Source organism: Microbacterium sp. GCS4 (assembly GCF_001262495.1).
GTDB lineage: Bacteria > Actinomycetota > Actinomycetes > Actinomycetales > Microbacteriaceae > Microbacterium.
Map to the genome: position 1 here is coordinate 1 of NZ_LGYE01000006.1, position 56772 is coordinate 56772.

General features: G+C 68.5%; 51 protein-coding genes and 1 tRNA gene (1 of these 52 only partly in view). 20 read left to right on the forward strand and 32 right to left on the reverse strand.

Annotated elements, in window-relative coordinates; translation table 11 throughout:
• Nucleotides 1-419: 419 nt before the first annotated feature.
• The 4 genes from AKH00_RS16510 to dnaK are packed head-to-tail and all read right to left on the reverse strand — an operon-like array spanning nt 420 to nt 4403.
• Nucleotides 420-851: a heat shock protein transcriptional repressor HspR gene (locus tag AKH00_RS16510; RefSeq protein WP_050723876.1), complete on the reverse strand. Its 432-nt coding sequence runs from the start codon at nt 849-851 to the stop codon at nt 420-422.
• Between the two features lie 33 nt (nt 852-884).
• Nucleotides 885-1871: a DnaJ C-terminal domain-containing protein gene (locus AKH00_RS16515; RefSeq protein WP_050723877.1), complete on the reverse strand. Its 987-nt coding sequence runs from the start codon at nt 1869-1871 to the stop codon at nt 885-887.
• Nucleotides 1872-1878: 7 nt separating this feature from the next.
• Nucleotides 1879-2535, reverse strand: coding sequence for a nucleotide exchange factor GrpE (locus AKH00_RS16520; RefSeq protein WP_050723878.1), 657 nt, complete (start codon nt 2533-2535; stop codon nt 1879-1881).
• Between the two features lie 2 nt (nt 2536-2537).
• The gene (dnaK, locus tag AKH00_RS16525) at nt 2538-4403 is read right to left on the reverse strand and encodes a molecular chaperone DnaK (protein WP_050723879.1); all 1866 of its coding nucleotides are present in this window, start codon (nt 4401-4403) and stop codon (nt 2538-2540) included.
• A 205-nt stretch (nt 4404-4608) separates the two neighbouring features.
• Between dnaK and AKH00_RS16530 the strand changes: the two genes are divergently transcribed.
• Nucleotides 4609-5538: an NAD(P)/FAD-dependent oxidoreductase gene (locus AKH00_RS16530; protein ID WP_050723880.1), complete on the forward strand. Its 930-nt coding sequence runs from the start codon at nt 4609-4611 to the stop codon at nt 5536-5538.
• 21 nt (nt 5539-5559) lie between these two features.
• On the opposite strand, the gene AKH00_RS16535 is transcribed toward AKH00_RS16530, so the two are convergent.
• Nucleotides 5560-6021 carry a DUF3817 domain-containing protein gene (locus AKH00_RS16535; RefSeq protein WP_050723881.1) on the reverse strand — a complete coding sequence of 154 codons (462 nt, stop codon included), beginning with the start codon at nt 6019-6021 and terminating at the stop codon, nt 5560-5562.
• Nucleotides 6022-6113: 92 nt separating this feature from the next.
• Between AKH00_RS16535 and AKH00_RS16540 the strand changes: the two genes are divergently transcribed.
• Nucleotides 6114-7025, forward strand: coding sequence for a helix-turn-helix transcriptional regulator (locus tag AKH00_RS16540; protein WP_050723882.1), 912 nt, complete (start codon nt 6114-6116; stop codon nt 7023-7025).
• 3 nt (nt 7026-7028) lie between these two features.
• Here the strand turns inward: AKH00_RS16540 and AKH00_RS16545 are convergent, their stop codons facing one another.
• A complete protein-coding gene (locus AKH00_RS16545) occupies nt 7029-8228 on the reverse strand; it encodes an MFS transporter (RefSeq protein ID WP_050723883.1) in 1200 nt (399 codons plus the stop codon).
• 140 nt (nt 8229-8368) lie between these two features.
• Nucleotides 8369-10186, reverse strand: coding sequence for a S8 family serine peptidase (locus tag AKH00_RS16550; RefSeq protein WP_050723884.1), 1818 nt, complete (start codon nt 10184-10186; stop codon nt 8369-8371).
• A gap of 357 nt (nt 10187-10543) precedes the next feature.
• Here AKH00_RS16550 and AKH00_RS16555 point away from each other — a divergent pair, with 357 nt between their 5' ends.
• A complete protein-coding gene (locus AKH00_RS16555) occupies nt 10544-11413 on the forward strand; it encodes a serine protein kinase RIO (RefSeq protein ID WP_050723885.1) in 870 nt (289 codons plus the stop codon).
• Nucleotides 11414-11468: 55 nt separating this feature from the next.
• Here AKH00_RS16555 and speB read toward each other — a convergent pair whose 3' ends face one another.
• From speB to AKH00_RS16575, 4 genes are read right to left on the reverse strand one after another with little or no spacing between them, the layout of a single operon-like run.
• Nucleotides 11469-12419: an agmatinase gene (gene speB, locus AKH00_RS16560; protein ID WP_050723886.1), complete on the reverse strand. Its 951-nt coding sequence runs from the start codon at nt 12417-12419 to the stop codon at nt 11469-11471.
• 36 nt (nt 12420-12455) lie between these two features.
• Complete coding sequence (locus AKH00_RS16565; RefSeq protein WP_050723887.1) at nt 12456-14075, reverse strand: thiamine pyrophosphate-binding protein; 1620 nt, start codon at nt 14073-14075, stop codon at nt 12456-12458.
• Between the two features lies 1 nt (nt 14076).
• Nucleotides 14077-15744 carry an amidohydrolase gene (locus tag AKH00_RS16570; protein WP_050723888.1) on the reverse strand — a complete coding sequence of 556 codons (1668 nt, stop codon included), beginning with the start codon at nt 15742-15744 and terminating at the stop codon, nt 14077-14079.
• 49 nt (nt 15745-15793) lie between these two features.
• Nucleotides 15794-17116, reverse strand: a complete 1323-nt coding sequence (locus tag AKH00_RS16575; protein WP_050723889.1) for an MFS transporter — start codon at nt 17114-17116, stop codon at nt 15794-15796.
• A gap of 220 nt (nt 17117-17336) precedes the next feature.
• On the opposite strand from AKH00_RS16575, the gene AKH00_RS16580 reads away from it, so the two are divergent.
• The 3 genes from AKH00_RS16580 to AKH00_RS16590 are packed head-to-tail and all read left to right on the forward strand — an operon-like array spanning nt 17337 to nt 20678.
• The gene (locus AKH00_RS16580; RefSeq protein ID WP_050723890.1) at nt 17337-18245 is read left to right on the forward strand and encodes an Lrp/AsnC family transcriptional regulator; all 909 of its coding nucleotides are present in this window, start codon (nt 17337-17339) and stop codon (nt 18243-18245) included.
• Between the two features lie 48 nt (nt 18246-18293).
• Nucleotides 18294-19703, forward strand: a complete 1410-nt coding sequence (locus AKH00_RS16585) for an MFS transporter (RefSeq protein WP_050723891.1) — start codon at nt 18294-18296, stop codon at nt 19701-19703.
• Nucleotides 19704-19742: 39 nt separating this feature from the next.
• The gene (locus tag AKH00_RS16590; RefSeq protein WP_050723892.1) at nt 19743-20678 is read left to right on the forward strand and encodes a cation diffusion facilitator family transporter; all 936 of its coding nucleotides are present in this window, start codon (nt 19743-19745) and stop codon (nt 20676-20678) included.
• 17 nt (nt 20679-20695) lie between these two features.
• Here the strand turns inward: AKH00_RS16590 and AKH00_RS16595 are convergent, their stop codons facing one another.
• Together AKH00_RS16595 and AKH00_RS18355 are read right to left on the reverse strand one after the other, a co-directional pair.
• Nucleotides 20696-22417, reverse strand: a complete 1722-nt coding sequence (locus AKH00_RS16595; protein ID WP_050723893.1) for an HNH endonuclease signature motif containing protein — start codon at nt 22415-22417, stop codon at nt 20696-20698.
• Between the two features lie 109 nt (nt 22418-22526).
• Entirely contained in the window at nt 22527-23081 is a 555-nt protein-coding gene (locus AKH00_RS18355; protein WP_235556817.1) for a MarR family winged helix-turn-helix transcriptional regulator, read from the reverse strand.
• Between the two features lie 106 nt (nt 23082-23187).
• On the opposite strand from AKH00_RS18355, the gene AKH00_RS18205 reads away from it, so the two are divergent.
• A complete protein-coding gene (locus AKH00_RS18205) occupies nt 23188-24042 on the forward strand; it encodes a MarR family winged helix-turn-helix transcriptional regulator (protein ID WP_050723896.1) in 855 nt (284 codons plus the stop codon).
• Between the two features lie 145 nt (nt 24043-24187).
• On the opposite strand, the gene AKH00_RS16615 is transcribed toward AKH00_RS18205, so the two are convergent.
• On the reverse strand, nt 24188-24772 hold the full coding sequence (locus AKH00_RS16615; protein ID WP_050723897.1) for a TetR/AcrR family transcriptional regulator: 585 nt from the start codon (nt 24770-24772) through the stop codon (nt 24188-24190).
• A gap of 91 nt (nt 24773-24863) precedes the next feature.
• On the opposite strand from AKH00_RS16615, the gene AKH00_RS16620 reads away from it, so the two are divergent.
• On the forward strand, nt 24864-25295 hold the full coding sequence (locus tag AKH00_RS16620; protein WP_050723898.1) for a DUF6069 family protein: 432 nt from the start codon (nt 24864-24866) through the stop codon (nt 25293-25295).
• A 317-nt stretch (nt 25296-25612) separates the two neighbouring features.
• On the opposite strand, the gene AKH00_RS16625 is transcribed toward AKH00_RS16620, so the two are convergent.
• Nucleotides 25613-26089 (reverse strand): hypothetical protein, encoded by a 477-nt coding sequence (locus AKH00_RS16625; RefSeq protein WP_050723899.1) that lies wholly within the window; start codon nt 26087-26089, stop codon nt 25613-25615.
• 1 nt (nt 26090) lies between these two features.
• The gene (gene dcd, locus AKH00_RS16630; RefSeq protein ID WP_050723900.1) at nt 26091-26696 is read right to left on the reverse strand and encodes a dCTP deaminase; all 606 of its coding nucleotides are present in this window, start codon (nt 26694-26696) and stop codon (nt 26091-26093) included.
• 93 nt (nt 26697-26789) lie between these two features.
• Here dcd and AKH00_RS16635 point away from each other — a divergent pair.
• Nucleotides 26790-26860: transfer RNA gene (locus AKH00_RS16635), tRNA-Gly, on the forward strand.
• Nucleotides 26861-27026: 166 nt separating this feature from the next.
• Here the strand turns inward: AKH00_RS16635 and AKH00_RS16640 are convergent.
• The 6 genes from AKH00_RS16640 to AKH00_RS16665 all read right to left on the reverse strand — a co-directional run bounded on the left by AKH00_RS16640 (nt 27027) and on the right by AKH00_RS16665 (nt 33976).
• Nucleotides 27027-27428, reverse strand: a complete 402-nt coding sequence (locus AKH00_RS16640) for an aconitase X swivel domain-containing protein (protein WP_082297697.1) — start codon at nt 27426-27428, stop codon at nt 27027-27029.
• Nucleotides 27425-28711, reverse strand: coding sequence for an aconitase X (locus AKH00_RS16645; protein WP_050723901.1), 1287 nt, complete (start codon nt 28709-28711; stop codon nt 27425-27427). The genes AKH00_RS16640 and AKH00_RS16645 overlap by 4 nt, the downstream gene beginning before the upstream one ends.
• Entirely contained in the window at nt 28708-30450 is a 1743-nt protein-coding gene (locus tag AKH00_RS16650; RefSeq protein WP_200903886.1) for an ABC transporter ATP-binding protein, read from the reverse strand. Before AKH00_RS16650 ends, AKH00_RS16645 begins: the two co-directional genes overlap by 4 nt.
• An 80-nt stretch (nt 30451-30530) precedes the next feature.
• The gene (locus tag AKH00_RS16655; RefSeq protein WP_152926235.1) at nt 30531-31394 is read right to left on the reverse strand and encodes an ABC transporter permease; all 864 of its coding nucleotides are present in this window, start codon (nt 31392-31394) and stop codon (nt 30531-30533) included.
• Nucleotides 31391-32407, reverse strand: coding sequence for an ABC transporter permease (locus AKH00_RS16660; protein WP_200903887.1), 1017 nt, complete (start codon nt 32405-32407; stop codon nt 31391-31393). Before AKH00_RS16660 ends, AKH00_RS16655 begins: the two co-directional genes overlap by 4 nt.
• Nucleotides 32408-32416: 9 nt before the next feature.
• Nucleotides 32417-33976: an ABC transporter substrate-binding protein gene (locus AKH00_RS16665; RefSeq protein WP_082297698.1), complete on the reverse strand. Its 1560-nt coding sequence runs from the start codon at nt 33974-33976 to the stop codon at nt 32417-32419.
• A gap of 165 nt (nt 33977-34141) precedes the next feature.
• Here AKH00_RS16665 and AKH00_RS16670 point away from each other — a divergent pair, with 165 nt between their 5' ends.
• The 5 genes from AKH00_RS16670 to AKH00_RS16690 are packed head-to-tail and all read left to right on the forward strand — an operon-like array spanning nt 34142 to nt 38901.
• Nucleotides 34142-34858, forward strand: coding sequence for a GntR family transcriptional regulator (locus AKH00_RS16670; protein ID WP_200903888.1), 717 nt, complete (start codon nt 34142-34144; stop codon nt 34856-34858).
• On the forward strand, nt 34848-35798 hold the full coding sequence (locus tag AKH00_RS16675; protein ID WP_161804408.1) for an ornithine cyclodeaminase family protein: 951 nt from the start codon (nt 34848-34850) through the stop codon (nt 35796-35798). Before AKH00_RS16670 ends, AKH00_RS16675 begins: the two co-directional genes overlap by 11 nt.
• Before the next feature lie 22 nt (nt 35799-35820).
• Entirely contained in the window at nt 35821-37164 is a 1344-nt protein-coding gene (locus AKH00_RS16680) for a M14 family zinc carboxypeptidase (protein WP_050723906.1), read from the forward strand.
• Nucleotides 37164-38174, forward strand: a complete 1011-nt coding sequence (locus tag AKH00_RS17715) for a DUF2891 family protein (RefSeq protein ID WP_082297700.1) — start codon at nt 37164-37166, stop codon at nt 38172-38174. The genes AKH00_RS16680 and AKH00_RS17715 overlap by 1 nt, the downstream gene beginning before the upstream one ends.
• Nucleotides 38146-38901 (forward strand): SDR family NAD(P)-dependent oxidoreductase, encoded by a 756-nt coding sequence (locus tag AKH00_RS16690; protein WP_152926245.1) that lies wholly within the window; start codon nt 38146-38148, stop codon nt 38899-38901. Before AKH00_RS17715 ends, AKH00_RS16690 begins: the two co-directional genes overlap by 29 nt.
• Before the next feature lie 2 nt (nt 38902-38903).
• Here the strand turns inward: AKH00_RS16690 and AKH00_RS16695 are convergent, their stop codons facing one another.
• The 3 genes from AKH00_RS16695 to AKH00_RS16705 are packed head-to-tail and all read right to left on the reverse strand — an operon-like array spanning nt 38904 to nt 42921.
• On the reverse strand, nt 38904-40445 hold the full coding sequence (locus AKH00_RS16695; RefSeq protein ID WP_050723908.1) for a leucyl aminopeptidase: 1542 nt from the start codon (nt 40443-40445) through the stop codon (nt 38904-38906).
• Nucleotides 40446-40459: 14 nt separating this feature from the next.
• Nucleotides 40460-41443, reverse strand: coding sequence for an EamA family transporter (locus tag AKH00_RS16700; RefSeq protein WP_050724045.1), 984 nt, complete (start codon nt 41441-41443; stop codon nt 40460-40462).
• Nucleotides 41440-42921, reverse strand: coding sequence for an aminopeptidase P family protein (locus tag AKH00_RS16705; protein ID WP_050723909.1), 1482 nt, complete (start codon nt 42919-42921; stop codon nt 41440-41442). Before AKH00_RS16705 ends, AKH00_RS16700 begins: the two co-directional genes overlap by 4 nt.
• Before the next feature lie 153 nt (nt 42922-43074).
• Here AKH00_RS16705 and AKH00_RS16710 point away from each other — a divergent pair, with 153 nt between their 5' ends.
• The 5 genes from AKH00_RS16710 to AKH00_RS16730 all read left to right on the forward strand — a co-directional run bounded on the left by AKH00_RS16710 (nt 43075) and on the right by AKH00_RS16730 (nt 47694).
• A complete protein-coding gene (locus AKH00_RS16710; RefSeq protein ID WP_050723910.1) occupies nt 43075-44436 on the forward strand; it encodes an L-serine ammonia-lyase in 1362 nt (453 codons plus the stop codon).
• 506 nt (nt 44437-44942) lie between these two features.
• The gene (locus tag AKH00_RS16715; RefSeq protein ID WP_050724046.1) at nt 44943-45776 is read left to right on the forward strand and encodes an SDR family NAD(P)-dependent oxidoreductase; all 834 of its coding nucleotides are present in this window, start codon (nt 44943-44945) and stop codon (nt 45774-45776) included.
• A gap of 64 nt (nt 45777-45840) precedes the next feature.
• Nucleotides 45841-46218: a GntR family transcriptional regulator gene (locus AKH00_RS16720; RefSeq protein WP_050723911.1), complete on the forward strand. Its 378-nt coding sequence runs from the start codon at nt 45841-45843 to the stop codon at nt 46216-46218.
• On the forward strand, nt 46211-47059 hold the full coding sequence (locus AKH00_RS16725) for an ABC transporter ATP-binding protein (protein WP_050723912.1): 849 nt from the start codon (nt 46211-46213) through the stop codon (nt 47057-47059). The genes AKH00_RS16720 and AKH00_RS16725 overlap by 8 nt, the downstream gene beginning before the upstream one ends.
• On the forward strand, nt 47056-47694 hold the full coding sequence (locus tag AKH00_RS16730) for an ABC-2 transporter permease (protein WP_050723913.1): 639 nt from the start codon (nt 47056-47058) through the stop codon (nt 47692-47694). Before AKH00_RS16725 ends, AKH00_RS16730 begins: the two co-directional genes overlap by 4 nt.
• Before the next feature lie 76 nt (nt 47695-47770).
• On the opposite strand, the gene AKH00_RS16735 is transcribed toward AKH00_RS16730, so the two are convergent.
• The 6 genes from AKH00_RS16735 to AKH00_RS16760 all read right to left on the reverse strand — a co-directional run bounded on the left by AKH00_RS16735 (nt 47771) and on the right by AKH00_RS16760 (nt 56086).
• Nucleotides 47771-49990 (reverse strand): DUF1349 domain-containing protein, encoded by a 2220-nt coding sequence (locus AKH00_RS16735; protein ID WP_050723914.1) that lies wholly within the window; start codon nt 49988-49990, stop codon nt 47771-47773.
• A gap of 112 nt (nt 49991-50102) precedes the next feature.
• On the reverse strand, nt 50103-51032 hold the full coding sequence (locus AKH00_RS16740) for a carbohydrate ABC transporter permease (protein WP_152926238.1): 930 nt from the start codon (nt 51030-51032) through the stop codon (nt 50103-50105).
• The gene (locus AKH00_RS16745) at nt 51022-51972 is read right to left on the reverse strand and encodes a carbohydrate ABC transporter permease (RefSeq protein WP_082297702.1); all 951 of its coding nucleotides are present in this window, start codon (nt 51970-51972) and stop codon (nt 51022-51024) included. Before AKH00_RS16745 ends, AKH00_RS16740 begins: the two co-directional genes overlap by 11 nt.
• A 4-nt stretch (nt 51973-51976) precedes the next feature.
• Nucleotides 51977-53284 carry an ABC transporter substrate-binding protein gene (locus tag AKH00_RS16750; protein ID WP_050723915.1) on the reverse strand — a complete coding sequence of 436 codons (1308 nt, stop codon included), beginning with the start codon at nt 53282-53284 and terminating at the stop codon, nt 51977-51979.
• A 73-nt stretch (nt 53285-53357) separates the two neighbouring features.
• Nucleotides 53358-54983, reverse strand: a complete 1626-nt coding sequence (locus AKH00_RS16755; RefSeq protein WP_082297703.1) for an FAD-dependent oxidoreductase — start codon at nt 54981-54983, stop codon at nt 53358-53360.
• The gene (locus AKH00_RS16760; RefSeq protein WP_050723916.1) at nt 54980-56086 is read right to left on the reverse strand and encodes a LacI family DNA-binding transcriptional regulator; all 1107 of its coding nucleotides are present in this window, start codon (nt 56084-56086) and stop codon (nt 54980-54982) included. The genes AKH00_RS16755 and AKH00_RS16760 overlap by 4 nt, the downstream gene beginning before the upstream one ends.
• A 174-nt stretch (nt 56087-56260) precedes the next feature.
• On the opposite strand from AKH00_RS16760, the gene AKH00_RS18040 reads away from it, so the two are divergent.
• Nucleotides 56261-56599 carry a sigma factor gene (locus tag AKH00_RS18040; RefSeq protein ID WP_161804410.1) on the forward strand — a complete coding sequence of 113 codons (339 nt, stop codon included), beginning with the start codon at nt 56261-56263 and terminating at the stop codon, nt 56597-56599.
• A gap of 54 nt (nt 56600-56653) precedes the next feature.
• Here the strand turns inward: AKH00_RS18040 and AKH00_RS16770 are convergent, their stop codons facing one another.
• On the reverse strand, nt 56654-56772 hold the final stretch of the coding sequence (locus AKH00_RS16770) for a hypothetical protein (protein ID WP_050723918.1). 148 nt of this gene lie beyond the right edge of the window; 119 of the gene's 267 nt are visible here — the last part of the coding sequence; its start codon lies off the right edge, out of view; it ends in the stop codon at nt 56654-56656.

Below are 56772 nucleotides of genomic sequence, written 5' to 3' on the forward strand. Positions count from 1 at the left end.
TTGAGTTCTCAAGGATCGGACGCTCCCCCGACCCAACCATCACAGTCAGGCCCGAAGGGCAACTTCTCAATCTTACCTGCGCCGTTCCGGCTGTCAAATCGACACGCCGTGAGGTTCAGGCCCAGATCCGTGGCCGGGCGCTTACCGCGCCGAGGCAACTTCACTAGCTTATCCGTTCCGGTCAGGCTGTCAAATCGACCGCCGTCCCGTTCGGGAAGCTCCCACGTCGGACAGAAGTGTGTCCGCGATCTGCTCCGAGGAGCTGATCTGAGGGAGTGGTTCTCCGCTTGAGGGGGGTAAGGCTCTCGGCCTCTCCGCTTCCCTGTGGGGCGAACAGGTAATAACTTACGTGGATCCGGGGACTCGGGCAAATCGCTGCGATCCGCCGGGCGTGTCGCCCGCGAACCGGGTGACACGTCTTACCCGCGGCCGCTCCCCGGGTGCCACAGCACCACCTCTGTCGACCGGCGCAGTCGGCGCCCGCTCGGCATCGGCACGACACCAGCCGAACCGGCCGCGAACACCCGGACGCCCGGTCGGTTCTCGCGCTCGGCACGGAGCGCGGCATCCAGATCGGCCACGCGTCGGCGCAGCATCCGGTTCTCGTCCTCGAGGTCGAGGAGACGGGCGATCGCGGGAAGGCTCATTCCTTCCGAGGAGAGCTGCGCGACCTCGCGGAGCTGCTCGATGTTGCGGGTCGAATAGCGGCGAGACCCTCCGCTGGTGCGGCCGGGGACCACGAGCCCGATCCGGTCGTACTGTCGCAGCGTCTGCGGGTGCATGCCCGCGAGCTCGGCCGCCATGGCGATCGCGAACACCGGAGTGTCGGCATCCATCTGCATGTCAGCCATGAAGGGGCACCTCTCTTCCGGCGTTCGCTGTCGTCATCGGCGCGCCTTCGCCATCAGGTCGGCGCGCGGGTTCTCGGCGGGCTCGAGCGCCTGGAACTTCTCCAGCGCCTCCTTCGCCGCCTCATCGAGGTGCGAGGGCACCGCGATCTGCAGCTCGGCGAGCAGGTCGCCCGTGCCCTTGCTGGTCGTGACCCCGCGTCCCTTGACGCGGAGCACCCGCCCCGACGGTGTCCCCGGTGCGACGCGGAGCTTGACCGTATCGCCCCCGAGGGTGGGAACCTCGATGGTCGCGCCGAGCGCGGCCTCCGTGAAGGTCACCGGCACCACGACACGGAGGTTGAGGCCGTCGCGCGTGAAGACCGGATGCGGTCGCACCGTGATCTGCACCACGATGTCGCCGCTCTCCCCGCCGTCCGGCGAGGGCCGGCCGCGACCGCGCAGGCGGATCTTCTGCCCGTCGGCGACCCCGGCGGGGATCTTCACCTTGAACGGCTTGCCGTCCTCGCCCTGCAGGCTGATCGTCTCGCCCTGCACGGCCGTCGCGAAGTCCAGCGTGGTGCGAGCTGTGACGTCGGCACCGCGCTGCGGGCCACCGAAACCGCGGAATCCGCCGGACGTCTGGCCGAATCGCCCGGAGCCGAACGAGCCGCCGCCCTGCCCCTGGTTGAACATCGCGAAGATGTCCTCGAAGTCGGCAGACTGCCCGCGGCCCTGCTGGCCGAACCGGCTGAAGACGTCTTCGAAGCCGCCGCCGCCCTGACCGCCCGCTGTGAAGCGCGCGCCCGAGCCCATCGCACGGATCTCGTCGTACTCTTTGCGCTGCTCGGCGTCGGAGAGCACCGAGTAGGCCTCGCTGATCTCCTTGAACTTCGCCTCCGCCTTCTCGTCCCCCTGGTTGGAGTCCGGGTGGTACTTCCGGGCGAGCTTGCGGTACGTCTTCTTGAGATCGGCGTCGCTGACGTCCTTCGAGACCCCGAGGGTCTTGTAGAAGTCCTTGTCGAACCAGTCCTGGCTAGCCATCGATCACCTACTCGGCAGGGACGGCGACCACGACCTTGGCGGGTCGCAGCTCGACGTCGCCGAGGCGGTAGCCCACCTCGACCACCTCGAGGATCGTCGTCGTGGTGGCGCCCGGCGTGGGCTGCTGGAAGATCGCCTCGTGGCGCTGCGGGTCGAACTCCTCGCCGGCCGCCCCGTACGAGACGACGCCGAGACGGTCGACCACGGTGCGCACCTTGTCGGCGATCACGGCGAAGGGCGTGCCCTCGACCAGATCGCCGTGCTGGGCGGCGCGGGCGAGGTCGTCGAGCACCGGGATGAGGCCCTTGGCGGCCTCGCCCTTCGCGCGCTCGATCTCGACCTGACGCTGCTCCTCGGTGCGGCGGCGGTAGTTCGCGTACTCGGCCTGCAGGCGCTTGAGGTCGTTCAGGAGCGTCGACTCCAGGTCGGCGAGCACGGCGTCCTCCGCCGCGGCTTCACCGGTCTGCGTGGCACCGAGGATGTCGTCGACCGTGAGGTCGTCGGGGGCGCCGTCGACCGGGGTCTCGTCCGAGCCCTCGGCGGCCATCGCCTCGGTGGAGTCCTGGTTCTGCGGCTCGGGGCCGGATGCCTGAGCATCCGACCCCTCGCTGCGACCTCCGGCGGACTCAGGATTCTGGTTCTCGTCGAAGTTCTTGTCCGTCATGATTACTTCTTCTCGTCCTCGTCGTCCACGACCTCGGCGTCGATGACGTCCTCGTCGGAGGAGGTGTCGTCACCGGCCGGGGCGTCGCCCTCGGCCGAGGCACCGGCAGCGGCATCCGCCTGCGAGGACGCGTACAGCGCCTCGCCGATCCGGCCCTGCGACTGGTTGAGCTTGTCGAACGCGGTCTTGACCGCGTCCTCGTCCTCGCCCGCGAGCGCCGTCTTGAGGGCGTCGACGTCGGCCTTGACCTCGGTCTTCACATCCTCCGGCAGCTTGTCGTCGTTCTCGGTCAGCAGCTTGTCGATCGAGTACGCGAGCGTCTCGGCCTGGTTGCGGACCTCGGCGGCCTCACGGCGCTGCTTGTCCTCGGCGGCGTGCTCCTCAGCCTCGCGCACCATGCGCTCGATGTCCTCCTTCGACAGCGACGAGCCGCCGGAGATGACGATCGACTTCTCGGTACCGGTGCCCTTGTCCTTGGCGGACACGTGCACGATGCCGTTCGCGTCGATGTCGAACGTGACCTCGATCTGCGGGATGCCGCGGGGCGCCGGCGCGATGCCGGTCAGCTCGAACGTGCCGAGCGGCTTGTTGTCGCGCGTGAAGTCGCGCTCGCCCTGGAACACCTGGATCGCGACGGACGGCTGGTTGTCGTCTGCCGTGGTGAAGGTCTCGCTGCGCTTGGTCGGGATGGCCGTGTTGCGCTCGATGAGCTTGGTCATCATGCCGCCCTTGGTCTCGATGCCGAGGCTCAGGGGGGTGACGTCGATCAGCAGGACGTCCTTGCGCTCGCCCTTGAGGACACCGGCCTGCAGGGCTGCGCCCACGGCCACGACCTCGTCGGGGTTGACGCCCTTGTTGGCCTCCTTGCCGGTCTCGCGCTTGACGAGCTCGGCGACGGCGGGCATACGGGTCGATCCGCCGACCAGCACGATGTGGTCGATGTCGGCGACCTTGATGTTCGCCTCGCGGATGACGTCCTCGAAGGGCTTCTTGGTGCGGTCGAGGAGGTCCTTGGTGAGGTCCTCGAACTTCGCACGCGTGATGGTCTCGCTCAGCGACACCGGGCCGGACTCCGTCAGCGACAGGTACGGCAGGTTGATGCTGGTCGAGGTCGAGGAGGAGAGCTCCTTCTTCGCCTGCTCCGCGGCCTCCTTGAGGCGCTGCAGCGCGATCTTGTCGCCCGAGACGTCGACGCCCGTGGTCTCCTTGAACTGCTTGATCAGGTAGTCGACGAGGCGCTGGTCCCAGTCGTCTCCGCCGAGGCGGTTGTCACCCGCGGTCGCGCGGACCTGGATCGTCGAGAAGTCGTCGTCCTTGCCCACCTCGAGCAGGGAGACATCGAACGTGCCGCCACCGAGGTCGAAGACGAGGATGAGCTCGTCCTCCTTGCCCTTGTCGAGGCCGTAGGCCAGGGCGGCCGCGGTCGGCTCGTTGATGATGCGCAGGACGTTGAGGCCCGAGATCTCGCCGGCCTCCTTGGTGGCCTGACGCTCGGCGTCGTTGAAGTACGCGGGGACGGTGATGACGGCATCCGTCACCGTGTCGCCCAGGTACGACTCGGCGTCGCGCTTGAGCTTCTGGAGGATGCGCGCGGAGATCTCCTGCGGCGTCCACTTCTTGCCGTCGACGTCGAAGGACCAGTCGGTGCCGACGTGGCGCTTGACGGAGGCGATGGTGCGGTCGACGTTCGTGACGGCCTGGCGCTTGGCGGTCTCGCCGACGAGCACCTCGCCGTCCTTCGTGAAGGCGACCACCGAGGGGGTGGTGCGGAAGCCCTCGGCGTTGGCGATGACCTTCGGCTCGCCGCCCTCGAGGACGCTGACGACGGAGTTCGTCGTTCCGAGGTCGATACCCACAGCACGTGCCATGTTGTTCTCCTTTGTGTCGCGTGAGTTGATGTGGTCGGAAAATCCGGGGCGATCAGGGAAACCTGAGTCGCGATGGCTCAACTGTACTCCGGCCTTCGGACGCTGTCAAACAAACTTGATATGAGTTCGCTCAAGTTTTGATCCGAAGCCGCCGAGTAAGGCCACCCTAAGCAGACGATGGCAGGATGGAGGGCGGAGGTGCACAGTGGACGACTCGACGCCCTACGACGCCCTGATCGTGGGGGGCGGGCCGGCAGGCCTCTCGGCCGCGCTCAATCTCGGCCGAGCGCTCATGCGCGTGCTGCTGGTCGACGCGGACCGCCCCCGCAACGCCGCGACCCTGAACTCGCACGGCTTCCTCACGCGTGACGGCGTGCCGCCCCACGAGCTGCGCCGCCTCGCCCGCGCCGAACTCGAGGCCTACCCCGGGGTCGAAGTGCGCTCCCGCGTGCGCGTGCACTCGCTGCGGATGTCGGATGCCGGATTCGATGCGGGAATCGGCCGACGCGCACCCGACGAGACCGTCGCGACCCGCGCCGTGCTGCTCGCGACGGGTCTGCGGGAGACGCTCCCCGACGTGCCCAACCTCCGCGGCTTCTACGGCATGAGCCTGTTCAGCTGCACGGCGTGCGACGCGTGGGAGCTGCAGGGCCGTCGCCTGGCGCTGATCGGCGAGACGTCGGATCTCGCCGCTCGCGCGCGTCTGATCGCCCGCTGGACCGCGGCCCTCACGGTCTTCACGAACGGATCGGATGCCGTGACCGCGGCCGAGGAGGCAGAGCTGACCGCCGCGGGCGTGACGGTGCGACGAGCCCGCATCGCCGAGCTCGTCGGAGACCGAGGGATCATCGAGGCCGTGCGGCTCGACGACGGGGAGGCCGTCTCGATCGAGGGCGGCTTCGTGCGGCCGGAGTGGTCGAGCGACCTGTCGTTCCTGCACGGGACGGCGCCGTCGGTCGACGGCCACGGGCTCATCCGCGTCGACCACGGCGGGCGGACCGACATCGCAGGGCTCTACGCCGCCGGCGACGCGACGGTGCCGGGACCGCAGCAGCTCATCGTGGCAGCCGGAGCAGGAGCCCAGGCCGCCAGGAGCATCGTGCGGGACTCGGTGGGCGTCGCCTTCGCGCACTGAGCGCGTGGCACGGCGTCCTGGTCACTTGCCGCCAGGAGGGCCCACGAGCAGCAGGATCACGTACAGCGCGACGATGCCGACCACCAGCAGGATGGCGAGCACCCACGGCCGACGCAGGAACCAGCGCATGAGCCGGTCGTACCAGCGCGCATCGCGCGGGTCCTCTCCCTGCTCAAGCCGCCAGTCGCCGGTCAGGCGTCCGGTGCGCTGCAGCCAGATCTCGGTCGGGATCGTGGCGTACGGGATCACAGCGCTCGCCACGGCGACGACCGCGACGCCGACGTGCCAGCGCTGGTTGAGGGCGACGAGCAGAGCCGTGGCCGCATAGGCGAGGAACACGAAGCCGTGGATGCCGCCGCCGATCGTCACGACGACGCCCGGCGCACCGAGGGCGCGCGCGACAATCGCCGAGATGAGGATCGTCCAGGTGATCGCCTCCGCGATCGCCAGGACACGGAAAAGACGGCCGGGTGCACGGAACACGGGACTCCTCGGATGGTTTCGTGTCAGCGTAACCGGCGTTCCTATGAGCTCCCGGCCGGAATATCGCCGCGGGTGCAGGCGTTGCCTGAGGCATGGTGATCGCCGACTCCTCCGCGCTCGCACGCGTGCTCGACTCCGTCGACCTGACGGTCGGCATCGCACGTCGCGCACCGCTCGCGCCCGGCGGGCTGCTGGCGCTTCCGACCGGACGCGCGACGCTCGTGTACGTCGCCTCCGGCGCCGTGCACGGCCATCCCCCGCTGAACGCCGGATGCCGGCTGGACGTCGACCGGGCCTCGAGCTCGATCGCCGTGGAGGAGCATCCGCGCAACGAGCCTCTGTCGGCGGGCGACGCCTTCCTCACCCTGGGCAACACCTCCTTCGCGCTCGAGGCCCACGGCCTCGCGGAACTGGTGGTGTTCGACCTCGAGTTCTCCGAGAGCGCCCGCCTGCTCGCCGGCGCGCTACCGGACCCGGTGACCGTCACCTCGTTCGACGCTCTCGAACCCGCAGCGGCCGCTCTCGCCGCGAGCATGGGTCCGACCGACCCTCCGGGCTCGCCCGCACGTCAGGGCGACCCCCTCATCTGCCGCATGATGGCGAAGACCGTGCTGCTGTCGGTCATCCGCGCCTGGGCGGCGAACGGATGCGCTCCGGCGGGCTGGCCCGCGGCATCCGACCCCTTCCTCGATCGCGTCGTCGAGGCGATCCACGAGCGTCCGGGCGAGGAATGGACGGTCGAGAGCCTCGCGAGCGTCGGCGCGATGTCGCGGTCGGTGTTCGCGGAGCGGTTCCGCATCGCGATCGGCCGCTCCCCCGCCGACTACGTCACCGAGGTGCGGATCGATGAGGCGAAGCGGATGCTGGAGGCGGGCCGTTCCGTCTCGGAGACCTCCCGCACCCTGGGCTACTCCTCGGACGAGGGCTTCAGCCGCGCGTTCCGCCGCCGCACGGGCATGACCCCGTCGTCATGGCGCGCGTCGCACGCGATCGTCCCGGCCTGACCTCTACCCCCGCGCCCGGGAACTCACCCGGTTCGAGGCCCCGAAGAGCACGGCGCCGAGCAGCAGCACGACCGCGCCGATCACGTAGACGAGCTGGATGCTCAGCGTGTCGACCAGCAGGCCGCCGACTCCTGCTGCGAGCGTGATCGCGCCCTGGAACCCGACGACCACGAGGCTGCCCCCGGCCTCCAGCCGATCGGGCATCCGGTGCCCGACCCAGGTGTTGGCGACGAGCAGCCACGACGAGAAGAAGAATCCCCACACCAGCACGATCGCGCCGACGCCGATCACCGTGCCCGCGAACAGGATCATCGACAGCACCGCCACCGCGATCACGAGCGGCGCGAACACCGAGAAGAACGCGAACCGCCGGTCGATGATCAGGCCGATCGACAGGTTGCCCGCAAGTCCGCCGACGCCGAACAGCGCCAGCAGGACCACGATGGTCGACGCATCCACACCCGGGATGCTCTCGAGCGCGAGCCGCACGTACGTGTAGGCGAGGAAGTGCCCGAGCACCACGAGCACGTGGCCGAGCATCCCGAGTCCTATGCCGGGGCGACGCAGCGTGTCGACCAGGAGGCGGAGGCTGGACGCCTGCTCAGCCGGCACCGGAGGCAGCACGAAACGCAGCGCGACGGCCAGCAGCACCATCAGCACGCCGGCGATCGCGAACACCGCCTGCCAGTTCACGAACTCGCTCAGCAGCACGCCGAGCGGGACTCCGGCGACGGTGGCGAGCGACACGCCCGCCGAGGTGAACATGACCCCGCGGCCCAGGTGCTCGGGCCCGGCGAGGCGCACGGCGACCGTGATGGACATGGCCCAGAACGCGCTGATCGCCGCGCCCAGCAGGAACCGCGCGAGGAGCACGATCACCAGGTTCGGCGCGATCGCGACGATGAGGTTCGACGCGGCGGCGGCGAGCGCCATCCACACGAGCAGCGACCGTCGGTCGAGGCGCGGGAAGACGAGTCCGACCGTGGGGGCGACGACGAGTCCGACGAGCGCCGTGACCGTGACCGTCTGCCCGGCCTGCCCGGGGGTCACCCCGAGGGCGTCGGCCATCTCGGTGAGCACGCCGTTGGGGAGGAACTCGGCCGTGACGAGCAGGAAGCCCATCAGCATCAGCACGATGAGTCCGCCGTAGCGGACGCTCGGGGGGCGCGTGGTCGTCACGGGAACGGGGGCGGTCGTGGTCATGCTTACAGGTTTCCACCACCCGACGGCCCACGCCCGACGGGCCGTCCGCCGCATCCGACCGATCGTCCGGACACGCCGAGGGCGGATGCCGGGGACCGATCCCCGGCATCCGCCCCTGATCTGCGGTGCGGTCGCGCCGACTACTTCACGGTCGCGGTGTACGCGCCCGAGCCGGAGTCGGACACCACGACGACGCGGTACGTCCCGGCGGTCGCGCTGTACGAGAACTTCTCGTCCGGAGCGGTGGTGATGCCGCGGGCGACCGTCGTCCACGTCCCCGACGAGGAGCGCTTCTGCAGGTACGCGTCGAAGTCCGCGCCGGTCGGACCGTCGAGGCAGACCTCGATCGTGCCGGCCGCGGTGCGGCTGAACGTCGCGGAGATCGCCTGTGCGCCGGACGCGAGCGTGCCCGAGCTCACGGAGGTTCCGGTGCAGGTGCTCGGCGGCGTGGTCGAGGCGTTCACCTTCCACGAGAACGTGACCGAGTCCTGCGTCGCAGGGCTGGCGGCGTCACGCACCGTGACCGTGACGGACGACGTCGCGGCCGTCGTGGGCGTTCCCGTGATGCGTCCGGTCGTCGCGGAGATAGACAGACCCGCGGGAAGACCCGAGGCCGAGTACGTGTACGGCGCCGTGCCTCCGGTCGCGGTGACCGCGAGGTCGACCGCCGTGCCGACGGTCGAGGTCTGGTCGGGGATAGCGGCGAGGTCGACAGCGGTCGGCGTCGTCGTGGTCGGGTTCAGGAACCCGGTGTACAGCAGACGGCTCGGCGAAGCCCCGTCGAGGCCGCTGAGGACCCCGGTCGTGGCGTTGCCGACGAGCGCCTGCGTGATCTGGGCAGGCGTCACGGACGGCGTCTCGCCGAGCATCAGGGCGGCGGATCCAGCGACGTGCGGGGAAGCCATGGACGTACCGCTCAGGGACTTCGTCGCCGTGTCGCTCGTGTGGAACGAGGAGATGATGTCCGTGCCCGGGGCCCAGAGGTCGAGGCACGATCCGTAGCTGCTGGTCGAGTTCTTGACGTCCTGCCGGGTCGAATTGCCGACGGTGACGGCCTCGGGGACGCGCTGCGGGCTGTACAGGCACGCGTTGTCGTTGGAGTTGCCCGCCGCCTGCACCCAGGAGATGCCCGAGGCGATGAGGTTCTTCACCGCCTCATCGAGCGCGGGATACGAGCACGCGGTCAGGCACCCGATGCTGTAGTTCACGACGGCCGGTCGCTGCGCGTTCTCCATGATCCACTCGATCGCGGCGAGCGATGCGTCGGACGGGCCCTTCCCGTTGCATCCGAGGATGCGCACCGAGTGGACGGTCGCCTTCTTCGCGACACCGTAGGTCGTTCCGGCCGCGGTGCCCGCGACGTGCGTGCCGTGGCCGTTGCAGTCCTGGTAGGGCTGGCCCGCGCCGGTGGCGTCGAAGCCGTTGCCGAGGCGCCCCGCGAACTCGGAGTGGGTGCCGCGGATGCCGGAGTCGATGACGTACACGTGCACGCCTGCTCCCGCGGAGTCGGGGTAGACGAATCGTCCGTCGAGCGGGAATGCGCGCTGGTCGATGCGGTCGTCGCCCCAGTTCGGCGGAGAGACCTGCTCGGCGAGGGCCACCATCGTCTGCACCGGCTCGACCGACTGGACCCGCGGGTCCGCGGCCACGGCGCTCGCCTCCGCGGCGGTGAGGGTGGCGGAGTAGCCGTCGATGGCGGTGTCGAAGACCTCGGTCACCTCGCCGCCGGCGGCGTCGCTGATGGAGTCCGCGACGCCCTCGTTGGCGGCGGCCGCAGCTTCTGGCTTCAGCACGACGACGTACTCGCCGTCGACCCCGGTGCCGGTCTGCGCGCCGACGACGGCCGGAGCGCTCGCCGGAGTGCCGACCGGGCTCGTGGTGGCGTTCGCGATCGATGGCGCGAACAGCAGGCCGCCGAGGGTGACGAGGGCCGCCGAGACGGCTACCCCTCGAGGCATCTTCGCGCCTCGTGAACGTCGAATGGACATGGTGCTCCTCTCATCTGCGAAGGGCACCTTGTGAGCGTCCCTCCTCGTGTGACTGAAAGGTAGCGAGGGCCGTCGGGTTTCTGCATCCGATCCAGAAATCGCATTCCGGAATGCTGGCTGATAGCCGTCGAGCGACGGCAGGCCGACGGCTCTGGACAGCACCCTCGCCGCACCCTAGGCTCGACCACGCACCGGGCAGCGCCCGGAAGGCCGCACGAGAGGAGCCGATGACATGAACGCCGTCTTCGTCGCGCCCCTCGCCGACATCCTTCCCGAGGCCACCCGCTCCTGACCCGCGCGTGGCCTCCTTCTCCCCGGAGCCACACCGTGTCTGATCACTCCGCTTCTTCCGAAGCATCGTCCCTCTTCGACGCCTCGCCCTTCGAGGCCGTACCCGTGTTCGCCGACGTCGAACCCGGCGCGAACCAGCGCTGGACGACCTGGCCGTCCGTCACCCCCTCGGAACGCGGACCCGAGCCGCGGCCCGACTGGGTCGTGACGAGCGCCGGCGCCCTCGACACCGAGCTCGGCATCCTCAAGACCGGCAAGGAGGCCGACGTCTTCCTGATCGAACGGGCCGTTCCCGGCGATCCTCAGCAGCGCACGCTGCTCGCCGCGAAGCGGTACCGCGACAGCGACCGCAGCGGCTTCCACCGCTCGGCGGTCTACACCGAGGGCCGCGCCACGCGGAACACCCGTGACACCCGCGCTCTGGCGAAGAAGTCCGCCCACGGTCGCGAGGTCGCCGCCGCGCAGTGGTCGTTCGCCGAGTTCACGGCGCTGAGCCGGATGCACGAGCTGGGCGCCCCTGTGCCCTACCCGGTGCAGGTGAGCGGCACCGAGGTGCTGATGGAGTTCCTCGGCGACGCCGACGGCACCGCCGCTCCGCGCCTCGCCCAGATCCGGGCCGACCGCGTCGAGCTCGCCGGGCACTTCGCGCAGGTCGTCGACCTCATGCGGGTGTTTGCCGCCGCGGGATTCGCGCACGGCGACCTCTCGGCGTACAACCTCCTCGTGCACGACGGCCGCGTGAGAGTGATCGACCTGCCGCAGATCGTCGACGTGATCGCGAACCCGCAGGGCCTCGACCTGCTGCACCGGGACTGCGTCAACGTGTGCGACTGGTTCGCCCGGCGCCGCGTCGACTGCGATGCCGAGGAGCTGTTCGCCGACCTCGTCGCGGCGTCGTTCGGATAGCGCCGCTCACCGGCTGCCGGTCAGGCTCCGGGTCCGGCTCCGGTTGCGGGACGGGTCAGTCCCGGGCGAGGCGCGCAGCGAGCAGCGTCACGAGCTCGTACACGACGTGGCTCGCGGCGATGCCGGTGATCTGGGCGTGGTCGTACGCGGGCGAGACCTCGACCACGTCGGCGCCCACGATGTCGCGATCGCCGAGCGCCCGCAGGATGCGCAGCAGCTCGCGGCTCGTGAGGCCGCCCGCCTCGGGCGTCCCGGTGCCGGGGGCGTGCGCGGGGTCGAGCACGTCGATGTCGATCGACACGTACAGCGGCTTGTCGCCGATCCGCTGCAGGATGCGTTCGATACCGGCCTCGACGCCGTGCTCCTCGATGTACTCGCTCGAGACGATCGAGAAGCCGAGGCGGGCGTCGTCCTCGAGGTCCTGCTTCGAGTACAGGGGTCCGCGCGTGCCGACGTGGCAGCTCGCGGTGAGGTCGATCAGCCCCTCCTCGCTCGCCCGACGGAACGGCGTGCCGTGCGTGATGGGCGCTCCGAAGTACGTGTCCCAAGTGTCGAGGTGGGCGTCGAAGTGCAGCACCGCGACGGGTCCGTGCTTCGCGGCGACCGCTCGCAGCAGCGGCAGCGCGACCGTGTGGTCGCCGCCGATCGTGACGATGCGCTGCACCTGCTCGCCGAGCGCACGGGCCGCGGTCTCGACCTCGGCCACGGCCTCGGTGAGGTCGAAGGGGTTGACCGGGATGTCACCGGCATCCACCACCTGGGCGACCTGGAACGGCGACACGTCCTGCGCGGGGTTGTACGGCCGCAGCAGGCGCGAGGACTCTCGCACGTGCGAGGGCCCGAACCGCGTGCCCGGGCGGTAGCTGACCCCCGAGTCGAAGGGGATGCCGACCACGGCGATGTCCGCGCGTTCGACGTCCTCGATGCGCGGCAGGCGTGCGAAGGTCGCGATCCCCGAGTAGCGGGGGTTCTTCGAGGCGTCGATGGGGCCCACGTTCTCGGTCATCGGTCGTTCCTGTTCTCTCTCGGAAGCGTGTGGGGATCAGACGAGCGCGCTCTGCGGGAGGTGCACGAGCTGCACTCCCCCGTCGGCGATCGCCTCGCGAATGGCGGGGATGATGTCGGCGCGCGCGTCGACGCGACGTCCGTGCGCGCCGAAGGCGGTGGCGAGCGCCGCCCAGTCCGGCTGCACGAGGTCGACGCCGATCGGAGCCATTCCGCGGTCGACCTCGTTCTGGCGGATCTCGGCGTAGCCGCCGTTGTCGACGCACACGATCGTGACGTCGAGGCGCTGCTCGACCGCGGTCACGATCTCGTTCACGCAGAACATGAGCGCCCCGTCGCCGATCACCGTCACCACGGGACGCTCCGTCTGCGCGACGCGAGCGCCGATGGCCGCGGGCAGGCCGTAGCCGAGCGTCGCGTAGGTGGGCGTGTAGAGCAGCGAGTGCGGATGCTCGGACGCGAGCACGCTGCCGAGCGCCATGTACACGATCTGCGAGGAGTCACCGGCGACGATCGCGTCGTCGGGCAGGGCCTCGGCGATGATCTCGGCGAGCGCGACGGTCTCGGGCAGCAGCTCGTGCATCTCGCGCGCGATGGCGGCACGCTCGGTGGTCAGGTCACGGGGCGGGCGCTGCTCGGCCGGGAGGAGCTCGAGCAGTGCGCCCGTGACGGCGGCCGCGTCGCCCGCGAGCCCGACGGTCGCCGCGAGGTTCTTGTCGAGCTGGGCCGGCGAGATGTCGACGCGCACGACCGCGCCGCGAGCCTCGAGCCGTGGGACCCACAACTCGGCCTCGCCGAGCTTCGAGCCGACGACGAGCAGCACGTCGGCGTCCTCCGCGACCGTGCGGGCCGCCGCGAGGCGCAGGTTCGATCCCAGTGAGAGCGGATGCTGTTCGTCGACCACGCCCTTGCCGTTGAGGGTCGTCAGCACGGCCGCGCCGAGGCGCTCCGCGATCGCGGTGAGCTCGTGCACGGCATCCGTCGATCCGCCGCCCGCGACGATCACGGGACGCTCCGCATCCGACAGCCGTCGGGCCGCCGCGGCGAGCGCCTCCGGGTCGCCGGAGACGCGCGCCGACACCGGTCGCGGCCGACGAGCCTCGGCGGGGACCTCGGCCGGGGCTTCAAGCACGTCGAGCGGGATCTCGATGTGCACGGGACGCGGACGGCCGGTGCGGAACAGCGCGAACGCGTCGTGCACGGCCTCCACCGCCTCGGCCGCCGTCGTCACGCGCCGCGACCACTCGGCGATCGCGCCGACCATGGCGGTCGCGTCCTTGGTCTCGTGCAGCGTGCCCACATCGGCGAACTCGGCTCCGAGCGCGACGCCGGGCGACAGCACGATCAGCGGGCGCGACTCGCAGAACGCCGTGCCGATCGCGCTCATCGCGTTCTGCAGCCCCGGCCCCGAGGTCGTGATGACCACGCCGGGCAGACCGGTCTGCTGCGCCCAGCCGTCGGCGCCGTAGCCCGCCCCCTGCTCATGTCGGTTCGTCACGGCGCGGATGCCGAGGTCGGCGAGCGGACGGTACAGCTCGAGGTTGTGGGTGCCGGGGATGCCGAACACGGCGTCGACCCCATAGGCGCGGATCGTCTCGAGCACGGCGCGACCGGCCGTGTCGGAGTAGTCGGGCGCGGTCTCGGGTTCGGGTGTCACGTCAGGCACGGTATCGCCGCTCTCCGTCGACCCAGGTCTCGCGCACCGTGATCGCCGAGATGTCCTCCGACGCGACCGCGAGCGGGTCGTCGGAGAGCACGGCGAAGTCGGCGTACTTGCCGACCTCGAGCGAGCCCAGGTCGTCTTCGCGGCCGATCGACACCGCGCCCTCGTAGGTGTGGGCGCGGAGCGCCGCGGCGGCGCTGATGCGCAGGTCGGCCGGGCCCAGCGAGTGACCACGACGTGTGACCCGCGTCACCGCCGTCTGGATCGCCTCGAGCGGGATCGGCTCCGCCACCGGAGCATCCGAGGAGATCGTCATGGGCACCCCCGCCCGCTCGAACTCGCCGAGCGGGTTGAAGCGCTCGCCGGGGGTGCCGATCGCCTCCTCGACGCCCTCGCCCCAGTTGAAGTAGTGCTGCGTCTGGTTCACCGGACGGATGCCGGCCGCCGCCATGCGGGCGATCTGCTCGGGGGTCGGCAGGCCGCAGTGCTCGATGCGATGGCGCGCGTCGGCATCGGGGTTCTCGGCGAGCGCCGCCTCGATCGCCGAGACGACCATCTCGATCGCGGTGGGCGACTGCGCGTGCGTCGCCGTCTGCAGTCCCGCGGCGTGCGCCTTCGCGATGAGCGCCGCGTAGTCGGCGGGCTCGTGGTAGAGCTGGCCCGTGCGGCAGGGGTCGCCCACGTAGCCGTCGGGGAAGTACGCCGTCCAGCCGCCGAGCGTCCCGTCGGCGTAGAACTTGATGCCGGCGAAGCTCAGGTGGGCGTTGCCGAACTGGCCGACCATGCCCATCTCGAGCGCCTCGTCGAGCAGGTGGGACAGCAGGTACATCGACACGCGCAGCTCGAGACGCCCGGCCTCGGCGAGGCGCAGGTACATGTCGAACTCGCGGCGGGTGACCTGGCAGTCGCCGATCGAGGTGACACCGCCGGCGAGGAAGCGCTGCGTCGCGGCATCCAGCTGTCGCAGGTGCTCCTCGGGCTCGTCGGCGAGGTGGAAGTTCGGTCCGTGGTGCGCGATCTTCACGCCGTGCACTCCCGTGAGGATGTTGCACGCGGCATCCGACAGCTCCCCGGTCAGCTCGCCGTCGGCATCGCGGAAGAACTCGCCGCCGTCGGGGTCGGGGGTGTCGCGGTCGACCCCGGCCGCCTCGAGCGTGCGGGAGTTCACGACCCCGCCGTGCCCCGAGGCGTTCATGAGGTACACGTCGCGGTCGGTCGCCACCTCGTCGAGCTCGAAGCGGGTGGGATGCCGCTTCTCGGCGAGGTTGCGCTGCTCGTAGCCGTAGCCGCGCACCGGCCGTCCCTCCGGCGCCTCGGCCGCCGCCGCCCGCAGCAGCGCGACGATCTCGGGGATGCTGCCGGCCTTCTCGGGCCCGCAGTCCACCCAGGTCATCATCTGACCGAACATGAGCGGGTGCGCATGGGCGTCGACGAAGCCGGGGACCACGACGGCGTCGCCCAGGTCGACGCGCTCGGGGTCGAGTCCCCGTCGCTCCGCCTCCCGCTCGCATTCCGCGAGCGTGCCGATCGCGGCGATCCGGCCGCGGTCGGTGAGCAGCGCGGTGGCGGTCGTGTCCTCGGCATCCACGGTGTGGATCGCGCGAGCCGTGAGCAGTCGCGGCGTCGTCTGGGCGGAGCGGTCGAAGGGGGTGAGCTTTCTCATGGGCCTGTTCGCTGTCGGGGCGGGCGGGGAAGGGCGGGCGCGGCTGCGGTCAGGGGAGCCGGTTCGCCGTCGTGTCGGTGCGCGCGGTGAAGGATGCCGTGACCGGCGCCTCGTCGGAATGCTGCGGTGCGAGCCGCGTGCAGACGCCGGCGATGATCGCCATGCCGATGAACATCGCGATGACAGACCACACGCTGCCCGTCCACGCGATCAGCTGCGTCGCGAACCACGGCGAGAACCCGGCCCACACGGCGGCTCCCACGCCGTACGACAGCGCGATCGACGTGTAGCGCGCCTGCGGGCGGAACATCTGCGCCAGGATCGCGGCGATCGGGGCGTAGGTCGCGCTCATCGCGATGCGCACGAGCGAGGCGAGCAGGAAGATCAGCGGCTCGACGCGTCCGGGCATGATCAGCAGGAACGGCGCGAACGTGAGCACCGAGGTGATGAGGCCGATGTACATGACGTTCTTGCGACCCCACTTGTCGCCCAGCCACGCGACCGGCAGGGTCACGACGAACTCGACGAACGAGGCGATCGTCATGGCGTCGAGGATGACCTGCTCGCTGATCGCGATGGGCTCGCCCGTGGCGTACGCGGTCGCGAAGGTCGTCGCGAGGTAGTAGCCGCCGGTCGAGATCGGGAGGATGCCGATGCCGAGGAGGATCGGCTTCCAGTTGGCGCGGAGCGCGAAGGCGAGCGGCATGGACTGCTTGCGGCCCTCGATCTTCTGCTCGAAGACCGGGGACTCCTCGACGCGGTACCGCACCCAGAGTCCGACGCCCACCAGCACGATCGAGAGGAGGAACGGGATGCGCCAGCCGCCGTCGATGATGAACGTGTCACCGCCGCGCGACATGATCGCGAAGATCCCCGAGGCGAGCAGAGCTCCGGCGGGGTTGCCGAGCTGCGTGAAGCCGCCATAGAAGGTCTTGGACTTCTCGGGGGCGTGCTCGACGCTCATGAGCACCGCACCGCCCCACTCGCCGCCGACCGCGAGACCCTGGATCGCGCGGAGCAGGATCAGGAGGATCGGGGCCAGGATGCCGATGTTCTCGTAGGTCGGGAGGCAGCCGACCAGCACGGTCGCGACGCCCATGAGGAGCAGTGTGATCACGAGCGAGACGCGGCGGCCGAGCTTGTCGCCGATGTGCCCGAAGACGATGCCGCCGAGCGGTCGGACGAGGAACGCGACGGCGAAGGTCGCGAACGCGGCGGCCGTCTCGGCGAGGCGGTCGCCGCTCGGGAAGAACAGCGGGCCGAAGACGAGCGCTGCGGCGGTCGCGTAGACGTAGAAGTCGTACCACTCGATCGTGGTGCCGACGAAGGCGGCGATGCCTGCGCGACGCGCTTTGCTGTGGGTGGAGGCCATGGAGCCCGCTCCTTTGCGGAAGATGTTCGGATAGCGAAGGATGCTACGGACACGGGGACGTCACGACAAGGTCATAACTCCAGCGTGATACGCGATTCACTGGAGTTATGATCGCGGGAGTGCACACCTTGCGGCTTCTCGCACGCCGATTCGGCTCCTAGACTGCACTTGTGGTCGCGTGTCCGCGCGTTCGCGGGAAACTGGGGAATGTGAGCCGACGATGGATTTCGACGCAGAACTGATCCGGGCGCTGCAGGAGGACGGCCGCGCCAGCATCCGCTCCCTCGCCCTTCGACTCGGCCAGTCGCGCGCCGCCGTCGCCGCGCGCCTCCGCGCCATGCTCGACGACCGCACGGTGCGGGTCGTGGCTGCCGTGGACCCCGTGTTCCTCGGACAGCACGTGCTCGCGCACGTCTCGATCCGCACCGACGGCGCGGTCGAGATCGTCGCAGGGCACCTGCGCGACATGAGCGAGACCGTGCTGGTGTCGGCCGTCGGGGGTGCGCACGACCTCGTGACCGAGGTGCGTCTGGGCAGCATGGCGGATCTGCACGACCTGCTCGCGCAGATCCGCGCGATCGACGGCGTGCTCGACATCAACACGATCATCTACTCGACCGTCGTGAAGGGGTTCTTCGTCTCGGAGTACCACGGCGATGTCACGCTCGACACGATCGACGAGGACCTCATCGAACACCTGCAGTCGGACGGGAGGATGAGCTTCCGCGCGCTGGGCGACGCCGTGCGTCTGTCGCCCTCGGCCGTCGCGACCCGCGTGCAGCGCCTAATCGACGGCGGCGTCATCAAGATCAGCGCGGTCGAGGCGCGCGGCCTCGCGCATCGGCAGCTGTCGATGGGCGTGGGGCTCAACCTCAACCACGACGACGAGGCGGTGATCGAGGAGCTCCGCACCGGACGCGGCATCGACTTCGCCGCCCGCACCCTCGGACGCTTCGACGCGGTCGCGACCCTCGTCGAGCCCTCGGCCGGGGCCCTGTATGCGAGCCTGGAGCGGTTGCGGTCCCTCGCGGGCGTCACGCGCATCGAGGCCTGGCTGCACCTCGCGGTCCTCAAGGAGGACTATGCCCGGACGTTGCACGCACCAGCGCTCACCGCCCGCGTGCGCTGACCGGCGCGCCGTCACCGTCCGTTCACCGCGCGCCGCCAGACTGCGAGCATGAACGATTCCTCCCAGAGCGGCGAGGCACCCGAGCCCGCCGCGACGGCGAACAGCGGCGCTGTCGGCGTCATCGGCCTCGATCTGCGCGGCGATGAGCCGGCGCCCAAGAAGCAGGTCTTCTCGTGGGCGCTCTGGGATTGGGCCACGCAGCCTTTCAACACCGTGATCCTCACGTTCATCTTCACGGCGCTGTACCTGACGACCGAGGCGTTCCTGCCTGCCGACATCGCGGCGCTCGGTGAGGACGACCCGATCCGCAAGGCCGCCGAAGCCGATCTCGCGTCGGGGCTCGGGCTCGGATCGACCATCGCCGGCATCGCCATCCTGCTCATCGCCCCGGTGCTGGGTCAGCGAGCGGATGCCGCGGGGCGTCAGAAGCTCTGGCTCGGGATCGGCACAGGCGCACTGATCGCGTGCATGTTCGGCCTGTGGTTCGTGGAGCCGACGCCGGCCCTGTTCTGGCTCGGTGTCGCCCTGATCTCGGCGGGATCGGTGTTCGGCGAGATCGCGGCGGTGAACTCGAACGCCATGCTGATCGGCATCGCCACCCCGAAGACCGTGGGTCGCATCTCGGGGCTCGGCTGGGGTTTCGGCTACATCGGCGGCATCCTCGCCCTCGTGCTCGTGGTCGTGTTCTACATGCTCGACTGGTTCGGTCTGCCGGACGACGGCGGGCTGCCGTTCCGGATCATCGCGGTGGGCTGCGCGATCTGGGCGATCGTCTTCTCGATCCCGATCTTCCTCAACGTCCCCGAGCCGTCGATGGGCCGCCCCGAACGCAAGGTCGGCTTCTTCGCCTCGTACGCGCTGCTCGTGAAGGACGTCATCGGGCTGTACCGCGACCCCGAGACGCGCAACACGTTCTGGTTCCTGCTGTCGAGCGCGGTGTTCCGCGACGGGCTGGGCGGCGTCTTCGCGTTCGGTGCGATCATCGCCGGGCAGGTGTTCGGGTTCGAGTTCCTGGAGCTCGTGATCTTCGGCATCGCCGCGAACCTCATCGCGGGCGTCTCGACCATCATCGCGGGGCGGTTCGACGACAGGTACGGCCCCAAGCGCATCATCCTCGTCTCGCTCGCGTCGATGGTGATCGCCGGGCTGGCGGTGTTCTTCCTCGTGGATGCCGGGACGGTGGTGTTCTGGATCGGCGGCCTGATCCTCTGCGCGTTCGTCGGTCCGGCGCAGGCGGCTGCACGGTCGTTCCTCGCCCGGGTGACCCCGGCGGGCCGCGAGGGTGAGATCTTCGGCCTGTACGCCACGACGGGGCGGGCGGCGAGCTGGATGTCGTCGGGCGCGTGGACGCTGCTGATCGTGCTGACCGGGGCGACCGCGTTCGGCATCGTCGGCATCGTGATCGTGCTCGTCGCCGGGTTCCTCCTGCTGCTGCCCGTCAAGGCGACTGCACGCTGAGGCGCGCCGCCCCGCCGCGGACGGGAGTAGCCTGACCGCGTGACTGTCATCATCGCGTTCCTCGCCAACGTCCTCGTGGCGATCGCGAAGACGGTCGCGGCCGTGCTGACGTCGTCGGCGTCGATGGTCGCGGAGGCCGCGCACTCCTGGGCGGATGCGGGCAACGAGATCTTCCTGCTGATCGCCGACCGCCGTGGCGCGAAGGCCAAGGACGACCGGCATCCGCTCGGCTATGGTCGCGCGGCGTTCGTGTGGTCGCTGATCGCCGCGTTCGGGATCTTCACGGCGGGTTCGATCGTGTCGATCATGCACGGCGTGCAGGAGCTCGCCGAGACCGGGCCGGTGGAGAGCCCGGGCATCGCCTACACGGTGCTCGGCATCGCGTTCGTGCTGGAGGGCGCGTCGTTCACTCAGGCGCTCGTGCGCTCCCGGCGGCTGGCGCGCGAGCGCGGGTCGTCGACCTGGGACTACGTGCTCGGCACGAGCGACACGACCCTGCGGGCGGTGTTCTTCGAGGACATGGCCGCGCTGATCGGGCTCGTGCTCGCCGGCGGCGCGATCGTCCTGCATCAGATCACGGGCGTCGCGGCCTGGGATGCCGTGGGGTCGATCCTCGTCGGCATCCTGCTCGGGGTCGTCGCGGTCATCCTGATCGGACGCAACATCGCTTTCCTGGTCGGAACGAACGCGACGCCCGAGCTGCGGAACCGCGTGGGCCGCGCACTGCTCACGTCTCCGCAGGTGCAGCGCGTCACGTACCTGCACATCGAGTATGTCGGGCCCAACCGCCTGTTCCTCGTGGCGGAGGTGGATCTGACCGGCGACGCGCGGGAGCACGATGTCGCGAGCCGGCTGCGGGAGATCGAACGGCAGATCGAGGCGCATCCGGTCGTCGAGACGGTCGTGCTGTCGCTGTCGGTCGACGACGAGGCATCGCTCGATTTCGGCGAGGATGCGACTGCCGCGACGGTGTGAGTCGCAGGGATGACACGTCATCCGACGCCGATGCTCGGTGCTCGGTCGATGACCAGCTCGTGCTCGCGCTCGCGCCTCGCGGCGGGACCGGCGAGTGCGTACTCGATGTCGCGCGAAGGCTTCGGCCGTCCCCCGCGTTGCGGGCGTGGTCGATGCCGGACAGGCGCTGTTCGGCCGGTCGTCCTCGCGTCTCGGTCGCTGAGCCGCGGTGTTCTCCAGAGCTGCTCGGGATCCCACCAGGCCGGCCCTCGCACCTGCGGCACGCCGGAGTCCATGCGGATCTCCCACCCCGATCCGTCGAGCGAGCGGTGATGCCACCAGCACAGGGGCACCCCGTTGTCGGTGTCGGTCGGCCCGCCTCGCGAGTGTTCGGTGACGTGATGGATCTCGCACCACCCGGCCGGCACGTGGCATCCCGGGATGAGGCACTCCTTGTCCCGGGCCACGATCGCTCGACGCTGGTGCACGGTGAACACGCGGCCCATGCTGCTGATCCCGACGATGCGCCCTCCGTCGAACACGACGCGTTGGATCGTGCCGGAGCAGCCTGTCTGCGCCGCGACCCGTGCGGGCACCTGTGCATGCGAGTGTCCGTGCGCCCCCGGGAGTGATGCCGCTCCGGATCCGCGCTCGAGATCCGCGACGTCCATCGTGACGACGAGGGTCGGCGCCGCGCCACCGAGCGTCGGCATGTCCTTGTGGCGTGCGGCGATGGCAAGGGCCGCCGCGAACGCGTCGTGCCGCTTCTGCAGCGGCGTGCGGCCGTCGATCACGTTACGCGGATCGGTATTGAACGGGTCTGCGGCCCCACCAGGATCTGCGCCCTCACCAGCGCCCGCGCCAGGATCAGCGTCAGCGTCAGCGCCCGCGCCAGCGCCAGCGCCCGCGCCAGCGCCCGCGCCAGGATCAGCGTCAGCGTCAGCGTCAGCGTCAGCGTCAAGGAACGCCACCCGTGGCTTCGCCGGCCCCTCGCCCGCCGGGTTGTTGATCGCGTCGAGGACGGTCTCGAGCTGCGCCGCCACTTCGGGCGACAGCCACCCGCGGATCGGCCGCAGTCCGTCGCGCAGACGACCGATCGTGAGCCCGCGCCGGTGCTGTGCGTTCGCATCGTCGGGCTCTGCGCCGTCGGGATCGAGCACCGCGACGAGCGCATGCGCGAGGATTCCCAGGTCGTCGGTCGTCGGGATCGGCGCATCAGCCCCACTGTCACGATCCGCGTCGACGCCCTTTCCGGCATCCGCGCTTCCATACCCACCGCGTGCGGCGTCGGCGAGGCACTGATCGGCGCTCGCTCGCTCATCGGGGGTCAGGCGGTCTCGGCATCTCTCGACCGGAGTCGTCGCCGCGAGCATGCCGGCGACGCTCACTCTGCCGTCGAGCATAGCTTCGCGGAGTTCGGGCCAACGCGCGGGAAGCCGCTCACCGGAGAGCAGGTTGACGTCGCGGCGCACGAGATCGACGACTTTGCCGATCCGGGCGGCACCTGCAGCATCCGTCGACAGCGTGCGTTGCAGCAGCTCGCTCGTGGACCGACACCCGGCACCGTGCGAGAGGTCGACGGCGTCGCCCGTCGCGACGGTCTCGACGATCATGGCCTCGAGGCGCCGCAGCGCGGCACCCGCCGTCGCCAGGATCTCCAGCCGTTCGTCCGATGACACCCCGGCCAGGGTGTCGTCGCCCAGCATCGCGTCGAGATCGTGGACGACCTGAGCGAGACGAGAGCAGGAACCGGTGGGCATGCCCCCATCCCAGCAGGAGCCACCGACATTCGCACCGGCTTGAGCGCCGATTTTTCCCAGCTCAGAGAGATATTCCGGAACAGCACGCTCCCGATCGAACTCTCGCCGCTCAGGACTCCCAGTTGTCGGCGAGCTTGCCGAGAAGGCGGGCGAGTTCGACCCGCTCCTCGTCGGTGAACGCGGCGAGCGCCTTGCCCAGCGCCTCGCGTCGCTCGCCACGCACACCGCGCACCAGCGATCGCCCCTCGTCGGTCAGCGCGATCCGGGTGCGGCGCGCGTCGTCGGGATCGGCCTCTCGGCGCAGCCATCCGTGCGCGACCCCCTGCTGGACCAGGCGCGAGGCACGGGGCTGGTCCACGCCGATCGCGGAGCCGAGATCGCTCACGCTGAGCGGGACGGATGCCGCGGCGAGCGCCTCGAGCATCCGCATCCGAGCCGGTCCCCCGAAGCGCCCCGAGGGGTCACCCATCCACGGCGGCATGCCGGGATGACCGGGCCGACCAGGGTGGGCGTGCTCGAAGTGGTCGGGGTGGGGTCCGCCGTGCCAGCCGTGCGGTCCGCCACGTCCACCAGGGCCGCGTCCTCGATCGCCGGCTCGACGGCCCCGCAGGCGCGCGAGAGCGCGGGCGATGGCTTCGGCGGGGTCGTTCTCGGAGTCGCTCACGCCTCGATTTTACATGCGACTTGACATGCATTCGTGACGCATGTCACACTACATGTACATGCACTGTGACAAGCACATGCTCACTGACATCAAAAGGACACCACTTATGAACACCTCAGACACTCAGAACCCCGAGAACACTCCGAACCACGACCGTCCGTTCGGATACTGGCTCAAGGCGGTCGACCGCCTCATGGCCGCCGAGTTCGCCACCGCCTTCGACGGCGAGCACGCGAGCCGCCGCGATTGGCGCCTCCTGAACGCCGTTGAGGGCACGAACGCGCCGCGCCGCCCGCTCTCCGCACACAAGCTGCGCGGACTCGTCGAGCGCGGATGGATCGTCGCCGACGGCGAGGGCTGGACCCTGACCGACGAGGGGCGTGCCGCCAAGGACCGCCTCGGCGGCATCGTCGACGGCATCCGCGCGAAGGTCGCAGACGCCGTCTCACCGGACGACCTCGCCACCACCGTGGCGTCGCTCGAGCAGATCGCGCGCGCCTTCGGCTGGGACGAGGAGACCCCTCTCCCCCACAAGCGCACGCACGGTCGCGGCTTCGGACGCCGTCACGGCTTCGGCCCGCGTCATGGCTTCGGAGGCCGCGGGTTCGAAGGCCATGGCCGCCCGTTCGGCCCCGGATTCGGTCACGACGCTGGACCGGATGCCGAGCACGGCGACTGCGGACACCGCGGCCACCCCGGTCACGACCGCTTCCGCCGCGGACGCGGCGAGCACCGGTTCGCCGCGCACGAGTCCACCGGCCACGCGCACGGCTCACATCACGAGCACGGCTCAGACCACGCGCACGGCGACATCCCCGGCGAGCACCGACACGGCGGACGCGGTTTCGGCGGACGCGGCTTCGGCGCACACGGACACCCGGGACACCCTGGGGCCCGCATGGCGCAGCACGCCTTCGAGCGCGGCTTCGACGCCGGCTACTCCCGCGGGCGCGACGCCTGACGGTGCCCATCCGGACGACCCCGCCCCACGGCATCCATCCGGAACGACCCGCCTCACGGCATCCATCCAGAACGCCCCCTCTCCGGAGGGGGCGTTCGGCATCCATGACCGGCGCCGGGCGGCACCGGCGACCCCGGCATCCGCCCTATCGCAACGCGGGGAGGATGACCTGGTCGACGAGCTCCGCGACGGCCTCGGGTTCGAGGGCGCGGCGACGCAGGCTCACGCTGCCGAAGGCGGCGGTCGGCACTATCCCCGCGATGACCGCGATGGGAGCATCGGCCCGGACCTCCCCGCGATCGCGCCACCGTTCGATCACACGCGTGAGCACGGCGACCGGAGGCCCTCCGATGACGCGGTAGGCGACCTCACGGAGCTCCTCGTCGCGTCCGATCTCACTGAGGATGCTGGCGAGCACGTTCGCAGTGCGCTCGTCCGCCTGGGCGAAATGCAGCGCAGCCGCGAGCAGATCGCCCCGCAGCGTGCCGGTGTCCGGTGCGTCCGTCGTGACCTGGAGCGCGCGGACCGCCGCGACCACGAGCTCGGCCTTGTTCTCCCAGCGGCGGTAGATGGCGGATCGTCCGCATCGCGCACGCTGGGCGACCGCCGCGATCGTCGTGCCGGCATAGCCGTTCTCGATCAGCAGCTCGTGCACGGCGGCGAGGATCGCGGCCTCGACGCCGGGATCGCGCGGACGACCGGCCGTCCTGCTCGCCTGAACCGCTTCCATGAGTCCCCATTGTATATTCCGGGAACGAAGAGTACCGTTACATATCGGTACCGGTCGGTACCGTATTGGATCCGTCGATCAAGGAGCTGTCATGGTCACCACCGTCCCCGCCGAGCAGGCCGCGACGCGGTCCCGCACGCGCACCATCCTCACCCTCGTCACGGCGGCCGTCATCGCGGTCGCCGCCAACACCGTCGTCGCGGCCGTCGCCGTCGCGACCGGAGCCCCGGCGACCTACGGTCCGCTCACCTTCCCTGCCTACGGCCTTTTCACCGTGATCGGCGTCGCGCTCGGATGGTTCGGGTGGTCACTCGTGCAGCGCAAGGCCCGCGACCCGCGGCGCACTCTCACGATCCTGGTGCCCGCCGTCACGGTCGCGTCGTTCCTGCCGGACGTGCTGCTGCTCGTGCTCGGATTCATCCCCGGCACGACCACCGGCGCGGTGATCGCACTGATGGTGATGCACCTCGTCGTCGTCGCGGTCGCCGTGCCCGCATACGCCTTCGCCTCCCGCATCCGCTGAGCCGGGGCCGGCAGCTGAGGAGGTGCGCCGGTGTCGGCCGGCGCGGGCGCAGGAGAAGACGCCGGCGCAGGACATTTCCGGGGGATGCCCCCTACCTCCGCGTCATCCCCTACCCCGGCGCGAGGGTGCCGGCCGGCGCGGGCGCAGGAGAAGACGCCGGCGCAGGACATTTCCGGGGGATGCCCCCTACCTCCGCGTCATCCCCTACCCCGGCGCGAGGGTGCCGGCCGGCGCGGGCGCAGGAGAAGACGCCGGCGCAGGACATTTCCGGGGGATGCCCCCTACCTCCGCGTCATCCCCTACCCCGGCGTCATCCCCTACCCCGGCGCGAGGAGGGCGGATGCCGTCGCCAGCACCGACCCGGCACCACCGCTCGACCAGGGGAAGGAGGTCGTCGTCGCGAGGAACACTCCGACGGCGACGGCGCCGAGCAGCAGCAGGATCAGCACCGCGAAGATCACGCCGGACAGCACCCGGTAGCCGCCCGAGGTGGGGACCTCGGGTGCGATAGACGGCTGAGCCCAGTCGTCCGCGGCGGCCGCCGGACGGTCGCCGGACGGCTGGGCCGCAATGGAGGTCGGACGGCGGGAGGACCGCAGCTGCGCCTCGGGCGGAGGCGGCGGGATCACGTCATCCGCGGGCAGGATGTCGGGCGGCGGGGGCACCGCCGCCTCCGAGGCCTCCGGCACCGACGGGGCCTCCGGGATGAGGCCGTCGGGGATCGGCGTCTCGGGCGGGGGCGGCGGCACGACCGCATCCGTCGTCGGATCCTGCGGGTTCGTGCCGTCGCTCATGTCAGCCTCCCAGCGCTCCCACGTCGGTCACTCCCACGTCGGTGCGGTGGAAGTTCTGGAACGAGCGGGATGCCGTCGGCCCGCGCTGTCCCTGGTAGCGATTGCCGTACGGGCCGGAGCCGTACGGGTTCTCGGCCGGCGACGTCAGACGGAAGAAGCAGAGCTGACCGATCTTCATGCCGGGCCACAGCTTGATCGGCAGGGTCGCGACGTTCGCGAGCTCCAGCGTGACGTGCCCCGTGAAGCCGGGGTCGATGAATCCGGCGGTCGAGTGCGTGATCAGGCCGAGGCGCCCGAGCGAGGACTTGCCCTCCAGGCGCGCCGCCACGTCGTCGGGCAGCGTGACCTGCTCGAAGGTCGCGCCCAGCGCGAACTCGCCGGGATGCAGGATGAACGGCTCGTCCGGGTCGACCTCGATCAGCCGTGTGAGCTCGGGCTGGTCGACCGAGGGGTCGATGAACGGGTACTTGTGATTGTCGAAGAGGCGGAAGTACCGGTCCAGCCGGACGTCGATGCTCGACGGCTGGATCATCTCCGGCTCGTGCGGTGCCAGGCCGATGCGGCCCGTGGCGAGTTCGGCCCTGATATCGCGATCGCTGAGAAGCACGGCACCAGCCTAGTTGCCACGCCGTGACCGCGCTTTGGCCATGACGTGTCGGCCGGGTAGGCTTGCGATCACCCGCTCCTCGGATGCGGGTGCGGGGCTGTAGTTCAATGGTAGAACTTCTGCTTCCCAAGCAGACAGCGCGGGTTCGATTCCCGTCAGCCCCTCCGCATGTGATTTCCAAAGCTATCCCGGATAGTCTGGAGTCACTCCAGACTGGAGTTCTCAAGGACTTCGAGCCTTCTTTCCACGCCGCGAACGAGAGAATCGCGAATCCGGTCCAGGCACTGCCGTGACGACGCGGGTCAGCTGACCGCGTTGCACTCGAGAGTGCTAGCGCAGAACTCGGAGAGCGGGCTGATGCGCGGTGTCCACGATGACGTTCTTGCCGTCTTCGAAGGGGGCTTCGTCATCACTGACGAAGAGCACGGGGACGGTGTGCTTGTACAGCTCTGCCGCGACCAGGGCGCCGGTGACGATGATGGCGTCACGTGACCCCAGAATGATGGCGGCTGGCCCGGCACCCGACCGGATGAGTTCCGCGAGAACGCTCGATGACGAACTCGACCCGCGGCCGGTCATGACCAGGATGGAGTTAGAGAGGTTCCGGCCACGGTCAGGGTGATGGAGATCCACGACCGTGCCGCTCTCGTCCACTCCACCCCAGAACGACAACGGGGCGCGCAGTCGAAGCAGCGGTCCAATGGCGACTCCGTCGAGGAGGACGTCAATCATGCGTCCTCGTCTGCGAGAACAACGCGCCCAGCGCGTGCGGAGGCGACGCACTCGGCCATCGACCCGAGAACAACCTCCACGCCGATGTTCGCGGGCGCGTAGTGTGCCCACTTCCCGGAGTTGGTCATCACTCGCCTGCTGGTCGGGGACAGCATGGCGGTGACGTATGTGCACGTGTCGACCACGATCCGGACACCCGCATGTCGAAGGATCTCCGCGGCACCGGACTCTTCGGCAAGCGCCAGTTGACGGCGACTGGTCGATACGAATACGTCCACATTCTCTTCCGGCGGCGGACCATCGGCGAACAGTGCGGCAAGTCGCGTGATCTCGTCGAACGATGCATGGGGCGTCCCGATGCTCACAGCGTCGATGGGACCATCTTCGAACGTGGAGAGCTTTCGCCGAGCTCGGCGTATCGTCTCCGCGTTCACCTTGACCCCCTTCTCCGGGGGGTTGCCGTGCAGCGCTGCCGTGAGGGTGGGGGCTTCAGGCGTGCGACCGACGACATGGAACATCCCCACGCCACCTGCGGACGCCGCGGCCGCACCGAGAGCCTTGAGCTGATCTTCGGACGCGTCGGCAGGAAGCCCGACGAACACCGGGTTCTTCGACCCGCTGATGGTTCCCGCGATATACCCGAGAGTCGGCCACAACGTCTCCTCAGCCAGGTCTTTGTCTGAAAGCTCCGTGCAGTCGAAAATGACCTGCCCACGGCGCGCGGGGGTTGCCTGCAACCCAGATAATGGGGCACGCCCGGTGATGGCGGCAGCGATGTCGAGGAAGTCGCCGTAGCGGTCCGTACGCGCGCCGAGCACGCTGTTCGCGAAGACAATCGCGTTCGATTCGGCCCACGCGATGTGTTCGCCGAATCGTGGGCGGTCGGGAAGCTGGTAGGGCGCGCACGTCCAGCTCGCTGTGCAGCCCATGGCGAGGTACGCGGACATGAGCTCCCGCCCGCCTTCGGCTACAGTCTTCTGCTCCTCCGTATCTGTCCTCACGTACTGAGGATGGAGCAGGTCCATGGATCCGACGTTGAGTGTCGTGGGGATGCGCACCTTCGCCCCAAGTTCGACCAGGCGGTTCGCGAAATCCAGACTCGCCTGCCCGTGGAACAGCGCGGAATCGATGTGCGCTGAGGACACCCGGACCAGACGAGGCGCTTGCAAGGTCTTCGCGAGTCGCACGATGATCCGCATCGCCAGAGCGACCGCTTCGCCATCTCGGCCGGCGAGCATCGACTCCTCATCGTCGGTGAGAAGGAGAGCGACTGCGCCTGTCATGCGGCGCTGTCGAAGTCGGTGGCAGCGACGAGACGCTGGGTGTACTCGTGGCGCGGATCATCGAGCACGGATGCGGTGGACCCGCGTTCGACGATCTCGCCACGCAACATCACCACGACCTGGTCGGTGACTTGCCGGACCACACCCAGGTCGTGAGTTATGAACAACAACGACGTCCCCAGCTCCTCGTTGGCTGAGCGCAGGACGGAGAGGATCTGTGCCTGCACGCTGACATCCAGCGACGCGACGGGTTCATCGCACACGATGAGGTCAGGGCTGACCGCCAGGGCGCGAGCGATGGCGACACGCTGGCGCTCACCACCTGAGAGCGCGCTCGGCCGCCTGCGCGCGTAGGACGCCGGCAGCCGAACGAGTTCGAGCAGGTCGGACACCGTCAACGACCTGGACGATTCCGCTTTCGACAGTGCCTCTCGCAGTGCGGAGCCGACGCGATGGGATGGGTTCAGAGACGTATACGGGTCCTGGAAGACGCATTGCACAGCGCGGCGGACCGCATGCCGATCCGTCCGAGACATCGCGTCGTACGAGGTCGCGTCTCGACCACCGACGATGATGCGCCCGGACGTGGGCTTTTCGAGTCCGAGAACGCAGCGTGCGAGAGTCGTCTTCCCCGATCCGGACTCGCCGATGATGCCGACGCTCCCTCCCCGTTCTACGGTCAACGACACGTCGGCGACGGCGCGGTGACCGGGGTGTCGTTTGGTGCCGAAGGTCTTCTCCAACGACTCGATGACGAGTGCCGGCTCGTCGTTCATCGTCGACACGAGCGAGGCGATGGGTTGCACGTCGACGTGCTCGCCCGCCTTCGAGTCCGCCAGGACCTCATCGCGGATCTCCTCGATCCGCACGCATGCGGTCTCATGTCCGTCACCGATGCTCCGAAGCCGCGGTGACCCGGCGATGCATTCTTCCGTGACCCACGCGCACCGGTTCGAGAACGCACAGTGATCGACCGTCTCGTGTGCGGGCACGATGGACCCGGGGATACTGTCCAGGATCACCGCCCGCGTTTTGCTGCTCGGGATCGACCGCAGGAGCCCTTCGGTGTACGGGTGAGCTGCTCCCGCACGCAGAGCGTCGCCGTCCGCGCGTTCCAGGATGTTCCCGGCGTACATCACCATGACCCTGTCGCTGTAGGTGAAGCCGAGCTGGAGGTCATGTGTGACGAGGATCACCGACATCCCCCGGTCCCTTTGGATCTGTCGAATGAGGTCGAGGATCGCCCGCTGAGTGGTCGCGTCGAGCGCCGTGGTCGGCTCGTCAGCGATAAGGATCTCGGGGTCTTTCGCCATCGCCGCGGCCAGAGCCACACGTTGACGCATACCACCGGAGAGTTGGAACGGGTAACGGCCGAGAACACTCTGGTCCGTGATCTGAACCTCAGCGAGCATGCGGCGAACGGTCGCATCGACGTCGGCCTTACGACGGTCGGCAGGAAGGGATTCGACGAGGTGGGTACGGATCGTCTGCAGCGGGTTGAGGATCGTGAAAGGGTCCTGCATCAGGATGGAGACGGCTTTGCCACGCACTTTTGCGAGATCCCGTTCCGCCGCCCCGATGAGCTCTTGCCCGTTCACTTTCACTGACCCGCGCGCCTGAACTCCGGCAGGCAGGAGCCCCGCGATTGTGCGCACGGTTATCGACTTGCCGCTGCCGGATTCCCCGACCAGGCAGAGCGTCTCTCCTCGGTAGAGGTCCAGGTCGGTGTCGAACGTCAACGGGACAGCGTTCCCGTCTCGTTCAGCAGATAGCGAGAGACCGCTCAGCTGTGCCACGATCTCTGTCGTGTCGGTCGCTTTCATCGGGAGCTACCTTCCTTCGAGACCTTGCTGTACCAACGATCCGCTGCGAGCGTCGCGGCGAGGCCGACGATGATGAGTGCGATGGAGGGCGCGAGCGACCCCCAGATGTTGGTTTCGAGGATGGACCGATTCTCGTTAATCATCAGCCCCCAGTCCGGCACCCCGGGGGGCACACCGAGGCCGAGGAACGACAATCCCGACAGGCCGACGAGCGCGCCGACGAAACCGAGCAGAAGGTTCGCCACCACAGTGGGGGCGACGTTGGGCAGCACGTGTCGGAACACAATCACGGGCTCGCTCACATCGAGAGTGCGCGCGGCCTCTACGTACGGCAGTGTTCGTTGGACGAGAGTGACGCTCCGCACCAACCGGGCTTCGATGGGCCATCCGAAGATCGTGAACATGGCGACGGCGACCCAGTAGCCTCCGTCGAAGACACCGACGACGACGAGGGTTGTCAGCAACATCGGGAACGCCCACACCAGGTCAGTGACGCGCATGAGGAAACTGTCCAGCGCACCGCCTCGGAAACCGGCGACGAGACCGACGACGGTGCCCACAAGCGTGGCCCCGATGGCGACGACGACAGCACCTAGGATCGCTGTCTGCGCGCCAGCGATGAGACGGGAGAACACGTCCCTGCCCAGGTCATCGGTCCCAAGCAGGTGTTCGCCGCTGGGTGCGGTCGCGCCGAGCACGATGTCCTGTGTGTTCGGGTTCAGTGGAGTGATGAAAGGACCCGCCACCGCGCACACTCCGGCGACGGTGAGGACGAGGACACAGAGAACGGTGAGGAGGGTGACCTTCGGGCGACGCGCGCGCTCTTTCGCCATCTGCGTGACGATGCGTTGAGTGGTCATCGCGGGCCCCCTGTCATCCGGATGCGCGGATCTACGACGGCATAGAGAATGTCGACGATGAAGTTGAAGGCGAACACGATGGTCGCGAGAAGGATTGCGATGGCTTGGACGACGGGCATGTCTTTCGAGCGAATGGACTCGACGAGGAGGGATCCGAGGCCGGGGATGGAGAAGATGTTCTCGATGAACACCACTCCACCGAGGCTTCCGGCCAAGAGTAGGCCGGTCACGGTGAGCACGGGCAGCATGCTGTTACGGAAGGTGTACGCCCCGAGAATCCGCGAGTTCGTGAGTCCTCGCGCTCTTGCGAACGTCACGTAGTCGGCGCTCTCGACCCCCAGAACGCTGGCCCGCATCTGTCGGGCGACGACAGCGAACTGCGCGATAGCGAGTGTGATGGCCGGCAGGAGCAGATGCCAGAGCCGGTCCACGAAGCCGTTGCCTGCGCCGAACACGGGAAAGATGCCCAGGGCGATCCCGAAGATGTAGAGCAGGATCGTCGCGGTCGCGTAGACCGGAGCGGCGAGGAACACCACGGACATGCCGCTAATCAGCACGTCGGCGATCTTCCCTTGGCGGAGGCCCGCAATCATCCCGAGCGGGATCGCCGTGAGAAGGACGAGCACGATGGCCATCACCGCGAGCGTGGCGGAGATCTCCAGGCGGCCACCGATGACGGTGGTCACCGGCTGACGTTCGACGATGGAGGACCCGAAGTCGCCGGTGACGGCTCCGGTCACCCACCGCCAGTACTGGGCGAGGAATGGGTCGTCGAGGTGGAACTGCTCTCGGATCGCGGCTAGCGTCTCCGGTGTTGCAGGTTGACCTTGGAGGAGTGTGCGTTCGACTGATCCGGGCGCGAGGTACAGAAGCGCGTAGACCAGGATCGACACCACGAAGAGCAACGCGACGGTCTGCCCGAACTTCCTCAGGAGATAAAGGGCCACGAGAGATGCTTTCTTCCTCGAAAACGACGGTGGAGGGAGCGGGCGGGTACGTGCGCACCCGCCCACTCACTGAGATCACTGTGCGGCAGTGACTCGGTGAATCCAGTCCGCGCCTCGGGGCGCGAAGTCCTCGTAGCCCCACTCGTTGCTGAGGACCAACAGCTTGTCCTCGGTGTAGAGCGGGACGTACGGGACATTCTCGGCGAGATCCTGCGAGATCGCGACGATTGCGGCCTTACGTTCGGCTTCATCGAGGGAGGACGCGAGGGTCGCGAGGTTCTCGTCGACCACGCTGCTCGTGTAGCCGCTCGTGTTCGAGCCACCCAGAAGGTTGCGCAGCGCTTCCCACGGGTCGGAGGATCCGTAACCGGTGTAGATGGGACGCATCCCCTGCGGCTGGTCGATCTGACCGATCTCGTCGTAGAACTGCTCCGCCGACACCGGCTTGCCGTTCAAGGTGATGCCGATCTCCGCGAGGTCGGCCTGCAGGACCTGGAAGACGACCGAGTCGTACTCTGCGAACGTCACGTCTGCGGTGAACCCGTCGGGGTATGCCGACTGCGAGAGTTCGTCCTGCGCCGCCGACAGATCGTTGCCGTAGACGGTGATCTGGTCGGTGAGCTCGCTGCCGTCCTCCCCGAACATGGCCTCGAGCTGCAGTATGGTCATCAAGGAGTCGGCCGGCGCACCGTTGCCTTTCAGCTGTGCGGTGACGAGATCGTCTTTAGACACTGCGTAGGCAATTGCCTTGCGCACATGGACGTCGTCGAACGGTGCCTCCCGCACGTCCAAGGACAGGTACTCCATGGCGAGGCCCGGTGCGAGCGTCGTAGTGACCGCATCGCTCGACTCGTACCGCTCCACGTCCGCGAGGCTGGCTTCGAACGTGCCGTCGACCTGCCCCTGGGTCAGGGCGATGCGCATGGTTTCCGCGTCAGTGATGGTCGTGAAGGTGACGCTGTCCGGAGCCGGCGCCTCACCCCAGTAGCCGTCATAACGCGACAGCACGGTGTCACCGGTCTTCGAGAACGACTCGTACTGGTAGGGCCCGGTCCCCATCGTCAGAGCTTCCGGATCGCCGAGCGCGTCGCCGGACTCTTCGACGTATGCCTTCTGGACGATGAACCCGTTGGTCGCGAGACCGACGGGCAGGAACAGGGGGTCGACTTCGGACAGCGTAATCGTGACCTCGTCGTCGCCGGTCACGGTGGCGCTATCCAGCGCGGTGAAGTTGTAACTGATGAGCGAGGAGTCCTCAGCCACCCTGTTGATGGAGAACGCGACGTCGTCTGCCGTCATCGGATCCCCGTTCCAGAACGTTACGTCGTCACGCAGCGTGAAGACGTACGTCTTGTCGTCGGGGCTGGTCCACGACTCGGCGAGCCACGGTTCGATCTCTCCTGCATCGGACACGTGGACGAGTGTCTCCAGCGCCGCTGCTTGCACGGTGTAGGAGACCGCCGAGATGGCTTTGGTGTTGTCGAGACTCTGCGGGGCGGAGACCAGCGCCCAGGTGAGTTCGGTGGCGGCCGCATCCGGTGTGGATGCACCGGAGCAGCTGGACAGAGCGAGGGCGGCGACGATGCCGACCGCGGCTACAGCGGAGACCCTTCGGGCGGGCATTGAGGATGTCATGCCGTGACGGTAGCACGATTGGGTGTAATACCTCACTCTTTTTTTTCGCGTGCTTTGAAGTGAAACCAGATCGCAACTTCCCGTAACCTCGGTGAAATCTTCGCGACTCCGACCAGGGAGCTATGGAACGTGATACCGTTCGAGGCGTAAGGCCTCACTAGAATCTTGGAGGACAAGGTGACCTTGACACTCGATTGGTCGGACGAGACTGTCGGCACCGCAGTGCAGCAGCAGAGCTACCGAGCACAGGCGGCAGCCATCCTCCGATCCCAGATCGTCTCCGGACGACTGGAAGCGGGCACGCTGCTCTCCATCGGTTCTGTGGCGGAGCGCTTGAAGGTGTCCATCACGCCGGTGCGGGAGGCGCTTCACGACCTGGCGAAAGACGGACTCGTCGAGATGCGCAGGAACCGCGGGTTCATCGTGCGGCGGCCGACACCGGACGAGCTCGACCAGATCAATGAAGTGCGTGCACTGTTGGAGATCCCGGCTATCCGCACCATCACCCAGCGAGGCCTCATCGATGACTACGCCCCGCATCGTGAGCTGTGTGTGCGAACCCGCGGATACGCGATGGCACGGGACTGGTCGTCGTTCGTCGCCACCGACCGGGAGTTCCACCTGGGCCTGCTCCGAGGACTCGGTAACGACGAGCTCGTCACCATGGTCGGCACGCTCCGTGACAGAAGCCGCCTGCTGGGCCTTGACCAGATCGGCGACAGCGTGACTTTCGATCGGTCCCTGCAAGAGCACGACGACCTTCTCGAAGCAATGGCGGCGGGGGACGCTGACCGTGCAGCCGAGATCATGGCGACGCATCTCCGACACGTCCGCGGACTCTGGGCGGGCTTGGACGAGAGCGATGCCGGACATGAGCACTGAGGATCGCCTCGCCGGCGCAATCGCGCTGGAGCCGGTGATTGATGCGGTGCGCGACGCGTTCGTGAGCTTCCACAACGACGAGTTCGACCTGCCCGTCCGCACCTCGTTCGGCAACGGTCGAATTCTCACCATGCCCGTTCATCATCGGCCGAGCAGCACCGCGGCCGTGAAGGTGCTGCGCATCGATCCTGCGCGCGACCCTGCCATCTCCGGAGCTATCGTGTGGACAGCGCCCGACGGGGAACTCGTCTTCGACGCGGCGGACATCACCGCAGTCCGCACCGGCGCAGTCAGCGGCGTTGCGACTGACCTGCTCGCACGCGCGGATTCCGCGACCCTCACGATTATCGGCGCCGGAGCTCAGGCGTTCCACCAGGTCGCGGCAGTGGTCGCGGTACGAGCGATCCAGGAAGTCCGGGTGGTGTCCCGCACTCCGGCACGGACGACCCGGCTCGTGGACAGGCTACGAGCGCAGTATCCCGACGTGCGGATCACCGTTCCCACCGATCTCGGTCAGGCCCTCGCCACCACGGATGTCCTCACGTGCGCGACATCGGCACTGCATCCTGTGTTCAGCGCCGACGATCTCCCGAACCACATCCACATCAACGCCGTGGGTTCCTACCGCCTGGACATGAGGGAAGTGCCGGCAGACGCGTTCACCGACGCCGACATCGTCGTCGATGACTGGGAAGCCGCGTGTGAAGAAGCCGGCGACCTCATGGCCGCGCTGCGGAGCGGACAAGCGAATGAGGAGGGTGTCACCGAACTGGGCGCCCGCCTGTCAGCGCAGCAAGGCGCGCGCTCGGATCGCACCATCTTCAAATCCGTGGGCCTCGCCATCCAGGACTGGGCGGCCGCGTCCGCCATCGCCCGAAACCGCACTCATCACGTCAAGGACAACAATGACTCTGCCTCACACCCTCCCCGCGCTGTCTGAGGTCAAACGATGGCTCAGTGCGATGAGCGTCGAAGATCGGTTCCTTCAGGTCGACGAGATCGACAACGGCTTCGCGCTGCTCGTGGCGGAGGCGCCTGACGTCGCCTCGACCCGGAGGATCGGTACCTCTCGACTCGGTGAACCTCTGCTGTTGACCACCGTCGGCTCTGGTCACCGCGATGCGGTTGTCGTGTCCGGGGTGCACCCGAACGAGGTCGCATGCTTTCAGACGGCGGCACAGCTCGCGCGCCTCGCAACGTTCGACGCCGAGTTCCGAGCGGCTTACGACTACACCTGGCATTTCGTGCACAACCTCGACCCGGACGGCAGCCGTCTGAACGAGAGGTGGTTCGACCGTCCTGGCGATTTCGACGCGTACACGAAGGACTTCTTCCGACCAGCCCCGGACGCGCAACCTGAATGGACGTTCCCGACGGCATACCGGGACGCGTACTTCGACCGGATGCTTCCAGAGACGCAGGCGTTGGCTCGGGTGATTGATGAGCTTCGCCCCGAGCTCTACGTCAGCCTCCACGGCTCTGAGGCAGGGGGTGCGTACTGGTATGTGTCCCAGTGGGACCCCGAACTCATGCACGACCTTCATGACGTCGCACGGTTCGCGGGTGTCGACGTCGACCAGGGCGAGGCGGAGTCGGCGCACATGACCCAGCTCGCCGATGGCGTGTACCTGGCCTCTCGTTTCGCGGCTGAGTACGACGCGGCCGTGGCGGCGGAAGAAGACCCCACGCTGGGGTTCCTCGGATCGTCGTCCACGGAGTATGCCGCCGCTCACGGTGCTGCGACGCTGATCCCCGAGGTGCCCTACTGGACGCACGCGGTCACCCCCACGGGTAAGACCTCAGAGTCTCATGCCTCCATGCTGTCTCGCACCGCCCAAGCGCTCGGGGATGTGGCCTCGAGTCTGAACGCGCAGATGGCTCTCGTCCGGGCGGACATGACCATCCCCTCACCTTTCTGGTCCGCGTCCGAAGCGTTCATTCCCCTGATTGCCGAAGATGCTGCGTCCGACCTTCGCCGTGTGGCGGTCTCGACGGAGGACCGTCCGGCAACCGCGGCGGAGACAGCCAGCCGTGAAACCCGAGTGCGCGGGTTCGTGCTGCGATATGGCGGGATGTTCCGCCGTGCGCTCAAGGTGCAGGTCGACGCCGGGCTCGCCAGCCCGGCCGTGCGCACAGCCCTCGCTACTGTGTCCGCGCTCGTCGACGAGTGGCTGAGACGGGGCGAACCCGTACCGCTGAAACCACTGAGCGTGAACGCGATGGTCATGCTGCAGGCCGGGTCCGTGCTCGTCTTCGCGAACGAAATCGCGCGCCGCCGGAGCACCGCTGCGCTCGCACACAGTTGATGGATGCCACCACCGCGGCCCGGTACGCGACAACGTGTGCCCGCGCGCTCCGCACGACGTACCCCTACGAGGCCGGACATCGGTCACTGAGCGACGCGGACTGCGATGTGACACCTGAACGCCTCCATCCCGCGTTCCACGGGTCTTTCGATTGGCACTCGAGCGTGCACATGCAGTGGTCACTGGTCACGCTGATGGGGACGCATCCTGACAGCGCCCCCGAGGGCGCACAGCAGCTCCTGGACGACCGACTTCGCCCCGGCGCTATCAGGGCAGAAATCGCGTACCTGCGACGCAGGAAGACGTGGGAGCGTCCCTACGGATGGGCCTGGGCATTGACCTTAGCCACGCAGATCCTGGCGAGCACGACCCCTGCAGCAGCACAGTGGACCCCTGCTGCTCGCCTGCTGGCGGATGCCGTCGTCGAATTAGCCGGAGAGTGGCTTCAGTCCGCCCCTCGCGTGATCCGTCATGGTCTCCATCAGAACAGTGCGTTCAGCCTTGCGCTCCTGCACGACGCGGCCGATGCCGGCGGGTACACCCACCTGCTGAGCGCCATCCGCGACACAGCGTCCGGGTGGTACAGCACCGACACAGACCTGGACGTTCGATTCGAACCGTCAGGTTCCGACATCTTCTCGCCGGCGCTGAGTGAGGCGGCTCTCCTGGCACGACTTCTCGACACTTCCGCCTACCGGGAGTGGTTCGAGCGACTTCTGCCGGGATTCGGTCGGTCACCGCATCCGCTTCTCACTCCGCCCGTCGTCGAAGACACCGACGACGGGTCAGCGACCCATTGGTCAGGGCTGGCCCTGTCTCGCGCCGCGCAGCTGGATATCATCGCGTCCCGGCTGGATGACGAGCGCACCGAACGTCTGCGAGCATCCGCTTCACATCACCGAGCGGCAGCTGCCGGGGTCATCAACGACGGCGACTTCATGTCGACGCACTGGCTCGTATCGTTCGCGCTGCTTGCAGATCATGCGTCCGGCCTGGAACTTAGGAGCTGACATCAACGATTTCACGGGCGTCCGGGTCGCGGTGTTCGGCGGGACCGGCGGTATCGGCGCCGCGACCGTCACGACACTCCTGGAGCGAGGAGCGTCAGTACTGTCCGTGGGGCGCTCCCCAGGCGACACCACAGTGGTCGGTGATGTCGCCGATGACCAGAGCATCGCGCACGCTCTGAACGAGATCGAGCGGCGTCTCGGCGGCCTCGATGTGCTCATCAACGCTGCCGGGCGCGGGTCCTCGGCCTCGTTCGTCGACATGTCCCGTTCTGAGTGGGCCGAGCTGCTCGACGTGAATGTCATCGGCATGGCGAGGACTACCGCGCTGGCGCTTCCCTTCCTTCGACGCTCCGAGTGTCCAAGTATCGTGAACGTCTCCTCCATCCTCGCCGCTGTGGGTGTCGCCGACCGCGCCGCGTACTCCGCCAGCAAAGCCGCCGTCGCCTCCCTCACCAGGTCTCTCGCGGCCGAGCTGGTGCCCGACGGGATCCGGGTGAATGCTGTTCTGCCGTCCACCACGGAGACGGCCTGGGTGCAGCGGCTCGTCTCCTCAGCACCGGAACCCGAGGACGCGTGGAACGCACTCGTCGCTCGTCAGCCTTCCGGAAAGCTGGTGCAACCCGCAGAGGTCGCCGAAGCCATCGCGTACCTCGCGAACCCGGGTGCAGTGTCGACGACCGGCGTCCTCCTCCCCGTGGACGGCGGGGTGGCCAGCATCCGTCGATAGGGTTACGGCTGCGCTGATGCGGCGACGTCCTCGGCCAAGGCGATGAGCGTTCGGCTACCGACTCCCGTCGACCCCAGTGGGGTGAACCCGTATGGCTTCGCTCGGTTGATGGCCGGGCCGCAGATGTCCAGGTGTCCCCACCGGGGAACGGCGTCTGCGCGGGAGACGAAGTGCTGCAAGAACAACGCCGCGGTGAGCATGCCCCCGGGCCTCTCAGCTTTGTTCGCGATGTCAGCGACCCGCGAGCGGAGACCGTAGCCGAGATCGACGGGCAGCGGCATCCGCCACACGCGTTCGTCCGCAGCGGTGGCAAGACGGGAGAGGTCACCTGCGAGGTCGTCGTCGTTGGCCATCATTCCGCTGACGCGGTCGCCGAGCGCGATCTGCTGCGCTCCGGTGAGAGTCGCGATGTCGACGACGATGTCAGGACCCTCGGCCGTGGCTTCGATGATGGCGTCCGCGAGGACCAGGCGTCCTTCTGCGTCTGTATCCCGCACTTCGACGGTCGTCCCGTCGCGAAGAGTGATGACGTCGCTCGGTCGTTGCGACGTCCCCGACGGGACATTCTCTGCGAGCGCGAGCCAGGCCGTGACACGGACAGGCACCTGCAGACGTGCGCAGGCGAGGACGGCGGTCAACACAGCTGCTGCGCCGGACATGTCGAAGTTCATGTAGTCGAGTTCCGACAGTTTCAGGTTGATGCCACCGGAGTCGTAAGTGATCCCTTTACCGACGAACGCGAGGTGGCTTCGGGCCGACCCCTGCGGGGTGTAGTCGACGCGGACGAGCGCCGGACCGTGCTCGCTTCCCTGGCCGACCCCCACCAGGCCACCGAAACCTCCCCCACGCAGGGCCGCCTCGTCCCACACCTTGACATCCAGGCCGTCACGATCCGCGAGTTCGCCTGCCAGCTTCGCGAACGATGCCGGGTAGAGCAGGTTTGGCGGCAGATCCACGAGAGTGCGGGTCATCCGCGTCGCGCGTGCCGCCTCCACCGCGGACGTCACCTCTGCGGGGTCGAGGGTCATGCCTCCTGCCAGCACGTCGATCTCAACGGTTCCGCCATCACCGCCCTCGGCCTCGCGGTGAAGTCCCGGGTAGACGAAGCCTCCGAGCAGGGATCCTTCGATGATGGCGCGCACGTCCGCGGCATCGCTCACCGGGAGGGCGAACGTCACTGCGGCGATTCGAGCGGATGCGCGGGCCGCGGCCCCCGCTGCTCGACGCAATCTGACGGCACTGGTCGCGGACGGGTCATCGTCGTCCAGTCCGACGAGGACGATGTAGTCATAGGGGCTGCTCCCGGGTGCGTTGACCACCGAGGCCGTATCCGCCCACGTTGCTGCCAGGACGCCGGCGGAGCGGGTGAGAGAGTCCCGGGTGCGCGCGTCGAGCTGGTTGCGCGGGTCCAGCGCTTCCGCCTGCCCGTCTGCGACGGTGATGCCGATGACGACCCCTGAGCCTTCCGCGGAAGGCGCGGGACCGTCGACGGTGACAGTCGGGAGCTCGCCGGCCCGCAAGACGAGATCGATGGGTGAAGACATCGTGGTAGGTCCTTTCAATGACTCTTATGGATCACGGCGTCGGCGCCGACCATCCCAGGGAATTCGAGCTGATCTGTCGTGTCCAGGCCGTCCTTCTTGGCGGGTCGTTGGGCGATGTACGCCCCAGCGATGACCAGCACCCCGCCGAGGATCTGTGCCGCTCCCAGACCTTCACCGAGCAGCAACCAGGCGATGACGGCCGCGAAGACGACCTCTACGTACGCGATGGCACCCCCGATGACCGCGGACAACCGTCGCACCGCTGCCCCTTCGAGGAGATACGCGAAGATCGCGCAGATGAGCACGAGCCAGAAGAACGGAATCCAACCGGACACGTCGTTACCCGCGAGCACCACATCTCCGGTGAGGACGTGCCAGGGGAACGTCCAGGGAAGGGTCGTCACGCTCAACAGCACGGCAGCGACGGCTGTACCGGACGCTGTCATCACCAGGACGTCGGATGAGTCTTTGAGATCTTCGATGAGCAGGAAGTATGCGGCCTGGCAGACGGCGGATCCGATTCCCGCGAGCACACCCCACACGTCGAACGCCAAGCCCGTCCACACTTCGACGACGACCACGAGGCCGAGCAGCGAGATGGTGACGCCGATGACCGCGGAGCGCGGAACATGCGTGCGTCGAACGAACTTCGTCCAGCCGATGATGAGAAGCGGGCCGGAGAACTGCAGCAGGATCGCGACCCCGACCGGCAGCAGCGACGTCGCGTAGAAGAAGAGGGTCTGCGACGCGGCCATGCCGACCGCCCCGTATGCGATGAGCAGTCGCCAGGAGGATCGCCAGGTTGCCGCCAGCGCCTTCCCTCGCAGGATGATGACGACGGGAAGCAGAATCAGTGCGGCACCGGTGAGCCGCATCCACGACGCCTGCTGAGGCTCGAGGCCTGCTTCCATGAGTGACTTGGCGACCGGACCGGAGGTCGCGAATGCCGCACAGGCGACGACAGCGAGGATCAGCCCAACGTTTCGTGTCCGGCTCATGCCGTCGCCGTCGACAGCAGCGCCCGACCACGCTCGAGAAGCGGATGCATCCATTCTTCGATCTCCGCGATGGTGCGTGGGAGACCGGCGCTGAGGTTGACGGGCCCGTCCTCCGTCGCCACGATGTCGTCCTCGATGCGGACGCCGATACCGCGGAACTCGGCAGGAACAGACAGATCATCCGCTTGGAAGTACAGTCCCGGTTCGACGGTGAACACCATGTTCGGCCGGATCGTTGCGCCCCGATAGTTCTCGGGGCGAGACCCAGCGCAGTCATGCACGTCCAGGCCGAGGTGGTGACTCGTCGCGTGCGGCATCCACCGGCGGTGCTGCTGTCCGTCGTCGGAGAGCGACTCTGCTGCTGTGACCGGCAGGATGCCCCACTCTTCCAGTCGTTCGGCGAGGACGGTGACCGCAGCATCATGCGGGTCCTGGAAGGGCCTGCCGACGACGGCCGCGGCGATGGCCGCATCGGCGGCGTCGAGCACGGCCTGGTAGACGAGGCGCTGCACGTCGCTGAAGCGTCCTGAGACCGGCATCGTCCGCGTGATGTCGGCCGTGTAAAGCGTCTCCAGCTCCGCTCCTGCGTCCAGAAGCACCAGGTCGTTCGCGCGGACGAGGCCGTCGCAGGCGTCCCAGTGCAAAGTGGTGGCGTTCTCCCCGGCGGCGGCCGTTGACCCGTAGCCGATGTCGTTCGCTTCGATACGCGCGCGCCCCAGGAACGCCCACTCCACCACGCGTTCACCCCGAGAAACGCTCACCGCTTTCGGCAGCGCCTGGACTACATCCGCGAACCCTCGGATGGAGACGTCCACGGCTTTCTGCATCTCTCCTACCTCCCAGAGCGTCTTCGTCAGGCGCATCTCGTCAAGGGCAGTAGCGAGCGCGTCGCTTCCCGCCTCATCCACGTTGACTGCGCCTGCGGCGAGAAGACGATCCACTGCTGGAGCGACATTCGGCACGACCTGTACGGAGCGCCCGACACCGGTGAGGTATTCGACCAGTCCCTCAATCGGACGTACGGGCACGTTGAGGGCTGTCTGCAGTTCCGCCATCGACGGGCGCCGCCCCGTCCAGTACTCCCCGGCTCCATCGAGGTAGAACGCTTCGGTCCCCGGCCCCATCGGCTCCCGCTGGAACAGCACAGCCTCGCCACCGGCGAGTACGAGTGCCGAGTCCGGGTCGCTACGGACGCCGAGCCCGGTGAGGTGAGCGAATCCGGTGTGCGGTCGAAACACATAGGTGACGTCGTTGGAGCGGACCTTCGCTGAGCCGCTCGGGATGATCAGGACCGTGTCTGGGAACTGCGCTGCGAGTTCTCGACGACGCACCGCTGCAAGTTCGATGGCATCGCGATTGAACCCCCAGTCGGGTTGCGTCGCGGCCCAGTCCTCGGTCATCAAGGCCGATAGGGCGTCGGTCCGGCGAGGATGCGTGCGGGTCCGTGAGGCGCTTGTCGCGAGGTTCTCGTCCGTCATTGCGCATCCTCCTTGAGTGAACGGTAGCCAATCGAGAGTAAGGTATCACACCTTGAATTCTTCGAGTACTCGCAACTAAGGTACTTTCGGGGCCGCCGTTGGCGTGCGCGTCGACCCGTTTCGGCAATACCTTACTTTGAGCAGAGGACGTTCATGGCTATCAGTGCGCTGGACCTGTATTCGATTGGCATCGGGCCGTCCTCGTCGCACACGGTGGGCCCGATGCGAGCGACCCGCCAGTTCGTGGACGAGCTGCGCGAGACGCGCGTTCTCTCGCGCGTGGCACGCGTGAGAGTTGACCTTTTCGGCTCCCTCGCCGCCACGGGGCGCGGTCACGGCACGGACACGGCGGTGGTGCTGGGCCTTGTCGGCGAAGACCCGGCAACCATCGATCCTCACGGCGCAGCTGCGCGCATCGACGCATTCTGGGCGTCAGGTCGAATCGAACTGGGCGGCACACACTCCATCCTCTTCACCCGTTCCGATGTCGTGCTTCATCTCGGACGGTCGCTGGAGGGGCATCCCAACGCCCTGACAGTGACGGCGCTCGGCGTCGAGGGCGAGACGATCCGCGAGTCGACGTTCTTCTCCATCGGCGGGGGATTCATCGTCGAAGATGGTGTGCCTGATGCTCCGGACGACGTGGTCGCGGTCGGGCATCCTTTCACCACGGCCGCGGACCTCCTGGACGTCTGCGACCGCAGCGGTCTCGCAATCAGCGAAGTGATGCGCATCAACGAGCGGGCATGGCGCAGCGATGACGAGACATCGCTCGGCCTCCGGGAGATTTGGGATGTGATGGCCGCCTGCGTTCACGCCGGCAGTCATACCGACGGCGTCCTGCCCGGCGGTCTCAACGTTCCCCGGCGCGCATCCCTCCTCCGCCAGCGTCTGGAATCGGATGGCGAGGCTGCCCATCACCTCCACTACATGGACTGGGTGAGCGTCTACGCGATGGCGGTCAACGAGGAGAACGCCGCCGGCGGTCGCGTCGTCACGGCGCCGACCAATGGCGCTGCGGGGATCATCCCCGCAGTGCTCCAGTACTACGTGAACTTCTTCCCTGACGTGGATGCCGAGAGCATCGAACGATTCCTGCTCACCGCGGCCGCCATCGGCATCGTCATCAAGTCCACGGCGTCCATCTCTGGAGCGGAAGTCGGCTGCCAGGGCGAGGTGGGATCCGCCTGCGCGATGGCCGCGGGGGCTCTGTGCGAGGCGTTCGGAGGCACTCCGGCTCAGGTCGAGAATGCCGCCGAGATCGGCCTTGAGCACAACCTCGGACTCACCTGCGACCCGGTCGGCGGCCTCGTACAGATCCCGTGCATCGAACGCAACGGTATCGCTGCGGTGAAAGCCATTCAGGCCGCAAGACTCGCGATGCACGGGGACGGAGTGCACCGGGTGAGCTTGGATCAGGCCATCCGCACCATGCGGGACACCGGACGCGACATGCTCACCAAGTACAAGGAGACCTCCCTCGGCGGGTTGGCAGTCAACGTCGTCGAATGCTAGGCGATCTATCTGCATCCGACGACATCATCACAACCCACCGGGTGCTTGTCGCAATGGGACTGTACGAGAAGACCCGCGACGAGGCGGAACGCGCGGCGACCGAGGGTTGACGGTGGTGCGCGCGGCGCCTGGGCACCGTGTATGGCGCCCATCAAGCACGCCGTTGTTCTTTTCACCCGTTTCCCCTTACGCCACTCGCCGGATACCGCAATCGATAGACATTTTGACTCCTGGCCTGGGTTTACCCGGGCGCTTTTGTCTGGAGTAGCTGTGGAATAGACCAGTTCGAGAGACCAGGAGAACGGCGGAAACTTCAGTCCGGACTGCGGACCCTGGACAGGTCTCCAGTCCGGGATAGCTTTGGAAGTGACACCGCATGTGACGTCGCTCGAGACCCCGGAGCCTCTTGAGGTGGTTGCGGAGCTGAGCCCTCGTGAAGGGTGCCAGCCGCAGGAACCACCGGTAGAGGATCGGCGCGCGGTCCGGCAGAGGGTTGAATGGAGCGCATGACGACTCCGGACACCTGGCTCATCACCGGCGCGAGCGGCGGACTCGGCCTCGCGCTCACAGAGCGCGCCCTGGCTGCTGGGCATCGCGTGATCGCCGCCACCCGCCGCGGTGCACTCCCCTTCACGCACCCGCGGCTGACCGTCGCGCACCTCGACCCGGTCGACAGAGACGCCTGCCGCCGGGTCGTCGAGGACGCGCACGGCACGACCGGCCGCCTCGACGTCGTGGTGAACAACGCGGGCTACGGCCTGGTCGGCGCCGTCGAAGAGGTCGAGGAAGCCGAGGCTCGAGCGATCCTCGACGTCGATCTGCTCGGCCCGCTGTGGATCACTCAGGCGGCTTTGCCGTTCCTCCGCGACCAGGGCCACGGGCACATCGTCCAGATCTCGTCGACCGGCGGAGTCGGAGCCGCGCCGATGCTCGGCCTCTACAACGCCGCCAAATGGGGCCTCGAGGGCATGACGGAGGCTCTGGCAGCCGAGGTGCGGGCGATGGGGATCAGGGTCACCCTGGTCGAGGTGAGCGCGATGGACACCGGATGGGCGACCTCGGGCATGCGGTTCAGCACCCCGCACGCCGCCTACGACGGGGTTCGTGAGCAGCTCTTCGGCACCAGTGCGGTCCCCTGGCCGAGCGAGCCGGGCGCGACAGGTGGCGGAACCCCTCCCGTCGACATCGCGGACGGCATCCTCGCGCATGTGGCGGCAGACGACGGCCCGCTGCGTCTCGTGCTCGGCGACGGCGCCGCCGAGCAGATCCGCGTGGTGCTCGCCCGTCGACAGCAGGACTATTCCGGGCAGCCGGGATTCCGCAGCGGCGCGGGCGGCTGAACCGTCGGGACCTGGACCCTCCACTGTTCTGCTGTTATGGTGTCTATATACAGATGGAGGACAGATGAAGGTCGTGATCTCGACGAGCGCCCGCGTGCCGATCTACGAACAGATCAAGACACAGGTGCGCTCCGCGATCCTGTCGGGGGACGAGCCCACCGGCAGCACCCTGCCGTCACTGCGGCAGCTGGCGGCCGACCTGCGCGTGAGCGTGATCACCGTGACTCGCGCGTACAACGACCTCGTGGCCGAGGGGCTCATCCGCAACGAGCACGGCCGGGGGTTCGTGGTGCGCGAGGTCGACCCCGCGGTCGCATCGGGTGGCCTCGCCCAGCGCATCGACGCCGCGTTGACCGAGCTGCTCGTCTCGGCGCGGCACGCGCGGCTGGACATCGACGACCTGCACCGACGCCTCGATGAGGCATGGAGGAATGATGACTGACGACATGGTGCGGATCTCCGATCTGCGCATCACCCGACCCGACTTCGAGGTCCACGACATCTCGCTCACGATCCCCCGCGGTTCGGTCGTAGGTCTCGTGGGGCCCAACGGCGCCGGGAAGACCACAGTGATCCGGGCGCTACTGGGGCTTCGCGCACCGGATGCCGGAACGATCGAGGTTCTCGGACAGCCCGCCGGGTCGCCCGTGGCCCTCGCGAAGACGGGAGTCGTGCTCGACAGGCCGACCGCCGCCGGCGACTGGAAGGTCGCAACGGTGGGACAGCGGATCTCGCCGTTCTACCCCGACTGGGACGAGTCCCTGTTCGCCGAGCTCCTCGACCGGCTTCAGGTGCCCCGCACGCAGCGGGTGGACGAGCTGTCGCGCGGTCAGGGCGTCAAGCTCTCGCTCGCCTGCGCGCTCGCGCAGCGCCCGGAACTGCTGATCCTCGACGAGCCGTCGAGCGGCCTCGACCCGGCATCCCGCCGTGAGATCGGCGACGTGATCCGGCAGTTCATGATCGACCCGCAGCACTCCGTGCTGTTCTCGACGCACATCACGGCCGACCTCGACGACCTCGCAGACGAGCTCGTGGTGTTCGTCGGCGGGCGGGTCGCCCATCACGGGGTGCTCCCCGATGCGAAGGAGGATTTCGCCGTCGCACGCGGATCCGGTCAGGCGCCGGCCGGCGTCCTCGGAGCGCAGCACGCCGGTGGGCAATGGGCCGCGCTCATCCGCATCGACGACACCGCGATGTTCGGCTCGGACATCGTGATCGACGAGGCGACCATCGACGACATCATCATCCACCTGGGTGCCGAGCATGAGGAGGCCGCAGCATGACGTTCGCATTCACCCGACTCGACCTGATGTCGTGGCTCCCCCGCAGGCAGTCACTGCTGCCGCTCGCGTTCATCGTCGTCGTCGGCATCCTGCTGCCGGTGCCGGGGATGGCGATCGTCGCCTCGGCGTTCGTCACCTCGCTCATGCTCTCCGCGCCCTTCCTCGGCGACGAGCGTGATCACCTCGACACCCTGTACGGCGTGCTGCCGATCTCCCGCCGCGCGGTGGTCACGGGTCGCGCGCTCTCGATCGTCCTGTACGGGATCATCGCCATGGCCGTCGCGACCGTCACGACGCTGGTCGTCGCCGCGGCGCGCGGCACCACGGTGGCCCCCGAGGTGCTGGGGCTCGGCTTCGCGGCGGCGTTCGCCGTCGTCGGCGTCGCGGTCGGCGTGCAGCTGCCCGTCCTCTTCCGCGTCGGCTACTCCCGCGGTCGGCTCATGGTCTACGCACCTGCCCTGCTGCTCGCCGCCGGGGCGTGGATCTCGCAGACCTTCGGCCTCGTCGACGGCGACGTGATCGGCGCGATCCCTCCGGCACTCGGACTCGGCGTGTGCGTCGCGGTGGGCGTCGTCGGGCTCGTCGTCGGCGTCGCGGTCGCCGTGCGGCTGTACTCGACACGAGAGCTGCGCTGACGACACGCCCTCCTCACGTACAGCGTCCGCTGCCCTCGACATTCTCGGCGGCAGCGAACGCTGTGCGTGAGGCGCGTCAGGCGAGCGCCCTCCGGCGCCGGACGACGAGTACTCCGCCGAGGCCCAGCAGCAGCACGGCCGCCAGGATGAACGGGAGCGGGTCGGCGCCCGTCGACGCGAGCCCGCCGGCCCGCACGACGAACGAGGCGCTCACCGAGCCCGCCGCCGCACCGGTCAGCGTCACGGTATGCGTGCCGGCCGCAGTGTCGGACGGGATGGTCCACATGAAGCGCACGGTCCCGTCCGCGTCCGCGGTCTGCGCACCGAGGTCGAGCGGCTCGGAGCGCATCACTCCCGTGACACGCTCGCCGGGTGCGAAGCCCGTTCCCGTGACGGTCTGCACCTGACCGGGCGCGCGCTCGGCATGGCCGAACGTGACCGCGACCTGTGCCGGTGCGTCCGTGCCCGGGTCTGCACCGGGATCGGTACCGGGGTCCGTGCCCGGGTCTGTGCCGGGGTCGGTACCGGGATCCGTGCCCGGATCCGTTCCCGGATCGACGCAGGCCGCATACGCCTCGGGCGTCGGCGAGAAACGGAACCAGTCGAACGTCGCCGGAAGCTCCGCCGCCGCCGTGGAACCCCGGAACGCGAACGGTCCGACGTGCGTGTACCGTGCGACACCCGGTGAGGCCTCGAGCCGCACCCGATTCCCGAACGCTTCGAACGCCACCCCGTCGTACGACACCGACGCCTCGATCTCGCGGCCGTCGCTGGTCAACCGCAGCCATACGGTGTCGACCTCGGTGCGCTGCTGGCTGGTGAAGACCGGCCCTCCCGCGCCCACGAGTTCCACCACGCGCCCCGGCGTGGCCTTGCCGAGGTCGAACTTCAGGTAGGTCGTGTCGTTCGCGTAGAGCAGCAATCCGGCCTGCTGGAAGTTCTGCGTCGGGGTCAGACCGACCTTCGTCGTCACCTGCCAGGACCCCTCGGGAAGCTCCTGCTGCAGCAGCGGGGCCGCCGAGACCCCTCCCGTGTACGTCGGCACGATCAACGCTCCGTCCGAGACGGTGTGGCGTGCGGCATCCGCTCGCACCGTGCGGTCCCACCGGTCACTCAGCGCGCCCGCGAACTCGTCCGATCCCGGAGCCGCACACGTGTCGAAGACCGGGTTCGCCGCATCCTCGGCGAACCCGCCGAACGGGGGCTCGATGACCGTCTCGGCGCCGGCCTTCGCCCACGCGATCGTCCCGCCCAGGCGGTCGCCCGATTCGTAGAACAGGTACGTCTCGCCGCCGTCCGTGACGATCTCCGGCGAGGCGACCCGGCCCGTGTCGGTGCCGAGCCCGCTCGACTGGTGCAGCACGATCGGCACCTCCCCGACGTCCCGGAGGGTCGGATCGATCGTGCGGGCGTAGGACTTGCCGCTCGACGCGTGGTACAGCACGTAGAGCTGACCGTCGTGCTCCCAGAGGTTCGGGCCCGAGACGTTCGCGCCCTCCTCCTCACCCGGCGCGACGACGGGCACCGGGTCGACGACCCAGGTGCGGCCGTCGACGGACTCCGCGAGCCGGATGCGACGGATGCCGGTCAGCCCGCCGCCGACCGGGGTGTCGTCGTTGGCCATGTAGAACATGGCGAAGTTGTAGGGCGAGTCGGGGTCCGGGTGATCGAAGACCCGGGCGTAGGACGTCTCGGTGATGCGCCGAGTGCCCGGCACGTCGCCCATGGCGTTCGTGACCGCGACGTCGCCGTAGGTGAAGGTGATCCCGTCGTCGCTCGTCGCGAAGCGCGTCACCGAGTTGTTGCCGTGGAAGTAGAGGAACATCGTGCCCTCGACGGCGTTCCAGACCGCGTCGGGGCTCGACACGTGCGGCACGGGTCCGTAGTGCGGCGGCCAGTCGTTCGTGATCACGGGACCTGCGGCGTACTCGGTCCACGGACCCTCGAGGCTGTCGGCGTACATCAGCACGATCCCGCCGGGGTCATCGTGCGGCGCCAGGTAGAGGTACCACTCGCCGAGCGGGTTCGCGAAGTGCTCCCCGGCGTGGAAGACGCTGGGGAAGATGTACTCGTCGGTGGGGTTGTAGATCATGTCGAACTTGTCGGTGATGATCCCCTGGTAGCCGAAGACCGGCCAGTCGGCGGGCGGTGGCGCCACTTCCGCGGCGACGCCGGGCCCCGATCCGACGGGGGCCGCCTGGGCGGGGAGGGCGCCTCCCGCCGCCATGACCGCGGCGACGGCGACGGCGGCGAGTGAGAGTGCGCGTCGCTGCGCACGTCGGGCTGTCGTTCTCATTGCTTCTCCTTCGTTGGATGCGTCGATGGATCTTTCGATGGATGCGCTGGCGAGGGCGCGACGAACAGCGCTCGGTCGGAACCGGGCGAGATGCGGGTGAGGGCGCTCCGGGTCAGCCCTTCAGTCCGGTGTGGGCGAGTCCCTGCACGAACTGCTTCTGCGCGAAGAGGAACACGACCAGCACCGGCACCACCGTGAGGGTCGTGGCGGCGAGCTGCACGTTCCACATCGGCCCGCCGTAGGCGTCGACGTACTGCGTCAGCGCCTGCGGCAGCGTGAACATGTCCTTGCTCGACAGGTACACGATCGGTTCGAGGTACAGGTTCCAGGACTTCAGGAACGTGAAGATCGCGACGGCGGCGAGCGCGGGCCGGGCCAACGGGAAGGCGATGCGCCAGAAGATGCCCCAGCGGCCGAGCCCGTCCATGCGTCCGGCTTCCTCCAGCTCGGTCGGCAGCCCGAGGAAGAACTGGCGCATGATGAACACCGCGAGCACCGCCGGCGCTCCGAGCACCGGGATGACGATCAGCGGCCAGTGGGTGTTGATCAGCCCCAGGGAGTTCACGAAGCGGAACAGCGGGACGATCGTCACCTCGCTCGGCACGAGCAGCCCCACCAGCACCACGAGGAAGAGCGCGTTCGCGCCGGGGAAGCGGATGCGCGCGAACGCGTATCCGGCCATGGCGGCGACGAGCATCGTGCCCACGGTGACGAGCGCCGCGATGTAGAGGCTGTTCCAGTACTGCTGCGCGAACGGCTGCAGGCGGAACACCTCCCCGTAGGCGTCCGCGGACGGGTTCGCCGGCCACAGCGTCGGGACCTTCTGCAGGATCTCGCTCATCGGCTTGAAGCTGCTCGTGATCATCCACAGTGTCGGGAAGACGAAGGGGATGCTGAGCACGGCCATCAGCGCGATGAGGCCTCCCGCGAACCAGCGGCGCCGGCGGGTGGCCGCGCCAGGTCGCTCTCGGCGCTCCGCGGACCCGGTCGTGACGGCACGGGTGCTGAGGGACTCCGGCCGGTCGATGACGTCAGTTCTCATTGAAGACCCACCTCTTCCTGGTCTGCCATTGCACGAGCGTCAGCACGAGCACGATGAGGAACATCAGCACCGCGATGGCGCTCGCGTAGCCGAAGTCGTTGAAGCGGAACGCCTGCTGGTACAGGTAGTAGACGAGGACGGTCGTCGAGTTGCCCGGTCCGCCGCCGGTGAGCACCGCTATCTGCGCGAACACCTCGAGCGAGCCGACGATCGTGAGGATCATCACGAGCAGGATGGTCGGGCTGATCATCGGCAGCGTGATCGAGCGGAAGCGCCGCCAGGCGCCGGCGCCGTCGATGCGGGCCGCCTCGCCGATCTCCTCGGGCACGCCCTGGAGCGCGGCGAGGAAAAGGATCATGTTGAGCCCGACGTTCTTGAACACCTGCACCACGATCACGGCGAGCATCGCCGTGACGTCGTTGCGGAGCCAGTTCGGACCCTGGATGCCGACGGTGGCGAGGAAGCCGTTGATGCCGCCGTCCGCCTGCAGCAGGAAGCTCCAGACGATGGTCCAGGCGACGAGCGACACGACGACGGGCGAGAAGAAGAACGTGCGGAACGTGGTCGTGCCGGGGAGCTTCTGGTTGAGCAGCACGGCGAGGAAGAGCGCGAGCGTGACGTTGAGCACGACCAGCCCGATCGAGAACCACAGGCTCGCGAGCAGCGAGTCGCGGAGTCCGGGGTCGGCCAGCATCCGCTCGTAGTTGTCGGCGCCCGCGAACACGAAGGTGTTGGCGAGCACGTTCCATTCGTGCAGCGAGAACCACAGCACGGCGACGAGCGGCACGAGGACGAAGGCGATCGAGCCGAGCACCACGGGGGCGACCATCGTGTAGCCGACGATCCAGTCCTGCCGCGTCGCCGCGGAGCGGCGGGGGCGCACGGGACGCCCCTTCCGCTCCGCGGTGTCGGCCGCCGCGAGGACGGCGGAGGATGTCATGCGGTCAGCCCTCCAGGAGCGGAGCGATCGTCTCGCAGGTGCTCCCGAGCACGGACTCCACGTCGGCGTCCGCGGTCCACAGGGCGTCGAGCTGCGCACGCACCGTGTCCTGGATCTTGGCGAAGTTCGGGTGCGCGGGCTTCGTGACGGCATCCTGGATCCCGTCGACGACGACGGCCTGCAGCTGCTCCTCGCTGAGGCGCGGGTTGCCCGCGGCGAGGGTCTCCGCGTTGAGCAGGGATTCCCGGGGCGGCGGGAAGTACGCCGCGAGCTTCTCGGCGTTCTCGGGTGCCGTGAAGTAGGCGAGGAAGTCGGCCGCGACGCTCGGGTTCTCCGCGTTCGCGAACACCCCGATGCCGGCCTGTCCGATCACGTTCTGGCGTCCCTCCGGGCCGTCGGGCAGCGGCACGACGTCCCAGCCGAAGGAGTCGTCGAGCGCGGATGCACGACTGATCTGCGTGATCGTCATCGCGGCGTCGCCGGCGAAGAAGTCGGCGGTGACTCCGGGCTCGGGCATCGCACCGTCGACGAAGATCGCGTCGTGGATCCACGTCATCGCGTCGACCATCTCGGGGTCGGTCAGCGTGCAGCTGGCACCGTCCTCGCTCCACGGCGAGGCGCCGAACGACGACCAGATGGTGGCGAGGTTCTCCCACACCTTGTAGTCGAAGTCGCGCACGACGAGCCCCTGCTTGCCCGAAGTCGCGGCGGAGGCGGCGGAGATGTCGCGGGCCGCGTCGAACGTCCAGTCGCCCGAGGCCACGAGGTCGGCCGGGTTCGGCTGTCCGGCGGCGGCGATCTGGTCGGTGTTCACGAACACGGCGAACGGGCTGTTCGAGAACGGGTACGCGAAGAGCTTGTCGTCCTGCTGCCACAGCGCGAGCGAGGAGTCGAGAAGGTCGTCGTACTCGTACCCCTCGTGATCCTGCAGCGTGCCGGTGATGTCGTAGAGGGCACCCGAGGAGACGAACTCCGGGGCGTAGCTCTCGAGGATCCAGCCGAGGTCGGGGGCGTTGCCTCCCGCGAGCTGGGTGGTGAGCGTCGTCGTGTAGTCGTCGAACGGGATCGGCTCGAACGTGACCTTCGAGACCAGGTCCGGGTTCTCGGCCACGTACTCGTCGGCGATCTCCTGGAAGAGGCCGAGCTGTGTCTCGTCGGCGGTCCAGACCGTCATGCGGAGCTCGACGGGCTCGTCGGGAGTGGCGGTGCCCTCGGGGCTCCCGCTGCATCCGGCGAGCACGAGGGCGACGGCGGCGATGCCGGCCCCGGCCGTCAGCGGCAGACGCCGACGACGCGATGCGGATGTGCTCATGGTGGTCTTCTCCTTGCTGTGCTGTGTTTCGGGTGGGCTGTGCGGTGATTCGGGTGGGTAGTCGGTGATCGTGTCAGTAGGCATGCACGCGCCCCTCGGGCCAGTGCAGCTCGACGCCCGTGGCCTCCAGCTCGCGCTGGTAGTCGGATCGGATGCCGGCGTCGGCGTGCACCTCGTGCGGGGTCGCACCGGTCGCTGCGCAGTAGGCGGCGAGGTGGCCGGCGGCTTCGCCGACGTTCCACTCCACGGGGTGCAACCGGTAGCAGCCGTTGGTGATGTGCGTCGTGCCGATGTTCTTGTTCGCGGCGAGCAGGTTGGCGGTGCGCTGCGGGATGAGCGCGCCGAGCGGGATCTCGAACGGCGTGGAGGCCACGTCGATGTAGGTGTCGCCGCCCGTGGAGGGGTGCAGGTCGATGCGGTACATGCCGACGCCGACCGACTCCTCGTACCTGGTCGCACCCGCCTCGCCGCGCACGTCGTAGGAGACGTCGTTCTCGGTGACGGTGGTGAGCGCCCGGATGCGCCGGGACTCGCGGTGGTACGGGGCCTGCGCGAGCCCGTCGTCCGAGCCCATCACGTCGGGGCGCAACCGCAGCCCGGGGTATCCGGTGCCGCCGTCGGCGCGCGGCGCCTCGGTCTGCATCCAGTACATCATCGACAGCGACAGCTGCCGCGCTCGCCGGTAGTGCTCCAGCTCCTCGTCGCGCGGGATGTCGAGCACCGGGGCGAGGAAGTAGTCGATGCTGGGCCAGTTCACGAGGCAGATGTCGCTCTCGTAGAAGCCCCGCTCGAACTGGTCTCGCGCGGCGATGCGCCGGAACGTCCACAGGTTCGCGTCGCCGGCGTTGCGGGACTGGTCGGCGTCGACCTCGGCGACGTCGTCGCCCGGATTCGGGTCGAAGGCGCGCGTGCCCATCTCGAGCGTACGCGGGTTCGGCGCCTCCCACGACAGCATCCGGCTGCCCTGCCACGCCTCCGGCAGGTAGTCGCGCCAGAACCCGTAGTCGGTCGGGCGCTCGATCGTGTGGTCGCCGTCGACGTGCTCGATCGCGAAGCACACGCTCAGGGCCTGCACGTTCTCGGGCTGCGCCTCGTCCGGCGCGCTGGGCTCGCCGGTCTCGGCCCGCGACTCGAAGCCCGTGACGTACTCGGTGCCTGTCAGCGGCAGCAGCTCGCCGGTCTCGGTGGCGTCGAGCACGTAGCCCGCGCTGACCGCGACGGTCTCCCCGTCGACCTCGGACTGCAGGGTGACGCGGGTGATGCGGTCGCCGTCGACGTCGGCCGCGATCGGACGCATACGCTCCAGGAGGCGGATGCGGCCCGTCGACCGGTGCGGTGCGAGCATCTCCTCCAGCACGCCGACCGCGATGCGCGGCTCGTGGCACAGCTTCGACACCCAGCCCGCGCCGGGGTTGAGGTCGGCGCGGCTGCTCGCAGCATCCGTCAGCGGGTAGCGGCGGCGGTAGACCTCGCGGATGCCGTCGCGCAGCCGCCGGTAGCGGGCGGTGATGCCGAACTCCTCCACCCAGGGGTGCTCGTCGGGCGGCACCGCCTGCGAGGTGAGCTGGCCGCCGATCCACGGGTACTCCTCGGTGAGGATCACGTGGGCACCCCGGTCGGCGGCGGCCAGGGCGGCGGCCACGCCGCCGAGTCCGGCGCCCACCACGAGGATGTCGGTGGTCAGTTCTCGCGTTGTCACGAAGGGTTCCTTTCGAAGGGGCGGGTGAGGGCCGGTGCGAGGGCGAGCGTGTCGCCGTCGACGTCCGGGCAGTCGATGAGCTGGTGGTAGTCGGCGTCGGTCAGCTGCAACGCCGTCGACGATCGGGCGGAGGATCGACGTGCGGGCTCGGCATCCTGGTGCACGATGCGTGAGAGCAGGACGAGCGCGCGGGCGCCCATCTCCTCGCGCGGCACGGAGAATCCCGACCAGCGGCGGCCCCGGCGCAGCGGCAGGTGCGGCTGACCCAGCAGCACGATGGAGATGTCCCGGGGCACGGCGAGCCCCCGGGCCTCGATCGCGTCCGCGATCTCGTCGGGGTCGTTCTCCGGAGCGAGGAGGAGGGCGGTGATGCCGCGCTCGACGACCTCGCCGACGCCGCGTGCGGGCTCGCGCAGGTCGAGGAAGCGCGGCGCGAGTCCCTTGGCCGTCATCGCGTCGCGATAGCCGTCGACGCGATCGCGCGTGGACTGGTCGTCGCCGCGCAGGCCCGCGTAGGCGATCTGGGTGTGGCCGAGAGCGACCAGCCGGTCGATCTGACGAGCGGTTGCCGTGACGTAGTCGGCGCCGACGTATGGCAGCAGGTGCTTGTCGGTCTCGCGTTTGCCGATGAACACGAAGGGGTAGTTCGTGTCGAGCAGATGCTGCAGCTCCTCGCGGTCCTCCTGCTGACCGAGCAGCAGGCATCCGTCGGCGATGCCGAGCCGCTGCCATCCGTCGCCCGCCAGCCGGCGCCGGCCGTCGACCACCCGCGCCGAGGTGAACAGCAGCATGTCGACGCCGAGCTGCTCGGCCGCTTCCTCGATGCCGTTCAGGAAGGCGCCGTAGAAGTCGCGGCCTCCGCGGGGGAAGGTCTTCTCGTAGGTGAAGACGCCGAGCAGCTGGTTCTTACCGCCGGCGAGACGCTGAGCCACCGGATTGGCCGAGTACCCGGTGATGCGGAGCGCCTCCTGCACGCGGTTGCGCGTGGCCTCCGAGATGCGGACGCCCTTCGGCGTGTGCCCGCTCAGGACGATGCTGACGGTCGCCTGGCTGACGCCGGCGAGAGCGGCGACGTCGGCCTGCGTCGAGCGGTGATGAGGCATCGATCCTCCTTGATCGCCTGCGGGGTGCTCCCCTCACTCTGGCGACCGAGGACCGTGATGGTCAACGTGATAATACGCATTATTAGCGCGTCGACCGCCGGCGCGCCCTACCACTCCGCCGAGGACCGGCGCAAGAGCGCGATTCGGCGCGATGCTCCGTGGGACCATCGGGTCATGACCACCCTCGCACCCTCGCCCCGGACGGGAGAGGACGACCCCTGGGCGGGAGCGTCCGCGCTCCTACCCAGGGTGGCGCGCGGTGACCAGCTCGCGTTCGCGGAGCTGTACGACCTGACCGCGGGCGGGATGTTCGGTCTGCTGCGAGGGATGGTCGACGATCCCCTCCGCGCCGAGAAGCTGCTCGAAGACGTCTTCCTGGATGTCTGGACGCGGGCGGCGAGCTTTCCCGGGCGGCACGGTTCGGTCGCCTCGTGGCTGTACGGCATCGCTCGACGCGCGGCCGCGCGCGTCGAGCCCACCGGATCCCTCGAAGACGGATCAGCTGTCGCGTGACCACCGGGCGCCCGCTCGCGCCCGACCTGCGCGGTCGTGGGGACGCGGGGCGTCTCACTTCTCGTAGCTGATGTTGCCCACGAAGGCCTGTGACGACGAGCTCCACCAGCATCCGTAGTAGTACGTGACCCTGTACCCCTGACCTCGCACAGATGCGGCGAAGTCCCGCATCT

Coding starts and splice junctions, on each gene's coding strand:
- AKH00_RS16510 (WP_050723876.1), bottom strand. CDS start 851: ATGGCTGACATGCAGATGGATGCCGACACTCCGGTGTTCGCGATCGCC.
- AKH00_RS16515 (WP_050723877.1), bottom strand. CDS start 1,871: ATGGCTAGCCAGGACTGGTTCGACAAGGACTTCTACAAGACCCTCGGG.
- AKH00_RS16520 (WP_050723878.1), bottom strand. CDS start 2,535: ATGACGGACAAGAACTTCGACGAGAACCAGAATCCTGAGTCCGCCGGA.
- dnaK (WP_050723879.1), bottom strand. CDS start 4,403: ATGGCACGTGCTGTGGGTATCGACCTCGGAACGACGAACTCCGTCGTC.
- AKH00_RS16540 (WP_050723882.1), top strand. CDS start 6,114: ATGGTGATCGCCGACTCCTCCGCGCTCGCACGCGTGCTCGACTCCGTC.
- AKH00_RS16545 (WP_050723883.1), bottom strand. CDS start 8,228: ATGACCACGACCGCCCCCGTTCCCGTGACGACCACGCGCCCCCCGAGC.
- AKH00_RS16550 (WP_050723884.1), bottom strand. CDS start 10,186: ATGCCTCGAGGGGTAGCCGTCTCGGCGGCCCTCGTCACCCTCGGCGGC.
- speB (WP_050723886.1), bottom strand. CDS start 12,419: ATGACCGAGAACGTGGGCCCCATCGACGCCTCGAAGAACCCCCGCTAC.
- AKH00_RS16570 (WP_050723888.1), bottom strand. CDS start 15,744: ATGAGAAAGCTCACCCCCTTCGACCGCTCCGCCCAGACGACGCCGCGA.
- AKH00_RS16575 (WP_050723889.1), bottom strand. CDS start 17,116: ATGGCCTCCACCCACAGCAAAGCGCGTCGCGCAGGCATCGCCGCCTTC.
- AKH00_RS16580 (WP_050723890.1), top strand. CDS start 17,337: ATGGATTTCGACGCAGAACTGATCCGGGCGCTGCAGGAGGACGGCCGC.
- AKH00_RS16585 (WP_050723891.1), top strand. CDS start 18,294: ATGAACGATTCCTCCCAGAGCGGCGAGGCACCCGAGCCCGCCGCGACG.
- AKH00_RS16595 (WP_050723893.1), bottom strand. CDS start 22,417: ATGCCCACCGGTTCCTGCTCTCGTCTCGCTCAGGTCGTCCACGATCTC.
- AKH00_RS18205 (WP_050723896.1), top strand. CDS start 23,188: ATGAACACCTCAGACACTCAGAACCCCGAGAACACTCCGAACCACGAC.
- AKH00_RS16615 (WP_050723897.1), bottom strand. CDS start 24,772: ATGGAAGCGGTTCAGGCGAGCAGGACGGCCGGTCGTCCGCGCGATCCC.
- AKH00_RS16620 (WP_050723898.1), top strand. CDS start 24,864: ATGGTCACCACCGTCCCCGCCGAGCAGGCCGCGACGCGGTCCCGCACG.
- AKH00_RS16625 (WP_050723899.1), bottom strand. CDS start 26,089: ATGAGCGACGGCACGAACCCGCAGGATCCGACGACGGATGCGGTCGTG.
- AKH00_RS16640 (WP_082297697.1), bottom strand. CDS start 27,428: ATGATTGACGTCCTCCTCGACGGAGTCGCCATTGGACCGCTGCTTCGA.
- AKH00_RS16645 (WP_050723901.1), bottom strand. CDS start 28,711: ATGACAGGCGCAGTCGCTCTCCTTCTCACCGACGATGAGGAGTCGATG.
- AKH00_RS16655 (WP_152926235.1), bottom strand. CDS start 31,394: ATGACCACTCAACGCATCGTCACGCAGATGGCGAAAGAGCGCGCGCGT.
- AKH00_RS16665 (WP_082297698.1), bottom strand. CDS start 33,976: ATGACATCCTCAATGCCCGCCCGAAGGGTCTCCGCTGTAGCCGCGGTC.
- AKH00_RS16675 (WP_161804408.1), top strand. CDS start 34,848: ATGAGCACTGAGGATCGCCTCGCCGGCGCAATCGCGCTGGAGCCGGTG.
- AKH00_RS16680 (WP_050723906.1), top strand. CDS start 35,821: ATGAGCGTCGAAGATCGGTTCCTTCAGGTCGACGAGATCGACAACGGC.
- AKH00_RS17715 (WP_082297700.1), top strand. CDS start 37,164: ATGGATGCCACCACCGCGGCCCGGTACGCGACAACGTGTGCCCGCGCG.
- AKH00_RS16690 (WP_152926245.1), top strand. CDS start 38,146: ATGCGTCCGGCCTGGAACTTAGGAGCTGACATCAACGATTTCACGGGC.
- AKH00_RS16695 (WP_050723908.1), bottom strand. CDS start 40,445: ATGTCTTCACCCATCGATCTCGTCTTGCGGGCCGGCGAGCTCCCGACT.
- AKH00_RS16700 (WP_050724045.1), bottom strand. CDS start 41,443: ATGAGCCGGACACGAAACGTTGGGCTGATCCTCGCTGTCGTCGCCTGT.
- AKH00_RS16705 (WP_050723909.1), bottom strand. CDS start 42,921: ATGACGGACGAGAACCTCGCGACAAGCGCCTCACGGACCCGCACGCAT.
- AKH00_RS16710 (WP_050723910.1), top strand. CDS start 43,075: ATGGCTATCAGTGCGCTGGACCTGTATTCGATTGGCATCGGGCCGTCC.
- AKH00_RS16715 (WP_050724046.1), top strand. CDS start 44,943: ATGACGACTCCGGACACCTGGCTCATCACCGGCGCGAGCGGCGGACTC.
- AKH00_RS16720 (WP_050723911.1), top strand. CDS start 45,841: ATGAAGGTCGTGATCTCGACGAGCGCCCGCGTGCCGATCTACGAACAG.
- AKH00_RS16725 (WP_050723912.1), top strand. CDS start 46,211: ATGACTGACGACATGGTGCGGATCTCCGATCTGCGCATCACCCGACCC.
- AKH00_RS16730 (WP_050723913.1), top strand. CDS start 47,056: ATGACGTTCGCATTCACCCGACTCGACCTGATGTCGTGGCTCCCCCGC.
- AKH00_RS16735 (WP_050723914.1), bottom strand. CDS start 49,990: ATGAGAACGACAGCCCGACGTGCGCAGCGACGCGCACTCTCACTCGCC.
- AKH00_RS16740 (WP_152926238.1), bottom strand. CDS start 51,032: ATGAGAACTGACGTCATCGACCGGCCGGAGTCCCTCAGCACCCGTGCC.
- AKH00_RS16745 (WP_082297702.1), bottom strand. CDS start 51,972: ATGACATCCTCCGCCGTCCTCGCGGCGGCCGACACCGCGGAGCGGAAG.
- AKH00_RS16750 (WP_050723915.1), bottom strand. CDS start 53,284: ATGAGCACATCCGCATCGCGTCGTCGGCGTCTGCCGCTGACGGCCGGG.
- AKH00_RS16760 (WP_050723916.1), bottom strand. CDS start 56,086: ATGCCTCATCACCGCTCGACGCAGGCCGACGTCGCCGCTCTCGCCGGC.
- AKH00_RS18040 (WP_161804410.1), top strand. CDS start 56,261: ATGACCACCCTCGCACCCTCGCCCCGGACGGGAGAGGACGACCCCTGG.